59 protein-coding genes and 1 pseudogene (1 of these 60 running past the window's edge) are annotated in these 57290 nt (G+C 47.6%); 39 read left to right on the forward strand and 21 right to left on the reverse strand.

What is annotated here, in order from left to right; genetic code table 11:
• Positions 1-475: pseudogene (locus L3N51_RS06420) on the forward strand (IS6 family transposase); the annotation flags it as partial.
• A 35-nt stretch (positions 476-510) separates the two neighbouring features.
• Here the strand turns inward: L3N51_RS06420 and L3N51_RS06425 are convergent.
• Positions 511-1689 (reverse strand): MFS transporter, encoded by a 1179-nt coding sequence (locus L3N51_RS06425; protein WP_238026188.1) that lies wholly within the window; start codon positions 1687-1689, stop codon positions 511-513.
• A 396-nt stretch (positions 1690-2085) separates the two neighbouring features.
• On the opposite strand from L3N51_RS06425, the gene L3N51_RS06430 reads away from it, so the two are divergent.
• Both L3N51_RS06430 and L3N51_RS06435 read left to right on the forward strand, forming a co-directional pair.
• Positions 2086-3303, forward strand: a complete 1218-nt coding sequence (locus L3N51_RS06430; RefSeq protein ID WP_238026284.1) for an MFS transporter — start codon at positions 2086-2088, stop codon at positions 3301-3303.
• 46 nt (positions 3304-3349) lie between these two features.
• Positions 3350-3826, forward strand: coding sequence for a hypothetical protein (locus L3N51_RS06435; protein ID WP_238026189.1), 477 nt, complete (start codon positions 3350-3352; stop codon positions 3824-3826).
• Between the two features lie 3 nt (positions 3827-3829).
• On the opposite strand, the gene L3N51_RS12750 is transcribed toward L3N51_RS06435, so the two are convergent.
• Complete coding sequence (locus L3N51_RS12750) at positions 3830-4471, reverse strand: sulfurtransferase TusA family protein (RefSeq protein WP_238026190.1); 642 nt, start codon at positions 4469-4471, stop codon at positions 3830-3832.
• Between the two features lie 217 nt (positions 4472-4688).
• The gene (locus L3N51_RS06445) at positions 4689-6470 is read right to left on the reverse strand and encodes a molybdopterin-dependent oxidoreductase (protein WP_238026191.1); all 1782 of its coding nucleotides are present in this window, start codon (positions 6468-6470) and stop codon (positions 4689-4691) included.
• 51 nt (positions 6471-6521) lie between these two features.
• Here L3N51_RS06445 and L3N51_RS06450 point away from each other — a divergent pair, with 51 nt between their 5' ends.
• Positions 6522-7115, forward strand: coding sequence for a 2-keto-4-pentenoate hydratase (locus L3N51_RS06450; RefSeq protein ID WP_238026192.1), 594 nt, complete (start codon positions 6522-6524; stop codon positions 7113-7115).
• A 206-nt stretch (positions 7116-7321) separates the two neighbouring features.
• Here the strand turns inward: L3N51_RS06450 and L3N51_RS06455 are convergent, their stop codons facing one another.
• Positions 7322-7906, reverse strand: a complete 585-nt coding sequence (locus tag L3N51_RS06455) for a hypothetical protein (protein ID WP_238026193.1) — start codon at positions 7904-7906, stop codon at positions 7322-7324.
• Entirely contained in the window at positions 7900-8805 is a 906-nt protein-coding gene (locus L3N51_RS06460) for an AAA family ATPase (RefSeq protein WP_238026194.1), read from the reverse strand. Before L3N51_RS06460 ends, L3N51_RS06455 begins: the two co-directional genes overlap by 7 nt.
• A gap of 95 nt (positions 8806-8900) precedes the next feature.
• Here L3N51_RS06460 and sepP point away from each other — a divergent pair, with 95 nt between their 5' ends.
• The 3 genes from sepP (at position 8901) to L3N51_RS06475 (ending at position 11248) form a co-directional block, all read left to right on the forward strand.
• The gene (gene sepP / locus L3N51_RS06465) at positions 8901-9512 is read left to right on the forward strand and encodes an undecaprenyl-diphosphatase SepP (RefSeq protein ID WP_238026196.1); all 612 of its coding nucleotides are present in this window, start codon (positions 8901-8903) and stop codon (positions 9510-9512) included.
• A 94-nt stretch (positions 9513-9606) separates the two neighbouring features.
• A complete protein-coding gene (locus L3N51_RS06470) occupies positions 9607-10926 on the forward strand; it encodes an MFS transporter (RefSeq protein WP_428846158.1) in 1320 nt (439 codons plus the stop codon).
• Positions 10927-10951: 25 nt separating this feature from the next.
• Entirely contained in the window at positions 10952-11248 is a 297-nt protein-coding gene (locus L3N51_RS06475) for a hypothetical protein (protein ID WP_238026199.1), read from the forward strand.
• On the opposite strand, the gene wrbA is transcribed toward L3N51_RS06475, so the two are convergent.
• Positions 11238-11831 (reverse strand): NAD(P)H:quinone oxidoreductase, encoded by a 594-nt coding sequence (gene wrbA, locus L3N51_RS06480; protein WP_238026200.1) that lies wholly within the window; start codon positions 11829-11831, stop codon positions 11238-11240. The two genes, L3N51_RS06475 and wrbA, sit on opposite strands and share 11 nt — an antisense overlap.
• Positions 11832-12001: 170 nt before the next feature.
• Between wrbA and L3N51_RS06485 the strand changes: the two genes are divergently transcribed.
• From L3N51_RS06485 to L3N51_RS06495, 3 genes are all read left to right on the forward strand, one after another.
• Positions 12002-12646: a DUF3834 domain-containing protein gene (locus tag L3N51_RS06485; protein ID WP_238026201.1), complete on the forward strand. Its 645-nt coding sequence runs from the start codon at positions 12002-12004 to the stop codon at positions 12644-12646.
• A gap of 80 nt (positions 12647-12726) precedes the next feature.
• Positions 12727-13281 (forward strand): cysteine hydrolase family protein, encoded by a 555-nt coding sequence (locus L3N51_RS06490; RefSeq protein WP_238026202.1) that lies wholly within the window; start codon positions 12727-12729, stop codon positions 13279-13281.
• 125 nt (positions 13282-13406) lie between these two features.
• Positions 13407-14339 (forward strand): PEP/pyruvate-binding domain-containing protein, encoded by a 933-nt coding sequence (locus tag L3N51_RS06495; protein WP_238026203.1) that lies wholly within the window; start codon positions 13407-13409, stop codon positions 14337-14339.
• 53 nt (positions 14340-14392) lie between these two features.
• Here the strand turns inward: L3N51_RS06495 and L3N51_RS06500 are convergent, their stop codons facing one another.
• Complete coding sequence (locus tag L3N51_RS06500; protein WP_238026205.1) at positions 14393-16009, reverse strand: thiamine pyrophosphate-requiring protein; 1617 nt, start codon at positions 16007-16009, stop codon at positions 14393-14395.
• A 213-nt stretch (positions 16010-16222) separates the two neighbouring features.
• On the opposite strand from L3N51_RS06500, the gene L3N51_RS06505 reads away from it, so the two are divergent.
• Positions 16223-16903 (forward strand): hypothetical protein, encoded by a 681-nt coding sequence (locus L3N51_RS06505; RefSeq protein ID WP_238026207.1) that lies wholly within the window; start codon positions 16223-16225, stop codon positions 16901-16903.
• 16 nt (positions 16904-16919) lie between these two features.
• Here L3N51_RS06505 and L3N51_RS06510 read toward each other — a convergent pair whose 3' ends face one another.
• Positions 16920-17861, reverse strand: a complete 942-nt coding sequence (locus L3N51_RS06510; protein WP_238026209.1) for an NAD-dependent epimerase/dehydratase family protein — start codon at positions 17859-17861, stop codon at positions 16920-16922.
• Positions 17862-17998: 137 nt separating this feature from the next.
• Here L3N51_RS06510 and L3N51_RS06515 point away from each other — a divergent pair, with 137 nt between their 5' ends.
• From L3N51_RS06515 to L3N51_RS06525, 3 genes are read left to right on the forward strand one after another with little or no spacing between them, the layout of a single operon-like run.
• Positions 17999-18868 carry a zinc ribbon domain-containing protein gene (locus L3N51_RS06515; RefSeq protein WP_238026211.1) on the forward strand — a complete coding sequence of 290 codons (870 nt, stop codon included), beginning with the start codon at positions 17999-18001 and terminating at the stop codon, positions 18866-18868.
• A gap of 41 nt (positions 18869-18909) precedes the next feature.
• Complete coding sequence (locus tag L3N51_RS06520; RefSeq protein ID WP_238026213.1) at positions 18910-20253, forward strand: FAD-binding oxidoreductase; 1344 nt, start codon at positions 18910-18912, stop codon at positions 20251-20253.
• Entirely contained in the window at positions 20246-21385 is a 1140-nt protein-coding gene (locus L3N51_RS06525) for an MFS transporter (RefSeq protein ID WP_238026214.1), read from the forward strand. The genes L3N51_RS06520 and L3N51_RS06525 overlap by 8 nt, the downstream gene beginning before the upstream one ends.
• Here L3N51_RS06525 and L3N51_RS06530 read toward each other — a convergent pair.
• The gene (locus L3N51_RS06530) at positions 21326-21571 is read right to left on the reverse strand and encodes a hypothetical protein (protein ID WP_238026215.1); all 246 of its coding nucleotides are present in this window, start codon (positions 21569-21571) and stop codon (positions 21326-21328) included. The two genes, L3N51_RS06525 and L3N51_RS06530, sit on opposite strands and share 60 nt — an antisense overlap.
• Before the next feature lie 164 nt (positions 21572-21735).
• Complete coding sequence (locus tag L3N51_RS06535) at positions 21736-22122, reverse strand: HEPN domain-containing protein (RefSeq protein ID WP_238026217.1); 387 nt, start codon at positions 22120-22122, stop codon at positions 21736-21738.
• 53 nt (positions 22123-22175) lie between these two features.
• Here L3N51_RS06535 and L3N51_RS06540 point away from each other — a divergent pair, with 53 nt between their 5' ends.
• Together L3N51_RS06540 and L3N51_RS06545 are read left to right on the forward strand one after the other, a co-directional pair.
• Positions 22176-22499, forward strand: a complete 324-nt coding sequence (locus tag L3N51_RS06540) for a nucleotidyltransferase domain-containing protein (protein ID WP_238026219.1) — start codon at positions 22176-22178, stop codon at positions 22497-22499.
• A gap of 29 nt (positions 22500-22528) precedes the next feature.
• Positions 22529-23515, forward strand: coding sequence for an alcohol dehydrogenase catalytic domain-containing protein (locus L3N51_RS06545; protein WP_238026220.1), 987 nt, complete (start codon positions 22529-22531; stop codon positions 23513-23515).
• 150 nt (positions 23516-23665) lie between these two features.
• Here L3N51_RS06545 and L3N51_RS06550 read toward each other — a convergent pair whose 3' ends face one another.
• Positions 23666-24970, reverse strand: a complete 1305-nt coding sequence (locus L3N51_RS06550) for a cryptochrome/photolyase family protein (RefSeq protein ID WP_238026221.1) — start codon at positions 24968-24970, stop codon at positions 23666-23668.
• Between the two features lie 99 nt (positions 24971-25069).
• Here L3N51_RS06550 and L3N51_RS06555 point away from each other — a divergent pair, with 99 nt between their 5' ends.
• The 3 genes from L3N51_RS06555 (at position 25070) to L3N51_RS06565 (ending at position 27587) form a co-directional block, all read left to right on the forward strand.
• Positions 25070-25414, forward strand: coding sequence for a hypothetical protein (locus L3N51_RS06555; RefSeq protein ID WP_238026222.1), 345 nt, complete (start codon positions 25070-25072; stop codon positions 25412-25414).
• Positions 25383-25838, forward strand: a complete 456-nt coding sequence (locus L3N51_RS06560; RefSeq protein WP_238026223.1) for a type II toxin-antitoxin system VapC family toxin — start codon at positions 25383-25385, stop codon at positions 25836-25838. The genes L3N51_RS06555 and L3N51_RS06560 overlap by 32 nt, the downstream gene beginning before the upstream one ends.
• 138 nt (positions 25839-25976) lie before the next feature.
• A complete protein-coding gene (locus tag L3N51_RS06565) occupies positions 25977-27587 on the forward strand; it encodes an alpha/beta hydrolase family protein (RefSeq protein ID WP_238026224.1) in 1611 nt (536 codons plus the stop codon).
• Positions 27588-27632: 45 nt separating this feature from the next.
• Here L3N51_RS06565 and L3N51_RS06570 read toward each other — a convergent pair whose 3' ends face one another.
• Entirely contained in the window at positions 27633-29918 is a 2286-nt protein-coding gene (locus tag L3N51_RS06570; protein WP_238026225.1) for an ABC transporter substrate-binding protein, read from the reverse strand.
• Between the two features lie 251 nt (positions 29919-30169).
• Positions 30170-31330: a hypothetical protein gene (locus L3N51_RS06575; RefSeq protein ID WP_238026226.1), complete on the reverse strand. Its 1161-nt coding sequence runs from the start codon at positions 31328-31330 to the stop codon at positions 30170-30172.
• 321 nt (positions 31331-31651) lie between these two features.
• On the opposite strand from L3N51_RS06575, the gene L3N51_RS06580 reads away from it, so the two are divergent.
• The 7 genes from L3N51_RS06580 (at position 31652) to L3N51_RS06605 (ending at position 37316) form a co-directional block, all read left to right on the forward strand.
• Positions 31652-32656, forward strand: a complete 1005-nt coding sequence (locus L3N51_RS06580; RefSeq protein WP_238026227.1) for an ABC transporter permease — start codon at positions 31652-31654, stop codon at positions 32654-32656.
• Positions 32653-34065: an ABC transporter permease gene (locus L3N51_RS06585; protein WP_238026228.1), complete on the forward strand. Its 1413-nt coding sequence runs from the start codon at positions 32653-32655 to the stop codon at positions 34063-34065. Before L3N51_RS06580 ends, L3N51_RS06585 begins: the two co-directional genes overlap by 4 nt.
• A 1-nt stretch (position 34066) precedes the next feature.
• Positions 34067-35053: an ABC transporter ATP-binding protein gene (locus L3N51_RS06590; protein ID WP_238026229.1), complete on the forward strand. Its 987-nt coding sequence runs from the start codon at positions 34067-34069 to the stop codon at positions 35051-35053.
• Positions 35050-35991, forward strand: a complete 942-nt coding sequence (locus tag L3N51_RS06595) for an ABC transporter ATP-binding protein (RefSeq protein WP_238026230.1) — start codon at positions 35050-35052, stop codon at positions 35989-35991. Before L3N51_RS06590 ends, L3N51_RS06595 begins: the two co-directional genes overlap by 4 nt.
• On the forward strand, positions 35960-36475 hold the full coding sequence (locus L3N51_RS06600) for a hypothetical protein (protein ID WP_238026231.1): 516 nt from the start codon (positions 35960-35962) through the stop codon (positions 36473-36475). Before L3N51_RS06595 ends, L3N51_RS06600 begins: the two co-directional genes overlap by 32 nt.
• 57 nt (positions 36476-36532) lie before the next feature.
• Entirely contained in the window at positions 36533-36661 is a 129-nt protein-coding gene (locus tag L3N51_RS12755) for a zinc-ribbon domain-containing protein (RefSeq protein WP_428846157.1), read from the forward strand.
• A 139-nt stretch (positions 36662-36800) separates the two neighbouring features.
• Positions 36801-37316: a hypothetical protein gene (locus L3N51_RS06605; RefSeq protein WP_238026232.1), complete on the forward strand. Its 516-nt coding sequence runs from the start codon at positions 36801-36803 to the stop codon at positions 37314-37316.
• A gap of 1 nt (position 37317) precedes the next feature.
• On the opposite strand, the gene L3N51_RS06610 is transcribed toward L3N51_RS06605, so the two are convergent.
• Entirely contained in the window at positions 37318-38076 is a 759-nt protein-coding gene (locus L3N51_RS06610; protein WP_238026234.1) for a dioxygenase family protein, read from the reverse strand.
• A 103-nt stretch (positions 38077-38179) separates the two neighbouring features.
• On the opposite strand from L3N51_RS06610, the gene L3N51_RS06615 reads away from it, so the two are divergent.
• Positions 38180-38509, forward strand: coding sequence for a DsrE family protein (locus L3N51_RS06615; protein ID WP_238026235.1), 330 nt, complete (start codon positions 38180-38182; stop codon positions 38507-38509).
• Here L3N51_RS06615 and L3N51_RS06620 read toward each other — a convergent pair.
• From L3N51_RS06620 to L3N51_RS06630, 3 genes are all read right to left on the reverse strand, one after another.
• A complete protein-coding gene (locus L3N51_RS06620) occupies positions 38506-39705 on the reverse strand; it encodes an NRAMP family divalent metal transporter (RefSeq protein ID WP_238026236.1) in 1200 nt (399 codons plus the stop codon). The two genes, L3N51_RS06615 and L3N51_RS06620, sit on opposite strands and share 4 nt — an antisense overlap.
• A 62-nt stretch (positions 39706-39767) precedes the next feature.
• Positions 39768-40562 (reverse strand): aldo/keto reductase, encoded by a 795-nt coding sequence (locus L3N51_RS06625; RefSeq protein ID WP_238026237.1) that lies wholly within the window; start codon positions 40560-40562, stop codon positions 39768-39770.
• A 44-nt stretch (positions 40563-40606) separates the two neighbouring features.
• A complete protein-coding gene (locus tag L3N51_RS06630; RefSeq protein WP_238026238.1) occupies positions 40607-41356 on the reverse strand; it encodes a ParA family protein in 750 nt (249 codons plus the stop codon).
• A 327-nt stretch (positions 41357-41683) separates the two neighbouring features.
• On the opposite strand from L3N51_RS06630, the gene L3N51_RS06635 reads away from it, so the two are divergent.
• The 4 genes from L3N51_RS06635 (at position 41684) to L3N51_RS06650 (ending at position 44145) form a co-directional block, all read left to right on the forward strand.
• Positions 41684-42160, forward strand: a complete 477-nt coding sequence (locus L3N51_RS06635; protein WP_238026239.1) for a DUF4382 domain-containing protein — start codon at positions 41684-41686, stop codon at positions 42158-42160.
• Between the two features lie 207 nt (positions 42161-42367).
• Entirely contained in the window at positions 42368-42583 is a 216-nt protein-coding gene (locus tag L3N51_RS06640) for a hypothetical protein (RefSeq protein ID WP_238026240.1), read from the forward strand.
• Positions 42584-42741: 158 nt separating this feature from the next.
• Entirely contained in the window at positions 42742-43662 is a 921-nt protein-coding gene (locus L3N51_RS06645; RefSeq protein ID WP_238026241.1) for a lactate/malate dehydrogenase family protein, read from the forward strand.
• Positions 43663-43776: 114 nt separating this feature from the next.
• Positions 43777-44145, forward strand: a complete 369-nt coding sequence (locus tag L3N51_RS06650; protein WP_238026243.1) for a single-stranded DNA-binding protein — start codon at positions 43777-43779, stop codon at positions 44143-44145.
• Between the two features lie 27 nt (positions 44146-44172).
• On the opposite strand, the gene L3N51_RS06655 is transcribed toward L3N51_RS06650, so the two are convergent.
• Both L3N51_RS06655 and L3N51_RS06660 read right to left on the reverse strand, forming a co-directional pair.
• Positions 44173-45357: an MFS transporter gene (locus L3N51_RS06655; RefSeq protein ID WP_238026245.1), complete on the reverse strand. Its 1185-nt coding sequence runs from the start codon at positions 45355-45357 to the stop codon at positions 44173-44175.
• Between the two features lie 70 nt (positions 45358-45427).
• Positions 45428-46888 carry a CARDB domain-containing protein gene (locus L3N51_RS06660; RefSeq protein WP_238026246.1) on the reverse strand — a complete coding sequence of 487 codons (1461 nt, stop codon included), beginning with the start codon at positions 46886-46888 and terminating at the stop codon, positions 45428-45430.
• Positions 46889-47401: 513 nt separating this feature from the next.
• Between L3N51_RS06660 and L3N51_RS06665 the strand changes: the two genes are divergently transcribed.
• Complete coding sequence (locus L3N51_RS06665) at positions 47402-47827, forward strand: HEPN domain-containing protein (protein WP_238026247.1); 426 nt, start codon at positions 47402-47404, stop codon at positions 47825-47827.
• The gene (locus L3N51_RS06670; protein ID WP_238026248.1) at positions 47811-48155 is read left to right on the forward strand and encodes a nucleotidyltransferase domain-containing protein; all 345 of its coding nucleotides are present in this window, start codon (positions 47811-47813) and stop codon (positions 48153-48155) included. The genes L3N51_RS06665 and L3N51_RS06670 overlap by 17 nt, the downstream gene beginning before the upstream one ends.
• A 231-nt stretch (positions 48156-48386) precedes the next feature.
• On the opposite strand, the gene L3N51_RS06675 is transcribed toward L3N51_RS06670, so the two are convergent.
• Positions 48387-48653, reverse strand: a complete 267-nt coding sequence (locus L3N51_RS06675; RefSeq protein ID WP_238026249.1) for a sulfocyanin — start codon at positions 48651-48653, stop codon at positions 48387-48389.
• Between the two features lie 130 nt (positions 48654-48783).
• Between L3N51_RS06675 and L3N51_RS06680 the strand changes: the two genes are divergently transcribed.
• The 6 genes from L3N51_RS06680 (at position 48784) to L3N51_RS06705 (ending at position 56717) form a co-directional block, all read left to right on the forward strand.
• Complete coding sequence (locus L3N51_RS06680) at positions 48784-49164, forward strand: hypothetical protein (protein WP_238026250.1); 381 nt, start codon at positions 48784-48786, stop codon at positions 49162-49164.
• 225 nt (positions 49165-49389) lie between these two features.
• Entirely contained in the window at positions 49390-50847 is a 1458-nt protein-coding gene (locus L3N51_RS06685; protein ID WP_238026251.1) for an extracellular solute-binding protein, read from the forward strand.
• Positions 50844-51794, forward strand: a complete 951-nt coding sequence (locus L3N51_RS06690) for an ABC transporter ATP-binding protein (RefSeq protein WP_238026252.1) — start codon at positions 50844-50846, stop codon at positions 51792-51794. The genes L3N51_RS06685 and L3N51_RS06690 overlap by 4 nt, the downstream gene beginning before the upstream one ends.
• Complete coding sequence (locus tag L3N51_RS06695; protein ID WP_238026254.1) at positions 51791-53440, forward strand: ABC transporter permease subunit; 1650 nt, start codon at positions 51791-51793, stop codon at positions 53438-53440. The genes L3N51_RS06690 and L3N51_RS06695 overlap by 4 nt, the downstream gene beginning before the upstream one ends.
• A gap of 192 nt (positions 53441-53632) precedes the next feature.
• A complete protein-coding gene (locus tag L3N51_RS06700; protein WP_238026255.1) occupies positions 53633-55042 on the forward strand; it encodes an MFS transporter in 1410 nt (469 codons plus the stop codon).
• Positions 55043-55178: 136 nt separating this feature from the next.
• Positions 55179-56717 carry an APC family permease gene (locus L3N51_RS06705; RefSeq protein WP_238026256.1) on the forward strand — a complete coding sequence of 513 codons (1539 nt, stop codon included), beginning with the start codon at positions 55179-55181 and terminating at the stop codon, positions 56715-56717.
• 22 nt (positions 56718-56739) lie between these two features.
• Here the strand turns inward: L3N51_RS06705 and L3N51_RS06710 are convergent, their stop codons facing one another.
• Positions 56740-57290 carry the end of an MFS transporter gene (locus tag L3N51_RS06710; protein WP_238026257.1) on the reverse strand. Its footprint extends 787 nt past the window's final position, so only the last 551 of its 1338 coding nucleotides appear in the window; its start codon lies off the right edge, out of view; the stop codon is at positions 56740-56742.

Genomic DNA, 57290 nt, shown 5'->3' on the forward strand with positions numbered 1-57290 from the left:
GGAGGAGATTGTCCAGCGCGAGAGTTGACGTGCCTGTGTCAGGGGAGTACGCCGTGGACGAGACCAAGGTACTCCTGGTTAAGGGCGTGGCGTACTACCTGTGGGTCGTGAGGGACCTCAACACGGGCGTTATACCCTTCTTCATGGTCACTGAGGCCAGGTCAGGTCTGGACGTGCTAATCCTGGCAGGGGAGTGAGGGAGGTTGAGCTGAGGGTGAGGGGCGAGGTGCTCAGGGCCAGGTACGTCCACGACGGCCTACCCGCGTACAACTTCCTCTCCATGGCAGGGGTAGAACACGAGCACATCACCTTCGGGGTGAGGAACAGGGTTGAACAGGTCTTCAGGACTGTGAAGCACAGGTTGTCAGGGATGGACTTCCACTTCCCGTGGAACTCCAGCAAGTGGAGCCTGAGGAAGTGGTTCTCCACCTACTTCACCGTCTACAACCTGTTGCAATTGTGGCAGGTGAGATAAATTGTTGGACACACTGGCGGAGCTTGTCCAAAAACTTATACGCTCTTTGGAATGAGCGGGGTCAGCACAGTGGATACCACGGCTATTCCGAAAAGCACTAGAAACGAGAAGGTTAAATCATAGTTCATACCCAGTAGTGCTGTAACTAACGCAGTTCCTGCCGCTCCGCCAACGGTATTCCCTACACCCCATACATAGGAGTTGGCCACAGTGAAGAAGTTCTTGGGGAAAACCTGCCCAACGTAACCGAGAAGTATGGGAAATGCAGTGAAGGCTGCAAACGTGAATAACGTGTAGGAAAAAAGTGACAGGTACAGATTCCTGGGATACACAAGGAAGATACCGAAGAAAACAAGACTTAACACGCTACTCAGGGCGAAGGTGGCCCTGCCCCCAAGTCTCTCTGTCAGCCATCCGAACACAGGCTGTCCAAACACTGAACCTAAGAAACCCACGGTAAGGAATATCCCGGTGAACTCCTTTGAAAGGTAAACCTGGTACACGAATTCCCCCAGAAAAGTGGTAGTTCCGCTAATGAACATGCTTCTCATGAAAACAAGCGCTCCCAGCACAATGAGGAACTTGTAGAACTTGCGATCCAATTTTTCCGTGGACTTTCTAACTAGGTTCACGCTTCCCCTTCTCACACCCATAAGGCCCACATATATGGCGAGGGTGACTAAAACCATGTAAAACGTGAAAACTCCAAGCCCGAGGACCTCACCCAAACCGAGGATAAGAAACGATATTACAGACGGCATAACAGCCCTGCCAAGGCTACCCATGGCACCGTTTATGCCAAGCGCTCTTCCAGAGCTTTTTCCAAATATCCTAGCGAGTATTGCTCCTCCTAGGGGATGATAGAAGGCCTGTCCTGAGCCAAGAAGGATGGCTCCCAGAGCAATCAGGGGAATGGCCAATCCTTTCTCCAGAAAGGATAGTGCGAACAGACCAGAGGCCAGAGCCTCCAGGAAGATCCCCAACGCTATAAACTCGGCGTCGGAGTCCCTCTTATCAGCTATATCCCCAATCAGCGGAGATAGTAAACCAGAGAGAAGCGTATAGACTATGGCCAATGCGCCAAGAAATACCACGCTCATCTTCTCCTCAGTGGTATAGTACACGATCAGGAGCGGAAATACCAGAAAAACTCCATCGTTTGAGAAGTGTGCCAGTGAAGTAAATACCAGTGCCCTAAAGCTCTTAGATTCCATAATAAGTATCAAAGATACCTAATAGGCTTAAAATCTTTTGTAAGAAAGATTGAATATTTATATTCTAGTATATATTTTCAATCTAAGATTGAGGATAAGGGAGATAACTCTGGAGCGCTCTTCATTGGTAGATGAATGTTACTCTCGAGAACCACAGCTGACCTAAATTCAAAAGCGTTTTGAACCACTTACTGAACGAGCTTACATGGTAGCCATGTAGAGAGGTCGAAACGTTCTACATTTTGAATTAACTTTTTAATCATAATTTAGATCCTCTACGAGTGGAGAACGAGGAGGACCATTCAAGGGTTGAAATGTTTATACTTGCTTTCAATTCTTACACAATGAGTTACGCGGTGAGGTTGTGCGAACTTGATAAATAGATCGCTGAAGTGGATGTGGTCGGCACTGGTTTTTGGGATCTCCAGCGGTCCCCTTTCAACTCTCGTAACCCTGAACATAATTGATATGGGCGGAGGCCCCCTCATGGTGGCCTATGCCATCACCCTGTCAAACGTGGTGCTGATTCCTGCCTCAATGTTCTGGGGATTTCTTGCCGATAGGTTCGATAGAAGGAAGCTGATTCTTGCAGGTTTCGGTTTCTCCACCCTCTTTCTGGTCCTGGCATCCCAGAGCAACAGCATTCCTGAAGTTGACCTGAATTACGCGGGCTTCACCTTCTTTTCCACGGCATACAGCACTCCCATGAACCTGCTCATCATGGAATCTGCAGAGAAGAAGAAGTGGGCGTCCAGCTTCTCCCTGCTCTCCATGTTATCTTCCATTGGAAATTTGGTTGGCCTCCTCCTGTCCACATTCCTAGTGTTAGTAATAAGAATTACGGAAATGTATGCAATTCTAGCGCTCTTCTCGGGCTCTGCCTTTGTGCTGGCTCTACTTTTCACTCCCAAATCCATGATGCTGGAAAGGACGTCCATGTTGCACAGTATTGAGTCTTTTGCGGTGAGGCTCAAGATGTTACCCCTGATTTTCCTGCATAAGCCCAGGTTGAGCCTTTTCAAGATGTTCAGTCTGAGTAGGCTCACAAAGAAGCCCATTAACTACGTACCCCTTCTCTACATCGCAATAACCATTTTCTACGTGTCAAGCGGGCTGTTCAACACCCTGTATCCAGCAAGCCTTTACAATGAGGGTATTGATAAGAGCCTGGTTCTGGGTATAATCACCGTGGGAATGCTCTTCCAGATACTGACCTTTCATTTCGTTGGTCATTACCTTGAGGACAGAGATGAGAGGGAAGCGTCCTTTAGGTCGTTACTGCTGAGGGGGACAGGTTACATAGTGATGGGTATCTCGTTGTTAACTCCCCTCACTGCGATTATTCTAGGGTTCATCTTCTATCCTCTCTCAGCTGGTGTGGCGTTCTCTCTCTTTTACGCTGCCTCTAATACACTCATTTTCAAGGTGGTTGGCGGAAGGAGACAAGGGACCACATTGGGCGTGTACAGTACCATGGTTGGAGTGGCGCTCTTCTCGGGCTCACTCATCTCTGGTTTTCTCTCGAAGGCAGTCGGTTACACGGGAGACTTCATCGTGGCTGGGACTCTACTCTATCTCTCCGGGAGCATCTTCAGGTATCTGGAGGAGGGATGACGAATATGTGGACAAAGAATTTAACTTGCCGGGAGATGGTGGAACGATGCAGATCCTTCTGGTGGTTGGCGTAGTTATACTGGTGCTTGGGGCAGTTCTGGTGTTTGGCCTATATCCCTACCTTGACTCTCAGGCATCGCAGCAGATACTTAACGGGTTAAATTCCAATATGACGTCCAAAACTCTGGCCCCAAACGGGAGCATTTCCTTCCCCTTTAACGCGAATGGAAAGGCCATCTTTATCTTCTACTATAACTCAACGCCTTCTCCGCTTGAGGTGGAAGGTGTTCCGCAGAACGATTCCTCCGTGACGAGCTCAGGGATATACTATGTTATACCCAACGGTAGCGGTAACCTTCTCCTCGTGAATAACTGGAGCCAGCCTGCTTCCTTGAAGTATTCCTCCACATATTACTACGTGAAGGGAGGTGCACTCCTGGGAATATTTATCCTAGCTGGAATTCCAATGTTAATAATAGGTGCATTCATCACTATATTCGGACTGATCAGAAGAAAAAGATGAAAATCACGTGAGAACTCTGGGGAGGGTCTCCTTGGCCTTCTCTAAATGTTTTCTTATGGCCTTCTTGGCCTGACCGCTCAGCGGGCCTTTATACCACTCTGTTATGTCCAGCGTGATCTCGTTCCCAACCCTATTGGAAACAAACCTCCACCCGAAACTTATCCTAGTCATGGGCAGTTTCTGATAGGCGGTATAGTACACTATATCTCCCCTGGGAAGGGGGTTTAAGGTCACGTACAGTGGGGTTTCCCAGCTAATGAACCACTTCATGTGAAGAATATAACTTCCAGGGGCAACGTTATTCACTGCCTTGATTTGGGGAACGAAGGACATCAATATGGTGGGGTCTGAGAGCTTGTCTCTCAAGTTAACGGGTCCCAGGGTCAGACGTTCTGTATCGCTGACTCCCTCTATCTCGTCTATTTTTGCTGATCCTCTCTCCTTGTAAATGATGAACTTTACGTACTCACCCTCCCTCACGGTCTCATACCTCAGACCAAGCGACTTGCAAAGGGATGGTAATGTAACGTCTATGGCTGGCTCATGATCCGTGAGGACCACTAGCTTACCTGAAGGTATCTTCTGAAGTTCCTTTGCAGCTTTCATCTCTGGGATTGGGCACTCCTCTCCCCTTACGTCCAACACGAACTCCTGCGAGTTAGTTGATGATATGGAAATTCACCTCAGAATCTTCTATCATTATAGTAAAAGATCTTCTAGTTATTAAACTTATGTATTCTAAAAAGTCTTATATCGTTAAAAGGTATTACATCAAGATTATTATATTTAGTTTTAAGAAGGAAACATATCCGCTTATCCCGGAGGACTAGGGAGACGGGACAGAGGTAGATCACCAGTTATCCTAGGTAGAAGAATGGGACCTTCCCGTTATATCAGGCTCGAATCGAATAGGGGGATCTAGTATGATCCTGACCTCATCGTTTAGCCTGGGACCTCCGAACCTGTTCCTAGGTGGCTTAAGAACCGAGTTTATTGATTTTCCTTCACTAAGTAATGAGCTCTTATACACAAATAGGACGTTCTCTGGCAGGTCACCCTTCACTAGCTTTACCCTGATCCTTCCTCCTCTGCCCTCCAGGAAACCCTCTCCTTCATATTTCCCCGAGTAAATCACCGCCTCCCTTTTTCCGTAAACCTCAGTGAATTGGGAGTTGGTGTAATTGGGATGGGCCGAGAATACCAAGACCTCGCCCCTGGGTAGATCCAGCTCTTGCGGTGATGGAAAGGGGTCCACGTTCGCTCTCCCGGGGGAAGTCACGGGTTTCATCTTGACCATACCCTTTCTCTTCAACTCCTCAATCGTGATACCGGTTTTTCTGATGGCCACATTCACTGCATCCCATGGATCCTCCTCAAGGAGAGGATGGCTCAACTCCAGCTCTTTCGAAATCATTCTCATCAACTCCACCTCCGTGACACCTCGCTTGGGCCTGATGGGAGTATTGTAGACCAGATAGGGATGCCAATAACTATAGACTACGTCCTCCTTCTCCAAGAACGTGGCTCCTGGAATTACCACGTTAGCAACCTTAGCAGTTTCAGACCAGAAGGGATCGTGTACCACAAGGAAAAGTTTACCGCTCTCCACAGCTTCACGTATCCTGTCCCCTCCAGGGAGAGTGACCACAGGATTGGAGTTCCAGACAAAAAGAATCTTGAACCTGTCTAGATTGTACCCCACTTCTCCCATTCCGATGGTTTTGGGTTGAATGAAGTGGGTTCCCCTGAGGTACTGAAAGTCTATTCCCCACCCTCCGGAGTTAGAGTAATAGAAACCTCTCTTAATGCCGAGGACCGCAGGGAGGAGAGAGATCAATCCCGCTGAGTGGCCACCATTCCACGACCTCCCGATTGCGAAACCTATCACGGTTAGGGGGCGATAGTACGCATAGAGGTCAGCAAGCTCCCTCACCTGATCCTCCTCCAGGTTCACAGCGTTGAGCAGGTAATCCATATCAAAGAGATCAAGTCTCCTCCTGAGTAGTTCCAGATCCACAAGATCAGGTTTAGCGTATCCCTGCTCCAGGAAGATCTTCATTAGGGCAATAGCCAGATGGGCGTCGCTGCCCGGCCTTATCACATAGGCCTTCTCACTCCTTTTCGCAGTTTCACTCATCCTTACGTCGATTGTGATCTTGTACTTATCCTTGAACATCCTCCAGCCATGGATGAAGCTGAACACCGCCTCTGAGCCCCAGAAGGCTACGGAGGAGAATCCCTCCATGTCCTCTGGAAGAGCCCCCATACTTGTGCCGTAATGCGCCTTTATACCCTCATGACCCTCCAAACTGCAAATGGAGTAGTCCGTGCTGAATGCCCCTATCAGGTTCCACAGTCTGGCCGGGTAATACCACGTTAAAAGGCCTTGATTACCATCGTACTCCACGTGAAGTATTTCCTCAGGTTTCACCTCCCTCATCTTCCTGGCGATCAGGGAGATGGCCTGTCTCAAGTCAACCTGTTTGCCTTCAAGGTAGGCTGAGTCCACCCTGTTCATCTCGTTTCTCCTGAGGTCTGTCCTACCCCTGGAGCAGGTAAAACCGAAGGTTGGCTCGTCCTTCAACGGTTGATATTCCTCGTTAAACACGCATGTATCGTAGCAGTCCCTAGTGCACGCTATCATGCTTACCCATCTACAACATAGCTTTTAAACGTCATTTATGATCATTACCCCATGGATAAGGCGGAAATTCTCATGGAAGCCTACCTCTCCCGAAAGGAGATAGAACCCTTTGACCTGACGGAGGATGAGGCCAAGGCCGTGGGAGACAGGTTTGCTCAGATGTTGGTGGAAAAGGAGGGACTTGGAGGTTACAAGATAACCAAGTCAGGTCTGTGGGGAGTCCTGACCAAGAGGATGATCTCCAAGAGCGAGCTAGAGCTCTGGTTCAGGACCCATAAGCTTGAGGTGGAGATAATTGCCTTGGTGGAGAACGGAAGGGTCTTGAAGACCTTTCTGGGACTTGAGGTTCCGGCAACCAGGTTCACCACGTGGGATCTACCTAAGCACTACATGATCGCAGATGACGCATTCGCTGGAAGGCTCTTCGTGGGAAAGGAGATCGAACCTCCATATGGCCATTTCAAGCTCTTCATCAACGGTGAGCTTGTGGGAGAAGGGGCACCGGCTTACAATCCGCACAATGTAGTGAGGCCGGATCAGAGTGGGTATGTATCTTGCGGTGCTTTCATAGGACCAGTGAAGATATCCAAGGGCGATCTGATCAGGGTAGAGGGAAAGAAGACCATCCAGGTTAGGGCAACGTGATCAGTTTACAGGGTTGAGGACACATCAATCCCTCTTTGCTGGTAGATCACGTTTGATTAAACCCTCCATTTTTTACAACGCGATTCGATTCACGATCATCTAGTACAGGGCTGATAGCATTCCTTGATACATTCACCTTAACCATCTCCATAAATATAATTCTTTAATAATCAATGGACTATCTTGCAATTATTTCCGCAAAATAATTATTTAAAAGATGGAAAAACCTGCGGAAACTGTCTAAACAATTCTTCAACAAAGTTGCGATTAAGATAGATGGCCTGAATATCATCGGCCTTCAAAATCACTTTCAGGTATAGTGATAGCTTGCTCTTCCCGCAGAGATCCATTTTGCCTTGTGTAGCCTTGTATTCTACAAACTGAGTCACCAGCACATCTCCATTTTCATCCAATTTCAATTGCTCAAGAAGCATGCTCTCGATGCAACCTTTGTAATCGCTTACCTTATCTCCAACAACTATTAATATTCTACAACTTTTTCCATTAAAACAAAATTTTATGTAGGGTGGCTCCCTGCGTGTGCTGATTCGTAATTTGCTCACCACCTGATCATAGATATTACCGTACCCCTCGTCATCTCCATCCACCAAGTAACAGACGTTGCCTACGTTCAAGGGTCCCCTTTTCATATCATTATTTATGTCATCCAGAAATTTTTTGAGTACATTACCCTTACCGCCTAGGGGTTGTATGGGCATTGCATACCCCAATCTTTTCAAAATCTCTTCGTCAGTTTTTCCCTCAACCAATATTCTATCGCAACTTACCATATATATCCAGCCCAGCTCAAGGGAGAATCAAAGCTTGACAGATCAGTTAACGAGTATTTGGCATACTTCCTTTCTCTGTTGAAGTAATATATTGCTATGTCACTGGAATCAGATGCGAGCCTGGACGCCATCTTTATGACCTCATTGCTATGGGTTACAATGAACGATTGAACCTCTCTCGCGTCCAGAAGACTTTTTAGCACGTCCCTGACATAATCCGGATGAAGAGAATCCTCTATTTCATCCACTAGTAGAATATTGGCGTAAGATAAGCTGGCCCTGATAAGTTCCTTCTTAAGAAACCCCCTCCCCACGGAGTACACTGGTAATGAAGAATAAAATAACTTAAATTGATCATAATCGTCCTTAAGAATTTCGAATTGACTCTTCCCCCCAGCTTTCTTTGAATAACTTATTATCCTTTCAGGATTATCAAAATTATCAAAATAAACAGAGATATATACAGGAAAATAGTCTGAAGTTCCTCGCGTGTCCTTCACACTTAATGTTGGAATGAGAACAGCTCCACTTCCCTCATTATGGCTAAAGGATATTCGCTCAACAGTGATCTTAGCTATTTCCCTGTTGTCGAGCAGCACAGAAAGCTCTAAAGGACTTACTCTCTTAATCTTGATCTCATTGTTATCAATATGGATCAAGGAATCTCCGATTGTAGCAAAGGACGATAGAGCCTCTCCCCTGCTATTAAACATATAGATAAGCTGGGAATTAGCATCTGACATCATTACCCTGTTAGACAGGAGGAGCGTAGAAAAGAAAATAGCCTCGAGAAAGGAGGTCTTCCCGCTACTGTTCTCCCCAATAATCAGATTTACCCTGCTTACTTTATCATTAAACTTCAATCCTCTAAATCCATCGATGCTGATACTCTTTATCATTGTGATAATCACTCTCTCATTTTATTTAAGTACTAATAGGGACCTTCCCATGAATCATGAAAAACTTTATAGATTTCCCACCGTGCTGAGAAGAGATGAAGTACTACTGGGCTCTGTTATTGGCCTTTCTGGTCGTTGGCGTGATAGTCAAGATTGAATCGGAGCCCAACATGCCGTTGAATATTTACCTTTTCAAGTTGATCAACTATAACCAGGTAAGCGCTCTGAACCCAGTAATGGTTTTTCTTTCCAAGTATGGAAGGGAATACGTCTGGATTCCCCTGACTGCAATTCTTCTCGTCTTCAGGAAGACAAGGAGGATAGCCATAACCCTGGCCGCGTCGTTCATACTTGCAATCATTGTGGGAGAAATCAGCAAATATGCCTTCGCCCAGGGAAGGCCCTTCCTCTACATTCATCCCGATTATCTCCTTGTTCCACCGCCCACTGACTACAGTTTTCCCTCAGGACATGCGTTGATCGTGAGCGATGGTGCTTTAGTCCTGGCCAAAATGGCCCCAAGGTGGCTATGGATCATCATGATGATAGAGGCCGTTCTGGTTTCCTACTCGAGGGTTTACGTTGGAGTACACTGGCCGTACGACGTCATAGCTGGCTGGCTCCTGGGAGGCTGGACATCACTGTTTACCGTGGACTTGGAGAGGAGGGGCACCCTTGCCTTTGTCGAGAAATTCCTCAAGGCATGATTGTTTCAGAGAGTAGATACTAAAGTTTTTTTAACTTGAGTATTTACCAACTGTTATGGCATCGCTGACGTGGAGGAACGTTATAGTTTCTGGGATGGGAGTGCTCACCGACGGTTACAATCTCTACTCCATCTCCCTCACCTCCTTCTTTATACCCTCATCCTTCACCTTTTCCAGCGCGGAACTTGGGTTACTGGTTGCAGGATCCTATTACGGCGCCGCAATAGCTGCATTGCTATTCGGACTACTAGCTGACAGGATAGGGAGGAAGAGAATCTACGGCTTCGACGTTCTAATCATGGCCATTGGCGCAGGGTTACAGGCCTTCGCACAGTCATATGTGGAGCTCTTTTTAGCTAGGCTGATCCTGGGTGTGGGGATAGGTGCGGACTACGTTCTATCCCCCGTCATAGTTGCTGAAAACACTGAGGGAAGAAACAGGGGGAAGGCTATGGTTGTGACCTTTGCCGTAATGTGGGGTCTCGGTGCGGTTATTGCAGCGTTCGTGGAACAGATTGGTCTCATGGCTCACCTTCCCTCAGCCTTGCTCTGGAGGGTTGTTCTGGGAGTGGGAGCCATCCCAGCAATCTCAGTGTTCCTCCTTAGAAGGAAGATCTACGAGACCATGATGTTCGTGTCCAGGGTTAACCCTGAACATCAAGACGCTCCAAGGATAGAGCAGGAACTGGGCAAGCCTCTCCCAAAGGCAAGGGACAACACGCCTTTTCTGAGGAGGCTTTCTTCCTCAGCCCTTCTAATCGTGGCTGCCTCTGTTCTCTGGCTCCTCTACGACATGTACTCCTCAACCTTTGCCATTTTCGGACCCATTACCATAGCGTCAAACCTTGGGCTCTCCCCCATAGAGTTCACCTATGTGGCGCAGTTCTTTGCCGGGATACCAGGTCAGCTGGTTTGCATCTATCTAGTTGATAGAATAGGAAGGAAACCCCTAATTGTGGTGGGATACGCTGGTGTGGCGCTGTGGCTGTTTGCCTACTCCCTTCTCCTGTCCGACCCAAGGATCTTTGGACTGCCCGAGACTCAACTTTCCGTGGCAAAACTGGTGGGAGAAGCGGCCCTCTTGGGTTTCTCCTTCTACATGCTCAACTACTTCTTCTCAGCCGTGGGTCCGGCATCCATCATAGGCTCTGCCATGGTTACCCCTGAACTTGTTCCAACCAAGGTTAGAGCCACAAGCCAGGCAATCAGCGTCAGTGTGGACAGGCTCGCCACTGCCCTTAACATCACGGCTTTTCCCTTGCTTCTATCCCATTATGGGTTGGGAGCTATGGTAGGATTTTATGCAGGGATAGCGCTAATTTCCACCCTCATAACCCTCTTCGTTATTCCCGAAACAAAGGGACAGGAATTGGAGAGAGTTGTTAAGGAGCAGAACGCGGGGAAGCGATTATAAGGGATCTGAACACCAACCATTTTTTATGGAACCGTTTTACTTTAAAAGCTACGATAAGGTAGTAGGTGTGGCAAGGGATCTGAACGAATTGGAAAGGGAGCTTGCCAGGTTATCTAGGGAGGACCCCGGGTGCGTGGAATATCACTTGAAGGAGGGACACGTAGTGGCCTGGTTAAACTACATTGGCGAGAGGGGATTAGCGGAGATCTTGAAGGGTGTGTCCAGTCCCAGAGAGGCCTTATCCAGAATCTCTGAGTTCAGGGCAATACCTAGAAGGGAGACCAGAAGCAGGAAACAAAAAACAAGGAGAGCTAACATCTGAGCTTTCTTGCGACCTCAGTTATTCTCTTCCCCATGAACCTGGCGATGACCTTCTCGTTATCGTCCAAGTTCTTCATACTACCGAGGTGACTGGGTCCGTAAGGGGATCCTCCGGTAGTGGTAGTGGATATCTCCTTTATTCCGTAGCCCAGGGGTACTATAACCATCCCCTGATGATATGCATAGGCACTCATGGTCAGGATAGTGCTCTCGTGGCCTCCATGAATTGTAGCGGCCTCGGTGAAGAAGCCCACTGGCTTTCCGTAAAGCGCCCCCTTGAGCCAGAGATCCCTAGTCTGATCCAAGAAGAACTTTAGCTGGCCAGTGATGTTACCGTACCTGGTTGGAGAGCCCATAACTATACCGTCGGCCCACTCTAAGTCCTGCATTGTAGCCTCAGGAATCTTCTCAATCCTGGAAAGATCTACGTTAAACTTGGCAACAACTTCCTTCGGGAAAAGCTCTGGAACCCTTACCACCTTGACCTCAGCTCCTTCCGCCTTGGCTCCTTCAGCTATTTCCATGGCCAGGTCCACTATACTGCCGTAGCCATAGAATAGTACAAGTATTTTGGGACATGTCATAAGCCACCCCTCATATACTAAGTCTTAAAAAATTGACTAAAAGTTAGACTTTAAACTATTAGACAAATAATCATTTCTTGAAACACGCGAAAACTGCACAATATGTAACATAAAGGGAAAAGTTTGGCAAAAATATTTAATCATAGGTAACATAGATACCTAGGATAACCATGTTAAAGGTAATAGCTGCACCAGGACCTGTTTCCTATCCCATGATAGCTTCCACAATGAAGAACAAGGACATCATGATTGATTTTGGGAAAGAAGGCAGTGCCGATGTAATTCTGGACTCCACCGTGTCCCTTGTGAGGAGGGGAATTAGAACGGATTACATCACCATAAAGGGACTGATGGTGGTCTCTCCTGACGTGGGAAGGAAGATCGGTGTGTGGAGAAAGGGAAGTGCTGCCGACGTTCTGACCAGAGCTCTCCTGGAAAAGAAGGGGTTGAAGGGAGAGGTGGTCTACGCAGATGATATGCCCAAGCTCATGGAGATGCTCAACAGGAAAGAGGTGGACTCCATAGTTGTGGCGTCACCCTTCGCCAAGGGAAAGACATTTGAGGAATTGCTGGGAATACCGGGAAGTTGTGGAGCCTCAGTTAACGGAGATCACGAGGCCTTTATCTCTGCCTACTCAGAGGGTATAGAGCTGATGAAGCAGGACCCGCAGGGAGTGGCTGAGTATATAGCCAAAAAGCTACCCATACAGGCAAATCCACAGATGATAATCAATTTGCCCAAGACTACCGTCCTTGGCGTGGAGAGAATAGCTGACAACTCTCACTTCGAGAACCTGATCAGAAAGCATCTCTGAAACCCTGGATTCTTTAAATATATCAAGACAATTTGTACAAAAAGAATTAGTTTTTTAAATGTAAACTAGCTAAGTTATCCATGGACCTAAAACAGATCCTAACTCCAAATAACTCGATTCTAGTGGTATGGGACGTACAGAACGGCCTAGTAAGGGGAACCTTCAACAAAGATCAATTTGTAAGGGCACTGGAGAGAACTATCGGAGCAGCCAGGAGGGCCAAGATACCCGTGGTATACACGAAGATAACGCCGTTCCCGAGCGGTTTTGAACCCTACGCATCTAGGGTTACGTCAAGGCAGTTCAGGTTCACAAGTGAGGACTTAGAACTCTACGAGAAACCCGCCGAGGGAGAGATTATACTTCCCAAGAACACATGGAGTATCTTTGTAGGGACCAACTTTGAACTTCTCTTAAGGAACTCGGGCAGGAACGCCATAATCTTTACTGGAATTGCTACGGAAATAGGGGTGGAAACAAGTGCCAGGCATGCCTTTGCACTGGGATTCATGCCCGTGATAGTGAGTGATGCTGTCTCCTCCTTCAACAAGGAGGGACACGAGAGGTCGCTTGCCAACATGAAGGACTTCTTCCCGGTGATTACCTCCGAGGAACTCGAGAAAATACTTGGGTGAGATTTCCCAGTTCTTAAGTCCCTATGTAGTTTTTATGAAGATTCGGAAAACCTCGCCCTTAAAGCAGAGGTAGCTCACAAAAGCTCTAGAACATGTTTAAAACTTTGTACTGCTTATCGACGTATATGTATGTGTTTACAATAGATCAATCATCATCTAACATGGTTAGATCGGTGGGCAGGAAGGCTGCCTATCTTGGGGAGCTGACCAGAATGGGTATAAGGGTGCCTTGGGGATTTGTGATCACCAGGTCTGCGTTCAGGAGATTCATGGAGATAAACAGGAACAAGATCAGTGACGTGCTCAGGGGAGCAAACCTGGAGGACCCCAGGGACCTAGAGAGAAGATATGAGATGATCAAGGAGATCATTACCCAGACGGAGATACCGCTTGACATTTCACTTGAGATAGAGCACTATTCTAGGGAGATATCCACGGACATGGTGGCCGTGAGGCCCACAATAACCTCCAGTATGTCAGGCCCCAGCTTTGCTGGGGAAACGGAGACGTTCCTTTACGTGAATAAGGTTGACCTTCCCTTTTATGTGAAGCGGGCCTGGGCGAGTTACTTCAATCCCAGGTCTTTAGCATACAGGATAGCACAGGGGATGCCACTGGAGATAGCTGTGCTGGTCCAGGAAATGATTGATCCGGAGTCAGCGGGAACCGCATTCACCATACATCCTGTAACTGGAAATCCCAACTGGGTCATAATAGAGTCCTCTTGGGGACTGGGACAGGCGGTGACTAGGGGACTGGTGACGCCAGATCGTTTCGTGCTACCCAAGAGGGACAGGGTGATTGCGGAGAAAAGCATTGGGCATAAGCACGTGATGCTTAAGTTTGATCCTAGGCTGGGCGGAATACGGGAGATTCCCCTGGGAGGTAAGGCACTGGAGCCCAGCCTGAGTGACGAAAAGGCCATAGAGCTAGCTAATCTATCCCTGAGAATAGAGGAATTCTTTGGCAGACATGTGAACCTGGAGTGGGCCCTTCAGGACAACAGGTTATACATCCTTGAGGTCAGAGGAGTCAAGACAATGTGGGAGGAAATATGATCCTCCAAGATTTGATTAGACCCTACTTTAACCGACCCGTCAACTTCTAGAACCTATCTGGTTCTCTCCACCACTACCTGCACCACGGAAAGTCCTCCCTTCTTCACGTTATTCCATCCCTCGGTGAGGGCGCTCCTTGCTTCCTCAGGGGTCTCAGCCAGCCTGAAGTACCCGCCGAAGGCCTTTACCGTCTCCCCTATGTTGTACCTCTTGAAATCTGCACCTGGGAACATCCTCTTGGCCTTGGCCAAACCCTCAGGGAAGACCTCCTCTACGGCCTCTGCAGAAGCTAACCAGCCTGAATTGTCATAAATGACTACCATTGCTGGTAAACCGTAAGTTGAGGCTACGTAATAGAAGGCCTCGGGCACGCCAAAAATGAAGGATCCGTCACCTGTGGTGATGACCACATCCCTACCAGTCGCCATTCTGATTCCAAGACCTGCCCCCAGGGCCCATCCAAGGTAGCCCTCAGCCAAGTCCGCATAATACTCTCCATATTCAAAGCTACCGTACCTGGGATTGAAGGGATACTCATTGACCACTATCGCCCCTAACTGGGAAACGTAACTGGATAGGAGTCTTGGATGCACCCTTGAGGAGTTTTCCAGGTTCCCTATTTCCTTTCTCTTGTACTCCCTCTGTTTTTCCACCCTCTCCCTTATTTCCTCACTCCACCTGTCCTTTCCCCTTATCTGCATTTCCTTCAATGCCATGGGGGTTGACTGGATACAGACGTCACATGGAAAACCGTAGTAGGGTATATAAGAGTATGATGGCTCAACGTCTATCCTGATCACAGGGGCTTTAACCTTAACTCTCTTGGGTATCCACGGCACTTCAGATTCAATCACTATCACGAGATCGGGTTCTTTCATATCAAGTTTGTCCAGGGCCATGGGTCCTCCAGAGGGATAGTTAACCACCTCCCCCACATAATTGAGAACGGGTGCACCCAGTTTGTTTGCGAACTCGGTTATGGCCTCATACCATTCCCTTCTTCTACCTCCCCTCCACGTTATGATTGCCGGCCTTTCCGACTCCTCCACCAGTTTTTCAGCCTCCCTCAGGGATTCCCTGGAGGGACCGGGCTCATACGGTGACATCTTCACGTTGGAGGGTTTCGCCTCTTTCACGCTAACCTCTCTGGGTATGGTGAGGTAAACAGGGCCTCTGGGTTCACTCCTGGCGATCTGCAGTGCTCTCCTCAACGCCACCGAGGTCTGAGTAGGATCACGTATCTCGAAGTCCCACTTCAGGTACTGTCTTCCAAATTCGCCCTGATCCCTGGCCTCCTGAGTCCAGTGTATCCTCAGGTTCCTGCTTGCAGTGCTCCCCTCCTCTGTATAGGGAGATCTGCCAGCCAGAACGAGTAGGGGAATCCTGCTGGTATACGCGTTACTCACTATTCCCAGGGCATTGAGAGTGCCCGGTACTGTGTGTACGGCCACAACACCCATTTTCCCTCCAAGGGAGTAACCTAGGGCCATGGCTGAGGCTGTGATTTCGTGAGGGACTACCACAAAATCAGGTAAACTGGGATCCCTGACCTTCTCCTCTATGAAGGACGCGTAGTCCGTACCTGATACCATGAATATCTTATCAACTCCCTCCTCCTTCAAAAGAGAGAGAATAAGACCTGCACTTGATCTAGTAGTTGTCTGTTCCATGATGTATTTATAATGATCGAATAGTTAAGTTCTACCATATGCTTACTATCTTTAGTTCTCGAGTATTCAGTAGGCTGATCTCTCCCTTGGTATGGCTTCTTTCCTGTTCATTTCCGTCTAATACCCTGAGCTATCCATCTGGACCAGTATTATTCATTTCCTGAAACAGGGGTTTCTGATCAACTTTATTAAAAAACCACGACATGAATGTATATGGTTAGCTTCCCTAATTACTTGCGTGGATGGTTCATGGGTTACGGGGGATGGCCCACGTATAACTACAGGCCCCTCTACCTTCAGGCCTTTGACTTTTTCGTGAAGAATCTGGGAATGATAATACCTGCAATAATAGCCTTGATAATCTCCTTGATAGTTGGATTCGCCATAGGAGCCATAGGAGGAGCTCTGGCCTTGGCGGGCTTCTCATTTGGCGTTGTGGATGCCATAGGTTTTGTGATAGGCTTCATCTCGGGAATAATCATCTCCTTCCTCATTCTAGTGGAGGCGTATGAGGCAGGTAGCGTCGTCAATGGAAATATTCCCGACCTGGGACTGGCATGGCAAAGCTCCCAATATTCTAGGGAGAAATTCCTACCAACTGCCCTGATCACGGGATTAATTTTCGGAGTTCTCTCAGCGTTGAGGATCCCGGGCTCTTTCCTTATTGAAGGCCTCTTCCTTGTTCTGGTGTACATAGTTGCATCTGGAATTGTTTCTGGCGTCAGGCCTGGACTGGGACAATCCCTCAACTGGTATTCCTCAGCATTTTCTAAGGATGGAATCTCATCCCTTGTTCTGCTGTTGGGAGGTATCCTCTCCCTCGTTCCCCTTCTCAATCTACTGGTTATACCATACACGGAATTACTAGCCACTCTGATGGTGAGAAAATACTAGCTCCACATCACATGACTCACGTTGGGATTAACTTTCCCTTCTTCTCAAGGTAGTTAAGAAACCTAGCGTTAGCCCTAACCTCTTCCTCATCAAATTTTAGCTCTCCCACAACCTCCTTGAAGGCGGAGCAATCATACGTGGTTCCCGAATACCTCAAAAGATTCCTTATATCCTTGGGAAGAACGGACTTGGCCAACCATGTGGGAACAGGTAATTTGATACCCCCTCCGGTCTCTTGGCTCATGAGTTCGAAGAATCTAGAGACAGGAACACTCCCGCACTCACTGGCGTACAGATACAGCCCTTTGGGAGACTTCTTTCCAAGTGTTTGAACCGCCCTTCCCAGAGTCCAGGCGTTTATAGTTGCCATCCTCAGTCCCAGCTCCGGTACGATTCTGGTCTTGACCAGCTTGTACATGGTCACGAACTGTATGTGGGCTGAGTACCTTCCGTAAACCAGTGTTGGCCTCAGTATTGCCAGGTGACCGTCCCTCTCCAGGGCAAGCCTCATAATTTCCCTTTCCCCATCGCACTTAGACTTCTCAAAGGGGGTTGTAGCCCTTGAGTCCTTGCAGTGCTCCTTTTCCTCCTTCACGTTAATACCGGTCTCCCCAGTTGAGGTGGCCCCGCTCAGGTGAATGAATGTTTTTCCCTGATCGAACGCGTCTTTGGCCAATTTCCTGGGAATCTCCACGTTGGCAAACCTGAGCCTATCCTCATCACCTGAAATTTCACCTATGAAATTGGCCACAACGTCGTGCTGGGCGATCAGCTTGGTCATCTCCTCTGAAAGTGGATCCACGTTCACGGCCTTTACCTTTCCCTTGAAGAGGGAAAGATATTCTTCCTTCACAGGGTTCAAACTCTTGTAGGTAATCGTCACCTCTTCTCCAGCTTCTCCAAGGTAAAGAGCTACGTGAGTGGAGATAAAGCCCAGACCCGTTAGCAGATACTTCATGAGAATTTTAGGAACTTCAATTTTAAATGATTTTAGTAAATGAGTATAATTTTCAGACCCTTCATTGCAGTCTCCTCCCAACGGGATTATCCCTTGTAAGGAATGCTTTTATGGTTCTAGCTTCCATTAAAAATGAGATGGGATATCCATACTATGGTCAACCTTCCGGTCCCTATCAGGGTTATCCTGGAGGCCCCTATAGCCCTGGGCCATATGGTCCTAATCAAGGATCCAATTTCGCATCAATTTTGGCATGTGAGCAATCCACCGGTCTAGGAGGAAAACAGCAGATAATTCCCACTCAGTACCCAATCAATCTACAGTATATTGCGCAAGAAGTTGCCACTTTCCTCATGGGACAGGGCTTCCAAACCTTCCCCATGGTAGGTTACAACTTAGCGATTATTCAGGCACAGCATAAGTCACTGCTTGGATACCTAACTGATAGCAATAAGGCGTATACGATTAGATTGTGTCAAGGACAGGGTATGGTAATTGTGGAGACTGGGATGGCGAACCTGATGCAGGACCTTATAACCGCTGGGGCTACAGCGTTCATAGCAGATGACGTGTTACATAGCAGTCTTCTTACGGTAGCTGGAGGAGGTCTTGACGCTTACGAGATGTACAAGCAGTACTCTCAGGAGGAGCAAATACTTAACATGATTACCATGCTGGTGATGCAGGCTCCTCCAGCCTATCCACCTCCAGCTTACCCGCAGGCACCTTACGGACAGGTTCCTGTGAGCAGGCCTCAGGCACCCTTTTCCCAGACTCAGACCACTCCTCCATCTCCCCAGACAGGAAACAACGTAAATCAACTCCAGCCGAGTCAAGGGACGCAGGCCTCACAGAAATGCTGGAGCTGTGGGGAGCCCGTCCCTCCCTCAGCTAGGTTCTGCCCCAGTTGTGGAGCTTCACTGCAACAGGTGAAATGTCCCCAGTGTGGCTCTCCTAACCCACCTTCTGCCAAGTTCTGCTCCTCGTGCGGAACCAAGCTCAAGTGAGACCAGAGAGAAGGTTATTAACATCCCCTGCAATTTCTGTTATGGAAAGCCTGAAGGACTTAGGTCTTGAAACCTCCGTGGAGACCAGGGAAGATTTCGTCAATTTCAGGGTTAATCCCCGGGTTGTGGTGTACCCAAGAAGCGAGGAGGAAGTGGTGAAGGTTGTTCGTTACGCTTACGAGAACGGGTTACCCATAGTCCCCTGGGGTGCTGGGACCAGCCTTACGGGAGCAGTATCATGCGAAGGATGTATACTGCTGGACATGAGACATATGTCCAGCATCCTTGAGATCAACGACGTTGACTGGTTCGTAAGAGTTCAGCCTGGAGTGAACCTGGAGTTCCTCAACAGGAAGTTGATGGAGAGGGGGTTCTTCCTCCCTCCGGACCCTGCCTCGTTCTTCCTCTGTTCTGTGGGAGGCGCGGTGGCCAATTCCTCCGGGGGGATGAGAGGGGTAAAGTATGGAACCTTCAGGGACTGGGTACTCTCCCTGAGGGTGGTCCTTCCAACGGGAGAAGTAGTTCAGGTTGGCGAACCCTTCAGGAAGAATAGGGCTGGCTACGATCTTGTTCACCTCTTCACGGGGAGTGAGGGAACATTGGGAGTAGTGACCGAGATCTGGTTCAGGATTATCCCCCTTCCCAAGGAGAAGATGATCTCCCTGCTCTCATTCATGCCAGATCTGGATTCAACGGCTGGAGTTATTCAGGACATGAGAAGGGCAGGGATCCTACCTGAGATCGCAGAGTACATAGATAATGAGGTTATAGTTGCCCTCAACACACAGCTTAGTGCAGGACTGCGGGAATCCAGGGGCGGCCTCCTCATACTGAGGGTGGAGGAGCACGACCTAGAGAAGATGAGGGAGATCTTGGGGAAATGGCACGGGGAGACCTCGATTCTAAGCGATGAGGAGTGGGAAAGAATTTACTCTCTCAGGGCACAGTCAGCCATTGCGCTCAAGGCCATGGCGAAGGAGATGTATGTGGAAGACATTGTGGTTCCTGTCTCCAAACTGGTTGAGGCAGTCAGGAGACTGAAGGAACTGGAGGAGAAGTATCAGGTGAAGATGCCAGTTATTGCCCATATAGGTGATGGGAACTTGCATCCCAATATACTTCTCAAGGACAGGAGAATGGCAGATGAACTGTTTGAGGAAGTGGGAAAGATAGCCATAGATTTGGGTGGATCAGTCTCGGGGGAGCACGGAATTGGGCTCCAGAAGGCCAGGTTGATGGGTCTTCAGATTCAGAGGCATAGCGGTGTAAAGGTACTGGAGATAATGAAGGGGATAAAGGACCTAGTGGATCCCCGGGGAATAATGAATCCAGGGAAATATGTGGAACTGGCGTACAAACTGATGAAGCAGGGGCAAAATGAATAGGGAAGAGCTATTCCTGATCCTGTCCACCTCGTCTCTAGGCATTCTTTGGGGCGCCAACTCCCTAGCCACCTCATTGTACCTGAGAAGCTTAGGTTATGATCCGCTGTTCATTGGAACCATCTTGGGAGTGGGGATAATCACAGGTTCCGGGATTTCAGTTCTGGTCTCCATACTAGCTGACGCCTATGGAAGGAAAAAGTTCATCATGATCAACAGGGTCCTGTCCATCCTGGGAATTTTCGTTTTCGGGGTACTAAGAGTTCCCTATGGTTACCTGGTAGTGAATCAGTTCGGAGGAAGCCTCACCACCTCCTTTCTCGCGGACAAGAGCAGAAACCTGGAGAAATCCCTCAGTCTTCAAACTTCAATATCACAGCTTTTCGTTGTGGCGGGAAACCTGATGGGAGGATTACTCCAGTTCAGGACCCTGTACGTTCTGGAGATGGCAACACTGATTGTATCCCTGGTCCTTGTGGCAGGTGTCGAGGAAAGATACGAGACAAGGAAGATATCCCTAGGATTGAAATCTGCAGGGGTGGTGGGCAAGTTTGCTGTGGATTCCCTCATTGGTCTTGGCGCAGGAGCCCTTCTCCCCTTAATATCCCTCTGGTTCTCCCTGGCATTTAACGTATCTAGGCTCCTGCTAACTCCCCTGTTCGTGACATCTCAGCTCTCCCTCTCCCTCGGAACTCTGGTCGCCCCTAAGCTAGGGGAAAAGCTAGGAAAGGTGAGGGCAATAGTTTACACACACGTTTTGGCAATAGCTCTCCTCTTCCTCATTCCGTTCTCACCAACGTTTCTCTTGGCCTCCATCCTCTACGTAATGAGAAATGTGTCCATGAACATGACCTCTCCTCTCTTCTCCAGTCTGGTTCTGCAATTGGTTCCGAGAGAAGAGAGGGGAAGAGCCCAGACACTTATCCAGCTCATGGACTCAATACCTCGTTCCGTGGGACCTACCCTAGGTGGATACTTTTTATCACTTGGCGTACTCTGGGTACCCTTTGTTTTCACGGGAACTCTCTACAGCGTATCGACCGGGCTCTTTTACTACATGTTTAAGGAATCTAACCTACCACCTAGAGCCAATCCCTCTAACCCTCCTGATAAGATAAACAATGGCCGAGACTAGAAGCAGAAGGAGGGCTACAGGGATAAGGGCCAAGTTTGTTAACACAAAGGAACCCGACTCTGCCTCAAACAGGAAGGGTATAACCAAGAACATGAGCTGATGAAGCGAGAGTAACCTCATGGAAAGGAGTAGGAGGAAAACAAGGGCCCTGGAGGTGGCCCTGTTCAATTTGAGCAGTAGAGACACGGGGTAAATCTCATGTGGCCATAATTAAACCTTGTCATAATTCTTCGGGAAATACTCGCTCCGTTAATGTGACCTCAGGATAGTTATATGGACGGAAAACCTAGCCCTTCAGGGTATCTCACTAACCGTCTCTATGGGACCTGACGACTTCTGAAAGAAATGCCTCAATCTATCCCAAGAGGTTCCACTTTCTCTTTCAAAAAAGTGATCAAATTTCTTGCAGAGAAGAGGCACTCCTCAGCTTTTCGCCTATCATAGTTAGATATCTGAGAGTACCTTGAGATTGTGTAGTGAGGTGTCAGGAAATCTCCATCCCTAAACACAGGGCCGGGTACGGGAACCATTAACTTCTCCTGAATCTCAGAAAGTAATCTTGAAAGATCATGACTGAAAGGATATTCACCAAAGTTCTTGACAAGGATTCCTTTGAGCCGGAACTCCACCGATTGATGGGAGCTAAAACACACCATCCAGTAATATCCCTCGTTAAAAAGTCTCTCCGCTACCTGTAAAAACTCCTCTGATCTATCGAACCAGAACTTCTCGACCACTTTAGTCAGGTCTGAACAGAATTATTAAAATCCTTCTAGTTTTATTTTTCAGCGTGATAGACGACACAGCCTTTCAGGACCTAATAAAGAAGATCGTTGAACTTTACAGTGGAGAAGTAACTCTGGTACTGTTTGGAAGCAGAGCCAGAGGAGATCATTGGCCCTCCAGTGACTACGATATCATGGTCTTCCTGAGTGAAGTGAATGACCCAGCCAGAGAAGCAACCAGAATACTGTCCCTGAAGAGGGGAACCAAGCTATCACTTGACGTTGTGGTGAAGGAGAAAGGTGAACTAAACGATCCCATTACCAGGAAGATGCTCAAGGACAGAGTGGTTCTATTTGACGGACTGCGTCTCTTTAGCGGTGACGTCTGATTTTTAATACATCTTTCCTCATTGAGATCGTGAAAGCCCTAATCTTTGAGAAGAGAGGAATAGAGAACCTAGAGATAAGGGACATCCCTTCCTCTTCCATGAGGGAGGACGAGGTAAGACTCAAGGTTAAACTTGCGTCAATAAACCCGGTAGACCTTATGGCTGTGGAAACCCTGCCCGTGTCACCCGTGCCTCACGTACCGGGCTCTGAGTTTTACGGTGTGGTTGAAGAGGTGGGCAGTAAGGTAACGCACGTTTCCGTGGGAGACAGGGTTGCAGTTTACACGAGGCTATTTGACGGTACCTGCGCCTCCTGCATGCGGGGAGATCAAACCTACTGTATAAATGGCAAGAGAATAGGGGTCGAGAGCCAAGGAGGTTACGCCGAGGAGGTGGTGATACCGGGAAGGAACGTGTTTAACTCCGATCTTCCTGAGGAAATTCTCTCCAGCCTTCCCATAGCCATTCTCACACCCTTTCACGCGTTGAGGAGTGCCCAGGCGGGAGTGGATGACATCGTGGTGGTACTGGGCGCCTCAGGCAACACAGGAATGTTTGCCGTACAGCTTGCGAAGAGAATGGGGGCAAGGGTCATTGCGGTATCCACGAAACCATGGGTCAAGGAACTGGGAGCAGATGAGATCGTTGATTACTCAAGTGCAGAGGAGGAGGTGAAAAGGCTCACCGACGGGAGGATGGGCTCCATAGTGATAAACTCCCTGGGGGAAAAGTACTGGGAACTGGGCCTGAAGCTAGTGGGAAATCACGGCAAAGTGGTGACCTTTGGCGGATTAACAGGGGGTAAGGTTAGTTTTGACGTTAACAGACTCTACGCCAAACATGTCACAATAATGGGTACAAACAGGGGAACCGTGGGCGAATTCCTGGAGCTGTTGAGACTGGCAAGGAATCTCAAGGTCAAGGTTCACAGGTACTTCAACCTCGACGAGGCTAGGGAGGCATTCCGCGAATTCAAGGAGGGAAGGAGAGATGGTAGGATCTTCATCAGGATTTAAAGGTTAATCGTGAATTTCGCACCTGGGAACTTCGCCTCTCCTTGCGTGAGTGCTGGACCGGAAGAGGTTACTCAAGCTTAGTTCGCATCTCGCATGGGATTTTAGAACGTGAAGCGCAGGAACTACCAACTTCAGGATCAGGCATTAGTTCTAGAAAAGGCCCTTCTTACCGCATATCGCAACCGAGTCCTCATACATCCTTCTAGCTTTCCTCACCTCTTCTGCATAATCCACTATAGGAGAAGGGTAGCCAGAAACCTTAAACCTGTAAATCTCGTGAATGGTCTCGGCTGGAAGATCCCTCAGCTCTGGGACCCACCTCTTTATGTATCTAGCGTCTGGATCGAACTTCCTCTGCTGTAACCACGGATTGAAAACCCTGAACATATAATCTGCCCCAGTGGAGGCCACCCACTGCCAGTTACCGTTATTCACTGCAGGATCATAGTCCACCAGCCTTGTGGCAAAGTACCTCTCCCCTATCCTCCAGTCCACGTGAAGAACCTTCACCAGGAAGGAGGCAGTTATCATCCTTGTCCTGTTATGCATGAACCCGGTCCCGTTAAGCTCCCTCATTCCAGCGTCAACTATGGGATACCCAGTTCTTCCCTGTTTCCACGCCTCGAGATGGGCCTCGTTCCATTTCCACGTAATACAGTCATACTCCCTCCTGTAGGAATGTCCAAATACGTGTGGGTTATAATAGGCCAGAAGGGTGTAGAAGTCCCTCCAGTACAGCTGTCTCCTGATCTCCTCGTTCACGGCCCAGTAGGCCTCCCTGGGCGAGATCACCCCAAACTTGAGGTAGGGTGATAGCCTCGTGGTTCCCTCCACTCCTGGAAAATTTCTGAGGGAGTAGTCCACCTTTCCTGCCCTCTCCAACACCTTAAGTCCCTCAGTCCTTCCTCCTGGGATACTCCTTTCCACCTCCAGGTCCACAACCTCCACGCCTGGAAGATCCACCTCAGCATAGTTTTTCCTATCGTTAGTGACAGGCTTCCTCACCTCCACCTTCTTCGCGTCGTTGTAGAAGTGGGTGAAAACGGAGTAGGGCTTTCCCTTCCTGATGAAGAAATCCTTTGTGGTGAGCAGGAGGTCCTCACAGGATGTAACCCTTCCCTGCATCGCCTCCCTTATAGCGTTATCCCTGGTCAAACTGAACGGCGTGTAATCCTCGTTGAAATACACGGTACCCCCCAGCTCGGGTAAAACCTTCTCAGGGTATCCTCTCAGCACGTGAAGTCTTGACCCTCTCCTCCTCAGCTGTCCGTCAAGGTCCTCGAGCGAGTCCACCATGAACCCAAGAGCAAACTTGGACTTGTAGGGATTGTCCCCTATCTGCCTGGGATCAAGAACGAACACCGGGATAACCTCGTCGCATTCCTGAAGCGCCCTCAAGAGACAGGTGTTATCGTCCAGTCTAAGATCTCTCCTAAAAACGAAGACGCAGGGCATACTTCCAGATCTAGAGTTTAGTTAAAAGTTAGTGTTCATTAATGATTTATGTACTAGGTTAACCGGCTTCACTGGTCCCTCTGACCAGAAGGTCAAGGCTTGACTGGTGTTAGCCTAACGCAGAGTTCCCGGGGAAAGGTATTTTACCTAATTAGGTATAATCTGTATATTGGTAAAATGACCAAGGTCAAGACCAGTATATACGTGGACAGGGAGCTTTGGGACAGGTTCAGGAGATATGCCTTGAAGCGGGGAAAGGAGGTTAGTCAGATTTTGGAGGAGAGCATCAACGAGTCCATAATAGATGAGGACCTCTTCTCAGAAATGGTGGACTACACCGATTACGAGATTGACTTTGAACCTGTGAAGCCCAGGCAGGGAATCGTGAGCGATCTGGTCAGGGTCATGAGGGATGGAAGATCGGGTAACATATCTCGACAGTAGCGCCATCGTCAAGAGATACATCGAGGAGCCTGGAAGCGATAGGGTAAGGGAGGTATTCCTCAGGGCTTATTCAGGCTCTCAAACCCTGGCGTTCAGCCTCTGGAATGTGGGAGAAGTTCTGGGCGTGATGGATAAGGCCAGGAACCTAGGTAGACTGGGAGAGGAGCAGTATCTCACAGCGAGAAGGAGGTTTCTCACTGAGGTAAGGAGACTTGTAAAGCTGAACGTGTTAATAGTCGTGGGGGTTAAACCCGCGGTACTGAGGGAGAGCTGGAAACTGGTGGAGAAATATCACATATACGAGGCAGATGCACTGCAGATCTCCTCCGCAAGGTACTCCGGCTCCTCCCAGTTTCTTACCGGGGACATGAGGCTGAAGGAAGTGGCTTCGAGGGAGGGATTGAAACCTGTTTATCTGGGCTGACCCTATCATAGGAAAGTTGACACTCCCCTGCCTAGATTAACGGTGTCAGGACGACTGGAAATTAAGATCAGCGATTCTGGGTTCGGGTCGAGCCGTTTAAGGAACAGGAAATATTTACCGGGTTACGCATATACAGTCATGAACCTTTCCTACCTTAACTACACCCCAGTTCAGGACTTTGATGTAAAGGATGGGAGAATCGCCTATGTGATCCTGAGGGATTCTCCAAAGGTCGTGATTCACAATGTCGGGGAGGTGCAAATTGAGGAACCGGAAACGGTTCACTGGGTTGGATCTAGGCTGGCGGTGGTTGCGGATCAGGGAGGGGCGGAGGTCAGGTCCATCTACCTTGTTGACGAGGGACCGCATCCCCTGCTTTCCGACGGATTTGACAACATGGAGCCAGTGTTCCTTAAGGAGGACAGATTCTATTTCCTCTCCAACAGGGACAGGGAGACCATACACCTTTACCTATATGACGGGGGACAGATAACTAAGATCAGCAAGGGTAATCTTCCCGTATCTGACGTGTGCGTATCGCCCGGCGGAAGATGGGTGGCCTATTCCTCAGGGATTTACGACAACGACCTGTTCCTGCTGGATACCAGTACAGGTGAGGAGGTGATAATATCCTACCCCAATTCTGAGCAGTATCCAAGTTCCTCTCAATGCTTTACGGGCGATTCCCTCCTTTTCCTGAGCAATCACAACGGTTTCCTGGACGTGGGAAAATTCTCACTGCGAGATCATACGGTCTCCTGGCTGGTCACAGGGAAGGAGGACAAGTATGGGGCCCTCATGTGGAGAGATAAACTGGTGTATTCTGTGGACGTGAAGGGTCATATCCTGCTCATGGTGGACGGGAAACCCCTAACTAGAGAGGGCGTGGTCGCTGAGATCAAGGTGGACAGGGATTTATATTTCCTTCACTCGTCATATGAAAGGTCCTACGACCTTTACAGGCACTCCACAGTGACGGAGAGGTTGACTGACTCTATGAGGGACGTGAAGGGAGAATTCACAAGGCCCACCCTGGTTAAATACAACTCCCTCGGTGAGGAGATAGATGCCCTCCTATATCAGAGGGGTGGAGAGGATAGAGGTGTCGTCTACGTTCATGGGGGTCCCGATTACGAGTGTCTCAGTAATTACTCAGCCGAGATCCAGATGCTGGTGGACCAGGGATTCAAGGTTATTTGTCCAAACTACAGGGGTTCCACGGGTAGGGGCAGGCGGTTCAATCACCTCAATGACAGGGATCTGGGAGGAGGTGATCTAGTGGACGTTGTGGAATCCGCAAATCTCCTGAACGTCCCTCGGGTTGCAGTGACGGGGGCGAGTTATGGAGGTTACCTGACCATGATGGCCGTGACAAAGTACCCTGAGAGATGGTGCGCTGCAGCCGCTGTTGTTCCATTCGTTAACTGGTTCACGGAAAAAAAGATGGAAAGGGAAGTCCTGAGGCAATATGACGAGGTAAAGATAGGTAATGATGAGGAACTGCTCAGGGAGAGATCACCCATATTTTTCGTGGACAGGATAAGGGCACCTCTCCTCCTCCTGGCAGGGGAAAACGACCCCAGATGTCCTGCTGAGGAGACAGTACAGGTAGTTGAGAAGATGAAGGAGCTAGGAAAAAGGGTGGAGTACAAGATTTATGAGAACGAGGGTCACGGCTTCGTGAAAAGGGAGAACCTGGTGGACTCCGTTGTTAGAGTCGTGGAATTTCTAGATAAGAATTGTAAATAGAAAATTACAAATAGAAAAATAAAAACTATATTGTCTTTAAGCAACCTACCTTCTCCTAACTATAGCTACAACGACTGCGATTATTACAATAACCACTACTACTCCTGCTACAACAGCTATAGTGGTTGTGGAGGATGTCGTCGTAGTTGTTGTTGGAGGTGGAGTCGTTGGAGGGGTAACCACATGAGGAGCACTGACGTTCAGTGAGCCGTACTTATATAGCTCCCTCGCCCCATTATCCCAAGTTACCTTGCTTACAATCTCATAAATTCCTGGCTTCAGGCCTGTGGTGTTAATTGTGCCCACGTAATTACCGGGCGAGATCATCTTCATCTGTACAGGAGCAGTTGCATTACCGTAACTCTCACCTGAGACGTTAAGGTACTTCAGCCACACGTACGCTGTTCCGTTAACCGGGTTGGCAACCAGAGAGGAAGTTGAGTTGTCCCACGTGTAGTACTGGAAGTTTGCGGTGAAGTTCACGGGAGTTCCAGCTGTTACATTCTGCAGGAAGATGAGCGGGTTAATCCTGAAGTAGTAGGGGTTATAGGTCACGGTCACTGTCTTGGCCTCGCTATTGAAGGACGAGAACATGTAGGGACCAGATGAGATTTCAGGTGCAAGGGTTGAGTGATACAATGTCACTACGTTCAGGGGAGCCAGTACATGGGCAGGCATTATTGGGTACTCCGTGAGGACTAGGTACTCATTAACGTAGGATGAGGAGTTGAGATAGAACACTATTTGATATGGGCCTGTTACGTTAGTCCACACGAGAGACGGAATGGTACCGAATAGATCAGTATTGATGAAGCCTTCGCTTGATAGGTAGGTGTAATTCAGCGTGACGCCATCGAAGGTATTGGTTCCCATCATTCCCGGAAGGTCATAGTACCAGACCGTGAAGTTAACGTCATAGGCTGTGAGTGGAACTCCATCTATCCAGGTGTCATTGTGGACAAGGTTTACCGTGATCACCTGTCCGTTCACGATCTTATCACCGTTGGGAAGGGTAAGGTTTACAGGTTTCTGTACAGTCCAGGAGGAGGCAACCCAGGGCAGTATCTGCGTGGGATTATTGAGGGGTGAGATACCAAGAGAATCATACATATCATCTAGCGTGTTGAAGGCGTAAAGGGATATGCTGGCGTAAATGTTGATGTGCCTGGGTAGGTCGCTGGAGATGGAGGAGAAGATGAACGTTCCATTCAACGCTTGGTTTGTGGGATGTACATCCATAATATTTATGGCATAGGTTGGAGTTCCGCTGGATAGATAGATGTAGTTAGCCCATCCAGGCAAATACACGGCCTGAATTCCGTTACTCCACGTGTAAATGACATATGGAAGCTGCTGCTGTAGGAGGTATTCCGCCTGCTTAGTGTAGTTAATCTCCTGAGACAGGGTCGGTGCGTTGAGGGCATTCTGTAGCATTTGATCTATTGTGGAATTGGAGAAACCTCCCACGTTACCAGGGGAAGTGTATATCCCGTTCATCCAGGAATTGGGGAACGGTCCCAGACTGATCCATCCAAATGTGGTCAAGTTAAAGTCGTTGAATGGTGGAGTGGTAGCTTGGGTTATTAAGGTGCCAAAGGTTTCTGACACAGGAGTTATTGATAGGTTAATGGCTGCCGCAGAATCGGATAGCAGATATGCAAACCTCTTTAGTATGTTTGGTGGGAAGGTGTAGTAGAAGGTCAGCTTGAGGGGTTGGCCGTTGTAGTACCATTGTCCGTTCTTGTGTGTTATCCCTGGTACCATCTCTAAGTACATCACTGCCCTGGTCAGGTTGTAGGACTCGTATTGCTGATAGTAGGACTCGACCTGCGGATTAAACCACTGCTTGTATACGCTCAGATCTGGGTTAACGAAGTAGGGCTCGTCGACTCCAAACACTCCATTATCCAGCACATAAGATGTTACGTTCTCTGGATTGATCAGGGAGCTGATAGCATATCTAAAATAGATATTTGAGGTGAGGTTGTTTCCGAAGGCGAATACAACCTGTCCAAAGCTTTCCTGTGGCGCTATGGCCAGAAAGGCAGTCTGATTATATGGGGCGGTCTTCAACTCATTGATCTCCGACACGTGCGTAAGCGAGATGAAGTCAACCTTTCCGTCGAGAAGGGCATTGAACTCATCAGTATGGGTTGTGTACGCATATGTATACTCTATTGTTCCCACCCAAGGCTCGTTATAAATCGCCTGAGAAGGCGTAAGAACGGGGGTGTTAAAGTTGGCAATGGCAAAGCTAGAAACCTCAACCGGTACTGCCATGATCATTGAAAATACTAGGATTAGGCTTGCAAGAATAAATAATCTATTCATTACACATCTCTCCCATTTAAAGTGAGAATGGTCATTGGATTTAAACTTTTTCATAGTAGACGAATAGCTTAGTGAAGTTCTTTTAATAGAATTAAAAGATTCTACTTATGTTCTAAGGTTATCTACGTAAATATTACACATAATGAGGTATTTTGGTATGAAGTATATTGGTCTGCTAAAGACTGCCTTTGCTATCAAGATAAGAAAACAACCCATAATATACCTTAATATACATATAAAAATATAAATACTTACGTTTTAATTATTATGATTACTCCCTCTCGGCCCTGAGATGAGGAAATGTAACCCCCGCCCAGTAAGTAGCCTGGGACTCCCAGAACTGAATTAACGCTAGTATTCAACTTGGAGAACACGGGTGATAGCATATGAAGGGATGATCCCCACAATATTACTCCTTCCTCCGATGCGATGCCTGAGAAGTTGTTGACAACTGGAATTCTTAGAGAAACAATGTATTTCCCGTCTCCGTAACCCACCGAATTTACCAGGCCTACCTGGTACTTTAACAGAATAAAATGGATCCCTGTCTGGTTAAGAATTCCTAGCATGGTCAAAGTGATGTGAGTATTGTTAAGGGAGTAGTTAAAGCCTCCAAACAGCCATCCAGCGGGAGTTGGTGCAGATGTAATAACGGCTCCCAAACCCTGAAAATTATCCGTAAAGTTAGTTCCATTGAAAATAGTAATGGTGTAATTAAATAAATGTGATCCGCCTATGAAGGACAGGGACTCATTGGACGAGAGTGTGAAGATCCCACTGCCCACACTGAGAGGTTTGTAAAGAATTGACGGATAATCTCCAGTAAGATCTGTTAAATTATTCGATAGCTTGAGCAGGAAAGGTACCTGAAAGGTACTGCTCCCCTCAATTACCAGGGAAGATCCTCCGATCAGCCAGAAGTTTTTCTGCCAGGTAACGGAGAATATTTGACCTGGGGTATAGAAACTGGGTATTTCACCCGATAGATTGTACACTTTCCCCTCGCTCATTAAAATTAAGGTGGGTTCCAGAACCGAGGTGTTCCCTTGCGGAACGTACCGTGCCCCGCCCAGCAGAAATGCTGATCCATTGTAACTTATAGAGTAAATTGATCCGTTAGCAAAGTATTGGCTGACGTTTAGAAATTCATAAGTATGGTTTTGGACATAGAAGAGACCCGCAACTCCTTGACTATGGTTACCAATTGCTGAAGAGCCCACGAATGCCACGACGCTGGGGGAGACCTCTATCATTTGATTGATCTCACTTACTCCTCCAATTATCACCGTGGAGTAACTGCTGGTTCTCAATTCCAGAAGTGTAATACCAACAGCGATTATTAGTATAGCCATAACAACCAACACAACGTTAGTGGGCCGCTTCTTATCCTTCTTCCTGCTTTCACGTTTCATTTAGCTTGATTCACTAAGCCCACATCGAGTTATTTAGATTTATTCCATACTAGTCCCTCTTTCTATGCATTAACGAGAAAAGTATCATTTAGATTAAATTATAATTTCTTTTTAAAAATGTTGTATTATGCATGTATTTGGAAATGTAAATCCACAGTGTACAAATGTTTGAAATTCCATTTGCAAGAAATAAAGGCTATATCACTAATAACTTGAATTGTTTAAAGTTTAGCATCCTCAGGTATTAACATTTCAGACAGTAATTTGAACGGAATAACATAAAGTTTTTTAACAATGATGGGGATATTTTTCTGATTAGTAATGTCTCTTCTTAGGTACCTAACGAAGAGAATAGCAGAGAGAATAGCCCTATTGTTTGGAATAATTATCTTTAATTTTATAATTTTCCAGGTACTCCCCACAATTTACGGAGTAAATCCTGCTGAACTATACGTTCCTCTGACTTACAAGGGTCTGCCTAGGAGTGAACTAGTGCAGGCATTGGATAATCAGTTCGGATTGAATCTTCCACTTGATGAGAGGTTTTTTGTATATATGAAGTCACTGTTAACCTTCCACCTGGGCATTTCCATGAGCTATCAGCAACCTGTCATATCCCTGATTGAAGCCAGGTTTCCTGTAACGGCACTTCTGGTAATCCCAAGCCTTATTCTAAGCACCATACTCGCCATAGTTCTGGGACTTTACTCCATATCAAGGCAGGGAAAGGTAGGAGATGTTGCAGTGAGTTTTACATCCATAATGACTTACTTCATTCCTGCCTTCTGGCTTGGGGAGATAGTTCTGTACTTCTTCGGATTCTACCTCAGGATATTTCCAACCAACCTAGCTGAGGCAATAACGTCCTCCAATGGTCACACCCTAGTTGGCGTAGCGTACTGGGTGGACCTTCTGAAGTTCCTGACTTTACCCATTCTCTTCATCACTGTCATTAGTTACGGTGTAAGAAATATACTCTTCAGGAATAACGGCGTCGAGTTGATGGGTAGCAACTTTGTGAACTATCTGAGAGCAAGGGGAATAGATGACAGAAAGATTCTTTACAAGCACATCACCAGAAATGCAGTAATACCCGTTGTAACAAGGGTTGGAATAGACATCGCTTTCCTATTTGCGGGAGTGGTTTTCATTGAGGATATCTTCAATATACCAGGCCTAGGAAGACTCCTGGTGAGGGGAGCTGAGAATCTCGACGTGCCATTACTGGGAGGAGACTTTTACATAATTAGTCTGTTTGCCGTGATAATTCTTCTTGCACTTGACCTGATCTATCCACTCATTGACCCCAGGGTGAAGTACGAGTGAACAAGGTAATAAGGGACCTGTTGAGCAGGAAAACGTTCATATTCTCCATTGTTGTGATCCTTTTCTTCGCCGCTATAGCACTTCTCGCTCCGGTGTTAACTTCATATAACAATCCCTACCAGGTCTCTCAACAGTTCGTTGCAGCTCCCTATGCAGTCCCCGCATGGGCCACGATCTTCCCCCAATATCACGATCTTCCCCCTGACGTTAGACTAACCCTAACTCCAGTCAGTGCCTCTGGAGTTACACCAGTGAACTCATCCTTTGTGAAGATCACTGTACCGGCTGGAGGGGAAGTCAACGTGACTTACCCCATTCGCTGGAACTGGAGTTCTCCCTACAACGTAATACTTTCATTTATCTTGCTTCCACCAGCGACAAGCGACTTCAACGTGAATCTATACATGAACAACATCAATATCATGGAGCTGTCACCTGTTCCCATACCACCCGCTGTGAGCGTAACGCCGGGGAAACCTAACTCCATAACGTTCTCATCACAAACAATAAATCCAAGCAATTCTCCGTACGTGAATTCTCTTCCCTTCCAGGACCAGCCCCTAGCGTCACTGGAGTTCCCCAGGGCTGTTTTACCTAGGCCAGGAATGTACTACTTGGTAATATCACTTCAGAACACGGGGAATTCACCTGAAACTTTCCTCCTTTCAAATCCCCACTACACCTCCCTTGGATACGCTTACGGAAGATTAGGAACCGATGATAACGGAGGTAGTGTGTTCTCGGAGTTTGTGTACGGAGCCAGATTTGACCTGTATCTAGCCCTCGTAGCATCTGCCCTGATCATTGGAATAGGTCTCATAATAGGTCTCCTTGCTGGCTACGTGGGAGGTTTCACGGACCTAACCCTGAATGCGCTGACCGACTTCTTCCTCTTGATACCTGGTTTACCTCTCCTGATCGTGCTGATCTCAATTTTTGATCTCACTGGTGTCATAGTTAACGTTAACAAGGCCGTTCTCATTTTACTAATAATCTCGTTCCTGTCATGGCCCGGTACGGCAAAGATAATTAGGGGACAAACTCTCAGCCTGAGGAGTAGAACCTTCGTGGAGGCTTCCAGGGCTCTGGGAGAAGGAAAGCTTAGAATACTGTTCCGACATATAGTTCCTAACTTGATGGGAATTCTATTTGCACAGCTAGCTTATGACGTGCCAGGTGTAATCTTAGCAGAGTCAGGTCTGGACTTCTTGGGTCTGGGAATTATAGGCTTCCCAACCTGGGGTAACATGCTTGGATTTGCGACTAACGACCTGTCCTTTGCAAACGGATTTGCATGGTGGTGGGTCCTTCCACCTGGAATTGGGATAATACTGTTAAGCACTGCCTTCTACTATTTCGGGACAGCCATGCTTGATGTGCTCAGCCCCTACAAGTTGAGAGGTGAGTGAAGTGATCTTTGAGGAATCCACGGACACTCTCCTTGAGGTCAACTCCCTGAAGACCTATTACACCACCAAGACGGGTTACGTTAAGGCCGTGGACGACGTTTCCCTGTTCCTGGATAGGTCCAAGGTACTGGGCGTGGCTGGGGAATCCGGGTGCGGGAAATCAACCCTTGTCACAACCATATTCAGGGTGATGCCAAGGAACGCTAGAGTTATGGGAGGAGAGGTGAAGTTCAAGGGACAGGACTTACTGAAGATGGACCTGAAGACCTTCAGGAAAGAGATAGTCTGGAAGGACATAGCCTATATCCCTCAGGCCTCCATGGATGTACTAGACCCGGTTTACAAGGTAAAGGATCAGATGCTTGAAACCATTCTGGCTCACGAGGATGTGTCCAGGGCTGAGGCCATGGAAAGGATATTCAGGACCCTTGAGAGCGTAGGAGTTCCTCAGGAGAAGGCGGACATGTTCCCCCACGAGCTTTCCGGAGGACAGAGACAGAGGGTAGTCATAGCCATGGCCCTCCTCCTCAATCCCTCCATGATAGTGTCAGACGAAGCGACCACAGCTCTGGACGTGATCACACAGGCCAAGATCCTTGAACTCATGAAGTCCCTTCAGGAGTCAAGAAAGTTCAGCATGATGTTCGTGACGCACGATCTATCCCTCCTTGCCAACGTGAGCGATAGCATTGCCATAATGTACGCCGGAAAGCTGGTGGAGTTTGGGGATGTGGAGAAGGTGTTCAGTAACCCGCTACACCCCTACACGCAACTTCTCATCAAGGCGATCCCGGACCTTAGGGTGAGGAAACAGAAGAAACTTGTGGCCATCCCAGGATTTCCACCTGACCTGGAGAACCCGCCCAAGGGTTGCAGGTTCGCCCCCAGATGTCCCTTAGCCATGCCAGTTTGCAGTGAGAAGGAGCCTGAATTCTCCAAGGTTGAGGGGTTCCATTACGTAGCATGCCACGCGGTGAACAAGAAATGATAGAGGGCAAAGATCTGAGGGTTTACTTCAAGTCCAGGGACATTGTAGTCAAGGCCCTGGATGGGGTTAACGTAAGCGTTAAGGACAGGGAGATCGTGGGAATAGTTGGGGAGTCGGGGAGTGGGAAAACCACGCTTGGTAGAACGATCCTGAACCTTCAGAAGCCTCTCTCAGGAGAGGTGTTGTGGAACGGGAAGAACGTGTTCAAGTTAAAGGGGAAAGAAGAAAAGGAATTCAGGAGGCAGAATCAGATCATCTATCAGAATCCCTATGAGGCTGTGGATATCAGACTCAAGGTATACGATATCGTGGCAGAAGGTCTAAGGGTTCACAATATTCCCAAGGACAAGGAAGAGGAGAGTAAAATAGTCATGGAGACTCTCAGGGATGTGGGGCTCACTCCAGAGGATGAATACGCTAAATCCCTCCCCAATCAACTGTCAGGAGGGCAACTCCAGAGGGTTGCCATAGCTAGGGCCCTTGTTCTGAACCCATCATTCATAGTTGCAGACGAGCCAGTATCAATGCTAGACATGTCCATAAGGGCTGGAGTGCTGGACATTTTCAAACGTCTCAGGGATGAGAGGGGGATCAGCATTATGATGATCACCCACGATATTTCCACCCTGGGATACGTGGCAGACAGGATTTACGTCATGTATCAGGGAAAGGTTATAGAACATGGGTCCACCGACGCTGTTCTCGATAAACCTCTCCATCCCTACACTCAGGCGTTAATCTCAGCAGTCCCGATTCCAGATCCCTCTGGGAGAACGAGCCTATTCTCGATTAAGGTAAAGGAAGAGATGGAACCCTATAACGGGAAAGGGTGCAGGTATTACCCAAGATGTCCATTCGCCATGGCATCTTGCAGGGAGAAGGAACCCAATCTATCGGGTGTTTCCAGTGACCACTACGTCGCATGCTTCCTATACTGAGGAGAGGTCCCTAGTCACGAGAAAGGAGCTAGTATTTTCCTCCATCTTTGTTGCTGTTGGAGGGTTAATTGGATCATTAACCGTCCCCGAACTTTACCTAATGCTGATTCCCCTATCTCTCCTTCTTTTGCTTTTCAGGGAATGGAAGCTTTTCAGGGGGATGAGTGAACTTAGGAGAACTGGGGTGTTAAGATTCGAGCCGAGATTCAGAACAAACAGGAAGGAGGCTAACAGAAGTTTGACCGTGGTTCTCCTTCTAATCGCTACACCCATGGTCCTCTCATTCTTTCTCCCTCCCCTTCCCTGGCTAGCTCTGACCATGGCCATCGTGATGTCGTGGCCGGCCTCCAACCTTCTGGAAGGGCTAACACAACTGGTTATTGAAAAGAGGACTGGTAGAAAGCTGAGGAAATTCTACAACTGGGCATCATTTAGGGATGAAGTGGTCATGAAGGATTACGGCTGGTCATTGAAGTTTGACTGATCCAGCTTGTAACCAGTTCGGGTGAGTGTTTAAAATAAATGCCGAGTAGATTGATCTATGAAAAAGTGTCCCAGATGCGGTTATGAGAACGACGACACGGCCAGCATCTGTGAAAAATGCAGATATCCGCTGACCCTCTCCACTGAGCCAGTTTTTCCCCACCAAGTGTCCCAGATGCGGTTATGAGAATCCTCCATGGACTGCCATATGTCAGAGATGCAGATATCCTCTAAGAATACCTACTCAAGTTCAGGTCGAGGAAACCGGAAGGGACAGATCCAGGGAGGAATCCATATCTAGGCTTAGGGATGGTGCCCTCTACCTCATGATCGGAGTGTTATTCCTACTGCTTACCCTGCCATCCATCAACCCCTTAATCCAGAGCATTTTCGGGTTAATCTCTGTGGTCTTCCTTGGTATGGGGACGGGTAGCTATTCTGTGGCATTAAGGCTCTTCGACGAGAGGCTAAGGAGCTCATCGCTACTCTCCTTCCTTCTCCTTCCTGGTTTCCTTCTCCTTGTGTCAGGAATAGGTATTGTAGAGCTAAACGTGACAAAACTTAATCTTACAGCTTTGGGAAAAAACCCCCTTGCGGTGGTTCTAATTGACCTAGGATTTGTCCTTTTCCTAGTGGGAGGACTGGGAATAACAGTGGGGGTTTACAGGATAGCTAACGCCTTAACTCGTCCAGCGCTCAAGGTAGGAGCCATACTAACCATGGTGGGACTGATCTCTTTCCTTCTCCTACCTGAGCTGGGATTTCTCCTCATGGGAGGCCAGTTCCTGATCTATCTGGAGTCCAGAACATTATTTCAAAAGGAAAAGGAGAACGCTCACTAACTCACTCAAACCTCGTCGCGAGCATGCTTACTCCTCCCCAGGGCACGTCATATCCCAGAATTTCTGCCCTCCTGGGCTTTACGAAACCAAGCACGGTATACAGGGGGTTAAGCAATCCCTCAGGTTGTGCCTCCACCCATATCCTGGACTTGGGCAATTCCATGATCTCGTCAAACTTCCCCTGCTTCAACAGTTCCATCAAGACTTGATCAAACTTGGATGGTCTTGGTTTAACCCCAAGATATAACCCGTCCAGTCTGTGGGTAGGTGATCCAGTCCCCAGGATCAGGACTCTCTTCCCAGCGGACGCTTTAGCTATAACTTCCCCCAGCTTGTAGTGCTCCTCGGGCGTTCCATCAGTGATGGAGATGGTCACAACTCTAAGCCCAGGGAACATGTAACTCAGGGGTATCCAGGCTCCGTGATCCAGTCCCCAGGACTGGTCTTCCTCCAGTTCCATCCCCTCCTCCCTTCCCACGCTGGCTATACGCTTGGCCAATTCCACATCGTTCTCAGCAGAGTAGCAGAACTTGTAGAGCTCGTCCGGGAATCCATAATAGTCCTGTATGCATTCCAGCCTCTCCTGAACCTCCACGAGATGTTTCCCGTTCCAGGATATGAAGTGTGGGCTGAGCACCACCACGGTTTCAGGGTTAACTTCCCTTCTGACTCTTTCCCCTATCTCCTTCATCAATTTCTTCCAGGGTATATCCTCAACTAGGATTGTTGGAGATCCATGTGATACGAAAAGGCCTATCATGGAAAACACTTTATTAGATAAACTAACTTTACAACCTAATAATTCTTTCTCCTTTCCTTCCCTGGGAAGATGTTAAATAGTGTTAAAACTAATTAATTTTGCCATGAAAGTAGTTTTCCTTGTAATGTCAGGAGATGAGAAACTGGGATTAGCTCTGAGAATGGCATATAACTCCATCAAGAACAAGAGATATGATGATCTGAAGTTGCTTTTCTTCGGACCAAGCCAGAAGGCATTAACCACCCTGCAGGGTGACCTTAAGAACATGTTTGAGGAAATGCTAAAGAACGGAAGTGTTGACTCAGCGTGTGTGGGCGTTGCGGAGAACATGGGAATAAAGGATACGCTACTGCAGATGGGGCTAAGACTAACCCCCATGGGTGAGACCCTATCCAAGTACGTGAACCAGGGCTATGAAGTAATCACGTTCTAAAGTATTGCGAGGAACCCGAACACGAGAACAAAGGCGAGGCTAGCCCAGTAAAGAAGGGATTGCATCCTTGTGTTTTTTAGATTTCCCATTACCTTCTCGTCTGATGAAATTATACCTTGAATAATCCCGGGACCAACCAGGGCCAGTACAAGAAAAACGAGGAGATTTAGCACCGTGCTGGCCAGTTCCTGTGTGGGCACAAGGGATATGGCCAACGCCGCTGGAACACTCTCTAGGAGGTAAACAATAAACGTCTTCTCCCTTCTAACCCCCAGCGCCTCCACTACTCCCCACGCACTACCAAGAGAGATCACTACAAGGGCTAGGAATGCTGCAGCCACCAGTCCAACCCCGAAAAAGATGGGAGATAGAGGACCCGCAAAGGAATCCAGCGTTCTAGAAATGGACTGAGGGGAGAGAAAGTTAGTGCTTGGATCTGCCCCGGCCATACTCATTTCCACTAGAACCATGAGAAGTTCAGTTGCGATCGCACCCACAGCAGTTTCAATTCTGATCCTGTTAACTGCAACGTTCTTGGGCACAAACTTCCTTGCTGAATACTTTATTGCCGTGGCCGATGCCTGAAAGAAAAGCATGAAAGGCATCACTACTGCCCCCACATTAGCTGCTAGCAGGAAAATGAAGCCGGGTGAAAGGGAAAACTGAAACAGGGGGTATGGTTTTATTCCGCTCTCCACGAGGACCAGGGCAAATCCCACGAAAAGAAGAGGGGAAATGAAAAGGAGAACCCTCTCCGCCTGCTCATATTTCCTTCCCAGAACCAAGAGCAGGTGTGCAGTGAAGATCAGGGGAACCGACACGATCACGGGCATCCCGAACACAGCTAGCCCAACTGCAGCCCCGGCGTATTCCACGGCGTACGTGAGAACGTCGGTTAACGCCATGGGTAAAGCCATCAGAAGGGACACCCTCCTTGAGTATCTCTCCCTGATTATCTCCCCCAATCCCTTCTCCGTGGCTATCCCAATCCTTCCTGACACCTCCTGGATGAAATAGAGCGGGATGGTCAGCAGTAACAGGAACCATACCAGCGAATACTTGAGCACGGCCCCCGTTTCAGCCGCCCCTATGGTACTGGAGGCGTCCATATCTGCCATCATGACCAGCCACGCGGGTCCGAACAGCACCAGCATATTTGTCCATTTACGATTCATCGTATTCCATTTACGATTCATCGTAAAGAATAGTTACTTTGTTAAATAAAAACTTTCGCCCTGAGGATTTAGGTGCTCATGAGCTACTTGGAGAGATAGAGATAGTCCTCCTCTTTCAGGTCCCATTCCAAGACCTTGGCTAGCTCATCCACATGTGCCTTTGTGGAAGCCTTGGGGATGGGTATGGCCCTTCTGGCAACGTAGTTCAAACCCACCTGAATTGGGGTTACCCCATACCTTTTTGCCACCTCTGCCAGCCTGGCATCCCTTGAAACTTCACCCCTACCCAGAGGGGAGTAGGCTATGACCTTGATGTTATTCCTCTCAAGGAAGGGAATGAGCTGAGCCTCTGGTTCCCTGTGAACGTAACTGTACTCTATTTCGTTGGCCTCAATCTGGTATCTGGAGGAAACCTCCATTGCCTCTTGCACTAGGGTAACGTCAAAGTTGCTCACTCCAATACACCTCACCACCCCGTCATCCACCAGCTTTTCCATGGCCCTTATGGTTTCCCTAAGGGGTACGCTGGGAGAAGGCCAGTGAATCAGGTAGAGGTCAATTGACTTAACGTTAAGCCTCCTCAAACTAGCCTTGGCGGACTTAATCACGTCATCGTAGGATAGGTGATTGTTCCATACCTTTGTGATGATGGTGAACTCCTCCTCATCGTAATCCTTCAGTGCCTGCCCCACCAGTTCCTCAGTGTGTCCTCCCCCATACATTTCTGCGGTATCAAACAGATTGATTCCTCTATCGTAGACGTAACGAAGCAACTCTATCCACTGAGGGTCCCTCGTTCTGTCAGCTGACCAGTAACCCCCTCCGATCTTCCATGTTCCAAATCCTATCTTGGATACCTTCTTATCACAGAGGTTCATAACCCGACTCTGCCAGTGCAAGTAAATAAGCATGAGGTTACTCATCACATTATTAACATGAAATCTGGAACTGGTTTAAACACATTACTTGCCAGCTCCTGAATTTGGGGAGGGATGAGAGAGACCGTAATACTTGAGGCGTTAAAAAGGGCCTCAATAAATGGCACTACAGCAACTATTCCCTTAAAGAGGTAAGCATAGGTCTCTGCTACCTCAAAGAAAGAGGGAATGGGCGGGACCATATTGATAACTGTTCCTAGAATCTCATCCTTATCATCCTTTATGGCGTTTAGGGTACTATCAACATCAAGCCTGTTCATGTCAGTTACGTAGATCTTTCTAATGTGAGTAGGTACCTTGATGCTCTCCGCTATGGTGTTTTGGAGAATTTTACTTCCCTCTCTGATATGAATTGATGAATCAATAACTATAACCCCAAATCTCTCCTGTATTGCGGAGGACATTATTCCTTCGAATTCCCCTCTTAACCTAGCATCGCTAAGAATCATGGACAGGGCATCATCTAGCTTACTACCATTCCCCAACATTTTAATTACCCTAATTGTCTGGTTCTCCACCTTTATGTCAGTCCAAAGATCTCCCTCGTGGCCCGATTGAATCGATGGAATCAATCCCTCCCCTCTTACCTCCATAAGGTAGGAGCTCCATCCTAGAGGATCCAAGTCGAGAAGGACAACGTTCTCTCCCCTCTTTGCCAGTGATAAGGCGAGAAGTGCAGAAATAGTGGATCTGCCAGCGCCTCCCTTCACACCCGTGGCTTCGATGATCAGCATTATTATCTCTTGGGAGGAACCTAATTTAAATGTTTGTAAGAAAATTTCACATGGATCTTCTATGAGGATTATGATAGATTAGATACAAAACTAACTGTAAGGACAAAGTTAAGTTATAACTTTCCTAGAGTTTAGTGCACTGTTGATCTAATGTAATTTACAAGTCTAGTGGCTTATCAAGGTTATCAGACCATAGATCGAGAATCATCAGTCTTGGAGCAAGTTTCACATGACATAGCGTATCACGATGAGTCAGAAGTGTGTAAAAGCCCCAATTTACCCCATGTACTGACAAACTTTTTTAATCATGGGTTTCAAACATTTTCTATGAAGGCGTGGTTAGTAGGAGTTGCGGTAGTGATACTCATAGTGGTGGGCTATTTTGGATATCAATTTTTGACCACAGGTCCCGTAACCATATATGCAGAGGACGCTCCAGGCGTGTCCGTCACCTTAACAATTACCTCCATAATGCTACATGAGGTGAATGGATCGTGGATTACGGTATCCAACAAAACCATTGTTTACACCTTAGGATCCAACCTAACACAACTTGTATCGGGAAGAATACCAGCAGGGAAATACAATGAGATATTTCTCTACATCAAGAATGCATCCACAACCGTCCTAGGAGTTAGAGTTACCATACCCAGTAACGTTCTGAAGATTCACTTCATTGCCGACAAGGACTTGATAGTATCTCCTACCCAGAGCGCTGAGGTCATAATTAGTTTCCCCCATGCTTCCATATCCAGCGGATCATTAATTATCTCACCGTCTATTACGGCGGAGGCAATAAACTAATTTCTCCAGTGGTTCTGTGAGGGTTAAAGATACCTCGTTTATTTCTTTGGGGGTTAAGAGGGTGGGAGACCCCAGTCTTGAGGGATGAATGGGCCCTGGTCTGGTTTGTTGTGTATTTCACGTTAAAGGCTTCTTAAACATGCAACAATATGAGGTGGCTCCGTAAATAGCCTAAAGAGAGGTTTTAAATGATAATGCGTAAATCGATTGTGGCCTGCCAAACTCCATTGTGCGGTGATGGCCGTAGGATGGCCACCTGGGGATGGAACCGAAGTCAAGCTTGCAGAGATCTATGCCATCTTGACCCTCCCACACAGGACATCAGGGATGGGTTACATTCGACACTATGGGTGGAGGGGATATATCATGGTCAATGAGCCAAGAAGCCCTATCCGTGAGGGTGGGGTAGTTTACTTCATTTAGCATCCAGACTTAACACAATGTAATTGGGATATCGTCTTGTGAACGTTATCTGGCAGGTTAACATGCTTAGTTTTCTCTTCATTACGAAATGCACAATTTCAACGTAGAGGACTCTCCTAAGCTTTAATAAAACCGTTTCAAATCTATAATGAGCAAAAATGGCCAAGGTAGGTTTCATAGGAGCGGGAAAAATTGGGCAAACCATAGCTTACTCGGCCTTAGTGAGCGGAGCTGTGGATGAGGCCATCATTTATGATATAATACCTGAACTTCCCGACAAGTTTGAACATGAACTCAGACACGCCTTTGCGACCAAGGGAATAAAGGCCGAAGTTCTGGGAACCAACTCCCTTGACGATGTGTCAGGAATGGATATCGTTGTCATATCTGCAGGCAAACCCAGGAAGCCTGGAATGAGCAGAAGGGATCTATTCGTGGACAATGCCAAGATCATGATAGACCTAGCTCAGAAACTTCCTCCCAAGAATCCGGGAGCCATCTACTTGATGGTGGCGAACCCTGTGGATATGATGGCTTCGGTGTTCATGAAGTACTCCAAGCAGTTCACCATTAGCGCAGGAGACCAAGTGGAAACCATGAGAATGAGGTCGTTTATAGCGAAGAAGCTCAAGATACCAGTGACCGCCGTGGATGGGTTTGTGGGAGGCGAGCACGGTGAAGACGCCGTAGTTCTCTGGAGTACCGTGAAGATCAAGGGAAAGCCTGCGGACGAGTTCAGTATCAATAAGGATGAGGTGAGTGACTACGTTAAGAAGATACCGGGAGAAATCATCAGGGTAATAGGTGGGACCACCTGGGGTCCGGGTACCATCATAGCTGACATCATAAAGTCCATAGCGTTCAGCGAAAACAGAGTAATGAGCATCGCGACTCCCAAGGAGTATGAGAAGGAGATAATACACGTTAGTGCACCTACAGTGGTGGGATCCAGCATAGGACCTTCACTGGAGCCACTTCTTGACGAGAAGGATAGGTGGCATCTAAACTCCGCTATGAAGGACTTCTATGAGGTGTATAAGGAAAATCTTAAGCAACTTGAGCAGGCCACAAAAGCCTAGTCAGTTTTTTCCTACTAGACCACGCCCTTTTAGTGGATCTGTCCAGGTGATCTAGAAGGAACTTTTACACTACTTTAATATCCACGACGTCCAATAAAGATTAGGTACAAAAAATTGAAAGTAAAAGACCTAGAGCCCAGAAGAAGGGCAGACGTGACTGTAAAGGTAGTTAGCCTCGGAGAGAAGAGGAACGTAATAGGAAAGGACGGTTCTTCCCATCAGGTGATGGACGTCCTAGTTGGGGATGAGACAGGTTCCATCCTCATGAGTGTGTGGGATTCCAACATTCAAAAGGTTTCCCAGGGAAAGGTGTTCGCCATAGAGGACGGCTTCGTTTCGGTGCACAGGGGATCCATGAGGTTATCCCTTGGGAGAACCGGGAAGATGGTGGAGACTCAGGGAACCTTTGAGGTAAACACTCAAAACAACGTGTCTAACAAGGTTATTGAGGACGAACCTAGGAGAAGGTATGGAAGGTATTAAAAGATTCCCTTTTTTGTTTTTATTTTCTTAGTTTAAAGTTGAGACCTTTAGGGTTTCTGGTCCAACTCCCAAACCTATCCCTGCGATCAGCGCTCCCAGTCCTAGAATAATGACTGCCGAATGTGATACTGAAGTTACCGTGGAAAGTTGAGAAATGAACAGCTGAGTGAAACCCGCAATTATGAAAGCGCCATTATACGAGAAACCCACACCCGTTGCCCTGCTGAAGGTCTTGAATCTTTCAGCTAGGTAGCTGGGCGAGATTGCTGAGGCCAAGTTCATTCCAAATCCGAACAGCATCATGGATGAAAGTGTTGGGGAGCCAGCTAGATAGAACCAGGAGGCAGTGATCAATCCAATCACCACTCCCGCAATACCCATGACCTTTCTTCCCAGGAAGTCTGAAAGCAGTCCCGACAGAACCATTGCGGGTATGCCGACCACGTTCATGATCAGTGCCAGAAACCCGTATTCCTGGGGAGGTAGATGAAGGACCTGACCAAGGTAAACCGGTATAAATTGTGGACCGGCATATATCATTACCCAGAAACCTATCATGACCAAGATGGTTTGCCATAGCGGGGATAAACCCTTGATGGGGTAGTCCTTCTGGGCCTCGACGTATATCCTGGGTTCGCTCACCTTTACCCGGATCAAAAGGGCCAGTGCGGCCGGGATCACTCCTATGAAGAATATGTACCTCCAACCAGTGACGAAGAAGCTCGGGGTTCTGGCCAGTGTGGTGAATAGGAGATCCACAATCACGAACCCCAGCAGAGTGCCCGACTGCATGACCCCTGAGAGTAGACCTCTCCATCTAGAGACGCTTTCCATGGCTAGTGTGAACGAGCTGGACACATCTCCACCTATGAAGATACCCTGAACTATCCTCAGCAGTGACACCGTAACAGGTGCCAGTATGCCTATCTGGGCATAAGGCGGGATCAGTCCTGTGAGACCAATGGACAGGGAGTAACCCAGGACTGTAATGATGAGCGCCTTCTTCCTCCCCTGAAGGTCAGCAAAAAACCCGAAAAGGAAACCACCCAGAGGTCTGGTGACCACGGTGAAAATGATGGGCAAAACTGCACCCAGCAGACCCAGGGTAGGATAGAACACCTTCTCCAGAACAGTAGCCGTTATTACCACAGCTCCAAGGTCATAAGAGTCCATTACCCACGACAGATATGCGCCTATGAAATTGGACTTCATGAGGCGTGGAATAGAAATTATAATTTAAAAACTTGATTGCGAAAAAGCTGGATAAAAAGGAAAATAAAAATTATTTCCTTCTTAGGAAGATCACTGCTATCGCAATAATCACGATAACAATGACAGCTATTCCAATTATAAGGGTAGTGTTGGACGAGCTTGAGCTGGGCTTTGGTGTTGGAGGTGACGTGGTGTTAGTCGTGGTGGGAGTTGTGGTGTTGGTCTTGGTGGGAGTTGTGGTATTAGTCGTGGTGTTAGTGCTAGTGGTTGTCTTCGTGGTCGTGGGTTGCTGTATTACAGTGAACTGTGAGGAGGAGTTATAGACAGGAACCTCTCCCTTGGGAGTTGAGGAGTACGTTGTTAATGAGACGGAAAGTGGGCTTGTGGAGTTGAGGTTAATGAGAAGAGTGAAGTTTTCGGCTTGACCGGGCTTCAGTGTGTAGTTGAGGGCCTTGTTTAGAACTGTTATTGAGCCCTGAGAAGCCACAACTAGAACGTAGCCTTGACCCGTAGCGTTACCTTCGTTCTTAACTCCGACAATCAGATCGTAGGTGGTGTTGGTCTTCAATTGAGTGACCTGCTGGCCGTTATACGAAATATAAAGCGTTGCAACAGGCCTGAACACCAGGGGTAGGAATGTCACCTGCACCGTGATTGAGCCATTTACCACCGTGAGCTTACCCGTGACTGTCTTGGCCAAGTATCCGGTTACGTTTCCAATTGTGTAGGTGTAAGTTCCTGACGGTACCTGGAAAGTGATCGTGTTAGAGGTGGAGGACTTAACAGTTCCGTTAAGAGTTACAGACCATTCAGTGCCCTGCGCAAGACCCGTCTCAACAAAACTTACATTGTATGTCTTTTGAGGGGATACACCCACGTATAGGGGGTAAGAGGCTGATATCGAGATATTTGGACTAGCCTTAACGTTCACCAGGAATGTATAGATGCCTGACGTGCTTGGGGTCCAGACAAAGGAGAGGGTATCCGTAGCTCCAGGAGATATACTTGCTATGGGAACATCAGAGGTAACTAACTTTCCATTGAGAAGAATAGTCTCGTTGGCCTCAGCCAGCGCGTTAACGTTTCCCTGGTTCTGTACATCAACTCCCACCACGTATGAAGTGCCTGGTTGTAACTCTGTCACGGTAGTCCCTGTACTCTGTTGCACAACCTCCAGTTTCGTTATCACCAGCTTCACAAAGGGTAACGCGAAGGTGACGTTTATTGTGAGCGACGAGTTAACCAGTATCTGGCCCTGGGATGGAGTGGGGATGTATCTGCCCACATCAGGGATTGAGAAGGATGGATAGGCCTCTCCCTGAACCTGAAATGTTATCTCATTGGTCGTGGAGTTCTTAGTTTGCCCGTTAAAAGTGACGGACCACATAGTTCCAGCAGGTAACCCGCTCTCCACAAAGGTAACGTTGTATGTAGGGGTAGTAGAGGCTTCTACGCTAAAGGTTCCAGCAATTAGGCCAATGAAGGACCACATGAGTAGGAACAGTAGTGAGAATCCTAAGATTTGTCTCATGATCTCAACCTTTTTTTGAGCACCTGTATTAAAACTTTATCAGAACTATTAGTTCCCACAGTTCCCTTCATGTTGGCATATTTTAGGTTTCAAGGAATTCATGCTAAGTCACGACGCCATAAATAGCACTTTCCTGAAAATCCCTTCAAGCTTATTTTATCTAAAAGTCTTTCAGTTCTGTCCCAATTAGTATTTCAGGGATTTTAACGCAGTGAGATACTCTTCAAGGAAGTTTGTGTTGAAATGAAAATCGTTCATAGATGAGAAATGCCACAGACCTTAAAAGTGAAATATAATTGAGAGACTAATGAATTTATGCAAGTTTGACGACACTATGAAATGATAGATCCATTTTGATCATCTCACATAGATTAACTAATTACAATTCGCAACGGAAACCTAGCTCGCCCAATACACAACCTGTAAAGAGTAAATTCAGACGATATACACTGCATTGTAACACATGCTACTTCGAAACGAATTAGCTTTTAATTATTTATCAAAAGATAAAGTGTGAGTGGATTAAGGGTTCAACGACTTAAAAGAAGAGCATCACAGTTCTTAGATGACGCGAGAAAGGACTTAAATGATGGCTTTTATGATCTGGCGATGTTTCACGCAGAGGAGGCAATTCAACTTTTCCTAAAGGCCATACTCCTTGAATTATTTGCGTCTGAGTTTAGGTCTCATCAAGTTAGAACTCTATTTTCCTACCTGGTGAAATTATTGATAGAGAATAATTATACGGATCTAGCTAATGAGGTGCAGGAGTTAGCCACCGAGCACAAAGAAACTCTTTCGGAGCTAGAGGATGCCTATATCGAGAGTAGATATGGAGAGATAGAATATGAGAAAGTTCAGGCCGAGAATTCCATTTCCGTCTCCGAAAAAATCATAAATAAACTTGAGGAGATTAGTAAACGTGTCAAGCTGGGTTAGATTTAAGTTTGAACATTTGAGGCGATGGAGGGAATATGCCGAGAGGGTTAACAAGGCGGTTAAAGAGGTTAACAAGAATGCGAAAGTTTACGTTTTTGGTGGCGTCGCTGAAGATAGAATAACGGTGTCGAGTGACATCGACATCTTAATAATCTTCCCTTATCCATTAACCGACAAAGATAGAATTGAATTGAAAAAGAGGATATTTAACACTGCAGTGGAAAAATACAATTTACCCTTTGGGGCACCAGTGGAGTTACACGTTGTAGATGAGGAGAGGGCAAGAGAGTATCTCAGGTTTGCTAAAAAAGTAATACAAATAGAGTAGTTTTCATGGACCAATGGAGCCACAAAATGGTGCTCCTTATCTTAATGTGAATTGCTAACCCCTACTTAATTGATCCTGCATCGAATAATGAGAAATGAAGGAACTGGAATACAATTCGCAATGGAGACGTGAAGGACCCTAGCGTGAGGATCACCAATATTCTTCGCTTTACGCGTAGTAAAATACAACTTCAGGTTAAAAAGGGAAAAATCCATTACTTTAACAGTAACCCTAACCCCAGCTATATCCTCCCGAGGATCCTGAGGAACTTGAGCCTGAGGAACTGCCTGAGGAACCGCTGGAGGAAGAGCTACTGGATCCGCTGGAGGAAGTACTAGATGATCCACTTGAAGAAGAGGTCATGGTTGTACTGGAGGTTTGTGTCTTGGCATGAGAAGGCGCATGGGTTAGGGCCATTCCCATGAATGCGCCCCCTATTACGAGAATTACTACTGTTATTGCTACCACAGCTATTTGAGAGACTCCTAGAGCCTTCATCACTTTAACAGGGTTATTCAGCATTATAATACTTTTACCCAAATCCTGTTAACTGCGTTTCACTGAAAACTCATTAAGTTTATAGAATTTGGGAAAAAGCATATTTATACTCTACGTCAAGCTCCGTTTAATGAGCAACATATCATCAATAAACGGTCCATTAAGGTATCTGGGAGGAGCCCTTATGGTAATATGGGCAATAATTCACTTTTTCCTATCGACGGAACTCCTGAAAAGGTTACCGTTGGTGGGAGAATTCTTCATCGTAGATTCAGTATTAATGATAATAGGTGCCGTTGTGCTATTCGTTGGATTTAGATTGCTTTACCTTCCAGTGCTTGTCCTAGACTGGGCTAATTATCTTCTCCTTACCGAATCTAGAATATATCCGGCTCCGGTCCTTGGCTTCCCATTACCAGCAATAAACAGTTACGTTATAGGCACCTTTGTGCTGGACATAGTGACCGTAATTGTGGTTACCTTAGTGTACATAACGGTAAAGAAAAAGTAAAAGTCGATGGAATCTTTCAATCAAACTCTTTTTTCCGGTTTACAAAATTTTTATATGAACTGTTCCAGACACTAATTGGAAACTATGCCTGAGAGCTCAAGTACTAAGAAAATCAAGTTCCTAGAAGAGAACCTAGGCGCTATACACGTTTGAGATTAAAACTTACTGTCCTTAGGATAGTACGTAAAATACTAAGTTTATATTCCTGGATCATTATAAGAACTTATGAAGGGTCTTTCAGGTAAAATTGTAGCTGCTGTAATTGTTGTAGTGGTCATAGTGGCAGCTGTGGCCATAATAGAACTTACCTCTAAACCCAGTCCGACTCATGTCACTACACCTCCGACAAATACGTCCACAACCAGCACGACAACCACAACTACCTCCAATGTCACATTGACCGTGGTAACTTTTTCAGGAGAATCGGCGCAATTTATCCAGTATGCAGGGGAACTTTTCCATCAACAACATCCCAATGTACAGGTACAGGTGATTACGTATCCATTTAGTGATTATATCGACAAGGAACTCACGGTGTTAACTGGACACTCCTCCCAATATGATATAATAGGATTTACATCCACGTCGGCCCAGAGGGTGTCTCCATACTTACTCAACCTGACCAACTTCAACCTTTCTCAGGTAATAGCCCAACAGGAGGACTTCGGTGGAGTAATTTACAACGTTACTACGGGTCAGAAAGAGGTTATAGGAGTCTCGTATGAAACAGCCGTTTACCTGATGGCGTACAGGGCATCAATATTCAATAATCAAACCCTCGCCAACGAGTTTACCAGTGAATATCACGTACCATTTAACCCCAACGACTGGACCAACTGGACGGAAGTGCTTTGGGCTGACCAGTTTGTGACATCCCATAACCTGACTCAGTACGGATTCCTGATTGATGATCACGTATCACATGGAATAATAGATGCCTTCCCCGCAGTTTTCGGTTGGTATTACATTAAGGACACCGCGATATCAAACGGTACCACAGGTGTTCCAGGATTCAACATCATGTTCACGGGTTACATCCCCGCAGGAATGAAGTTTCCCGTTCCTTCCTTCAATTCAAGTGCAGGTGTCTCAGCTCTGGAGACCTACGCACAACTGGTTAAGTACGATCCCAATCCATCCCAACTCCAGGTTAGCTACGATAACCTACCCGAGTTATTCCCGCAGGCAGCCGGAGGCTTCCTGTTCACCAGCCAGCTATCATACCTAAACTCAAGCGTGGCCCAGGATACCTATTTAGCCCCTCTACCAGGAGGATACGCTGAGACAGGGACGGACCTGCTGGGGATAAGTAAGTACTCCACCCATCCTCAACTAGCCGAGGAGTTCCTTCAGTTCTTGGTTTCACCTCAGGTCCAGGAGATAGCCTTCCTTAAATTCGGTAAGTTCCCGGTGAATCAGCAGGCTTTCCAGGACCTCATAGCCAACAACTCCATTCCCAGTTATCAGAGGGAGTGGCTCAACGCCACTTACCACGCGGCCCTTAACGCATGGGCAAATCCGCCAAATGTTCCGCCAACCTATATCTCACTGATTACCGACTTCAACAATCAGGTGTTTTCATACCTGACTGGACAGATAAGTAACCCGGAGCAGGCCCTACAGACCGCAGCCCAGCAGTGGTCAGCGACCGTGCAGTCCTACTATAGCGGTGGACAAGCTTGAGCGTAGAGCTCAAGTCGGTTAGCAAGATCTATAGGAACGTAAGGGCTCTAGATGACGTGAACATAACCATAAACAAGGGAGAATTTTTTGTTATTCTTGGTCCTTCCGGTTCAGGCAAGACTACCCTTCTCAGGGCAATTGCCGGGCTGGAGAAGGTTGACTCAGGAACAATCCTTCTAGACGGGAAGGATATTACCCGGTTACCTCCCCACAGGAGAGAAGTGGCCATGGTTTTTCAGAACTATGCTCTCTATCCCCATAAGACTGTCCTTGAGAACCTCCTGATGCCCGTGGAGGGAGAAATGAGGCGAGAGGAGGCCACAAAACTGGCCAAGGAAATGGCGTCAATGCTGGGGATAGGTGATCTCATGTCCCGTTACCCCTCGGAGTTGTCCGGGGGACAACAGCAGAGGGTTGCCCTGGCGAGGGCCCTGGTTAAGAGACCTAAGGTTTTCCTTATGGATGAACCTCTCTCCAATCTAGATGCAATTCAGAGGGTGTCCGCAAGAAAGCTGATAAGGGACGTGCAAAGGGAGAACCAGATCACCACGCTTTACGTTACTCACGATCAGGTAGAGGCCATGGCCTTAGCTGATAGGGTGGCAATAATGAATCACGGAAAGGTTATACAGATGGGAACTCCGGAGGAAATCTACTCCCATGTTGATAATGAGTTTGTGGCAACGTTCTTTGGTAATCCCCCAATGTCGCTCATTGACGGGAAGCTTCTAGATCTGAAGGGTAAGATAGGGGTTAGACCTGAAGACGTGGAGCTGGGGGAGGGTGACATGAAGGGGAAAGTAAGTGACGTGGAGTTCTGGGGGGACAGATATCTCGTGTACATCTCCATAGATGGGGATGAGTTGCGGGCCTTCTATCCCTACAGGTTAAGAATAGGGGAGGAGGTAAAGTTCAAGTTCAAAAAATATGCGGGTCCCTGGTCATGAAGTACGTATATCCTTATCTGGTGTACATCACTGCCTTTGGAATAGTCCCTTTTTTGGGCGCGTTTGCCCTTCTGGGCGTGAACTTCAAGTCAGCGTTCTCGATATTTGAGCTTGTTCCCCTGGGTCAGATCGTGGTGAATACCCTGATTTTCGCCTTCTTCACAGCTTTACTCTCTGCAGTTGTTGGCACCATACTCGCAATCCTGGTGGACATGACGAGCAGAGGATCCAGGATGATTTCACTTCTTACCATGTTACCCTACACGATACCCTTCACTTCCTCAGCCCTCATCTGGACCATCAGCCTTTACGGTAAATTCGGATGGTTCTCCTACATCTTTCACGTTCCCTTTGATCCCCTCTATCTGAGCTCAACTGCGATATGGGCAGTGACTGGGGTGAGCATATGGTCCTCCATCCCCGTATCCTTTCTGGTAATTGTTTCCTCACTGAGGTCCATACCCAGGGAGGTGAGGGAGGCCTCCGTGATGGATGGTCTCTCCCTGTCACAGTTTTACGGCAAGGTTGCTGTTCCCATGATAGGAAAGGCGTTCTGGATATCCTTCCTCCTCCAGTTCGTCCTAGCCATGGGTAACTTCGACCTTCCCTACGTTCTCACCCAGGGAGGACCAGGTTACGCCTCAACTACCCTTCCCCTTTTGGTGTTTGACGAGATTTTCCTTTCGGGAAACTTTTCCGGAGGAGAGGTGGTTGCGGCCATCCTGGGTTTGATGGCCACTCTCCCCTCCATAGCACTCATATTCCTTTTCAGGTCCAAGAGAAGGAAGTTTCTACCCTCAGTGAACATAAGGATTCCGGACTCAATGTTCAGGTCAGTAATTTACGTGATAAGTGCAGTGATACTGTTCCTGCTAGACTTTCCGGTTTACTGGATGATCCTGGTGGCATTTAGGAACGCGTCCCTGGATTTCAGGGCCCCACCTGTCCTCTTACCTGTTAAGCTCACTCCTTCTTACTTTATTTCCTCTCTTGAGGGAGCGGTTCCATACCTCATAACCAGCGCCGTTGTTGGTATCCTGGCCTCGGTCTTCACCGTTCTCATATCTCTTCCGGCCTCATATGAGGCCAGTAGAAGAGGCCTGAGCTGGATGCTGTTTCTCTCAATTTACCTCTATTCTCTTCCAGCGGCATCCTTCATTATTCCCTTGTATCTCCTGTTCACGGCGACCAGACTGCTCAATACTTGGTGGGCCCTGATACTCTCCACGCCAATTTTCACAGCCACCTTTGCCACGTGGATATTCTACAACTTTTATCTGGACTTTCCAAAGGCATACGACGATGCGGCCTCGGTCTTTGGGATAAAGAGGAAGTTGACCAGGATTGTGTTTCCCCTTTCCCGGGGAACTCTTTTCACCGTGTTTCTCCTATCCTTTGTGTTCAACTGGCACCTCCTCTTCTACCCGCTCATATTTGCCAGCACGCCCTATAACATGAAATTCCCTCCAGAGGGCGCACTCACCATTACGGTTTACGCTCTTGACGCCATAGGCGATCAATCACTGAACTGGGGACTTCTGGCCTCCTCCGCGCTGGTGGCGGCCCTACCGGTCATGATTGTCACGCTCTTCGCCATAGACAGAGTTTTGAGGGGAGATCAGAGAAGTGGAGTAAAGTTTATATAGCAAAGCCAGTTAACGTTGTTATTAAGTTAGTTTTTGCGATTAAAATGTCTGATGTAGAGAATTAAAATCTTACAAAGGGTTTTAAAACATTTATCCCGATGCTTATAAATAATACCAGTAATTTGAAAGTGATATCATACTTATCATAAAAGTGACTTTTATTGACGTTATACTTCACAAACAGGATGAAACATGTCTGAAGAGGCAAACAGGAAAATAGCCGAGCTTACAGCCAGGATGGACAGGCTTCCCACCATCGTTTTACCTGTGTCTGTAATACTATCCTTAGCTTTCGGCTACTTTATAGCCCTTTATGACGTGATAGATATTGGTCTGGCCTTCTCCCCCACCTCTTTACCCTACACTGGACTGACCTCAGCTCAGGCTCCCACTGTGGTTTCCATGGGTCTTTTCGGATATATCCCAGGTGCGATTCTGCTGGGTTATCTGGCTGACAAAATAGGGCGCAAGCCCACACTTATCCTCACGGCACTCTTGACGGGGGTGGGCAGTCTAGGAAATGCGCTATCCTTTAATTTCGCCTCTTTCATCATTTTCAGGTTTATCACTGGAATGGGAATTGGTGGTGACCTCATTCTTGTCCCGGTTTACCTGGTGGAGATGGTACCCGCAGTGAAGAGAGCCTCCTACTTTAATCTGGTATATATAGCGGGATGGGCAGGACTGGGCCTAGGTCCCTTTTTGGCCTCTGAGATAGTCCTTGCCAATCCAGTCATTGGATGGAGAGTAGTCTTCGCGGTGGGCGCGACCCTGGCGTTCATAGTTCTGGTTATCAGGTCTCACGCCTCAGAAACAGTGAGGATGCTTGCAGTGAAGGGGAAGGTGAATGAGGCCGAGAATCTGGTAAAGGAGATGGAGGAGAAGGCCAAGCAGAAGACGGGAATGAAGGAGTTACCTCAACCGGTGGTATTCAACTATAAGGTTGCTAAAAACGATCCCTTTGCAGTGTTCAAGAACCCTATTTACAGGGTGAGGGTTATAGCTGTGATGCTATCCATATTCTTCTTCTACTTTGGAGAGTATCCATATCTCACAGAGTATCCCCTGTGGACCTCTAGCTTCCTTCACTACTCAGGAGCCCTGGGCAATGAGATAACTTTCCTGTTTGGGCTGGCGGGAATTGCCACATTCTTGGGGGCAATTGGACTGAGGTTCGTGGTGGAGAGGGTGAGGAGAGCGGTGCTTGTGACCTTCTCTTACTTTGTGGGAATGCTTCTTGGAGTTCTTATAGCTGTGGCAGGAGCAATAGGCAGGGACATACCTCTAACTTTCCTTGGTTTACTCCTGAGCAACTTCATAGGAGTGGGCTGGTCCAATCAGCTTAACTACCTTAATGGGACTGAGAACGTACCGACCTACGCCAGGGCCACCTCATTCGCCTTCTCTGACGGATTCGCTCACCTAGGTGCTGCCATTTCCACTGCCATAATCTTTGACTTCATACCTGTACTGGGAAACCTACCCACATGGGTCCTGTTTCAAGTACCGATGGTTATCATGGGACTGATACTGATAAAAGTGCTTCCCAACACCATAGGAAAAAGCCTGGAGAGCATTAATGAGGCAGAAGCAGGAACTTGACTGTTTAAGTGTTTAAAGTAGACGGCGATGTTTTGATCTAATTTTATTTTTACTCTTTCCATTTAGGTCTTATAATTAGATTTTCTCCCATTCAACGAAAAAAGCTTATATTGTGATTTTATTAGCAGGGTAATGTATGCCTCTGAAAAAAGAACTGAGTTATCTGGATCTCCTGATACTGGGAATAGCCGGGGCGGTGGGAACGGGCGCCCTTTTTAGCACTGCCGGCATGACCGCAGAAGCGGGCCCCTCTGCCGTCCTGTCGTGGATACTGGGGGGTATTTTCTACCTCTTCGTTGGCCTCACGTACAGCGAGATTTCCATGAACTTACCCGAGGCGGGTGGACCCTCCAGGTACAGTCTATACTCTCACGGAAAATTAACAAACCTGATAAATGCGATGGCAGACCTTGTCTGGTACCTTTTCATTCCACCTATCGAGGCTCTGGCCGTGGTGGAGGGATTAACATTCTTCTACCCATCACTGCTCACACCCTCAGGAACTCCCACCCTGCTGGGAGGACTTCTGGGGGTTGTTTTGCTGGTCCTCTTCATTCCCTTCAACTACTTCGGCGTCAGGGCCTTCGGCAGGTCCACCACAACATTTGGTGGTGTTAAGCTGGTGTTATACGTGGCGCTCGCCCTTGGGGTGATGGGGGTATTCTTTTCCGCGAGGAACTTCGTCAGCTATGGCGGGATAGCTCCCTTCGGGTTGGCGGGTATGTTCTCCGCAATTCCGCTAGCCATGTTCGCCTTCGGTGGGATAAGGGTGATACCAGATTACGCTGAAGAAACCAAGGTGAGGAAGAAACTCTCCTCTGCCATAATCCTCACGGTGATTGGACAGACCCTCATCTATGTGCTCTTTGCAGTGGCGTTCGTTGGAGGGATTAACTGGAACGCGCAACACCTCATCCCCGGAAACTGGACCGGAGTAACCTCTGCCTTGCCGGGAAATCCATTCGTGGACCTATCTCAGAGTAGTTCAGCCCTACTAGTGTTAGCGTTGATTGTGGCGATAATTGGGCCCTTCGTCACTGGGTATATCTATCTCGGTGCAGGAACTAGAGTGCTGTTCGCCATGGGTAGGAGCGGGATAGTCACGAAGTTAATGAAACAGCTACATTCCACGTACTCAATTCCGGTTTGGGCCCTCCTGGTATTTGGGATCGTTGGTGCCGTGATAACCTTTCTCACCTCACCCATACCCACAATTTACAGCCTTATCAGCGACGCTGTGGTTGCCGGTTACCTTGGCTTCGCGGTGAATCCAGTGGCTATGATGAGCCTGAGGAAGAAATTTGAGTACAAGCTTAAGGGAGGTCCCGTAATAGCTGCTTTGGCCTTTGTCTTCTCCTCCCTGATTGCCTTCTGGAGCGGATGGCCTTCCGTACCTTACTCTGTGATAATAATTGCAATAGCGGTAGCCCTGTTCGGTGCGGTGTATAAGGGCTTCCAGAACGTGTATAACTCCCTGTGGTACATCGCATACATTGCCTTCATAACTCTCATGACCTATATAGGGAGCGATGGCGCCCTTTCCCTCATAAACTTCTACCTTTCCTCAGCGCTGGTGGCAGTAATCTCAGTTGCCGTTTTCTTCCCCTGGGGAATCCTGTCAGCGAAGAGGGACATAAGGATACCAACGGAGCAGGAAATGGAAAGTCAATCCTAACTGGTTTTTGCCACAAGAAAAATTATACCTTTTGCGGTTCCTCGGTAAGTCTTGTACCTAGGGTTTCAGGACCCAGATACTGACCTCCTCCCACGAGTATTGCCCCCAGAATTAGAAGAACAGCAGTGGAGAACCAGACGTTCTCCGGGGTGTCGATACCCTTGAATAGATACTGATGCATTAGCTCCACGTATATGCTGAACCAACCTCCCACAAATATCCCTGAGGAGTACCCGAAACCCACTCCTGATGCCCTCATGGATGCCTTAAACCTCTCGGAGAGATAGATGGGTATTATTCCCCAAGGAGCCTGAGTTATTATGCCTATCATTATTGAGGCCAGGGACGCGCCAACCACATTACCTGCCCTGGCTGAGGTGAATAGGAGATAGTAGACGGGAACCGAGAGGACCAAGGTGAGGAAGATCCAGATCAGGGTCAACCTCCTTCTACCAAGGTACTGTGAGAGGGCACCAAAGGTTAGAGCTCCGGCAAATGCAGCGTATGTCCCGTAGGAGTAGATGCTCTCGGCAGTTTGCAGGGGAAACACGGAGGGAGCATGCTCCAGTATTG

This window comes from Metallosphaera javensis (ex Hofmann et al. 2022), assembly GCF_022064045.1.
Taxonomy (GTDB): domain Archaea; phylum Thermoproteota; class Thermoprotei_A; order Sulfolobales; family Sulfolobaceae; genus Metallosphaera; species Metallosphaera javensis.

Bases quoted from the DNA above. Each gene is read 5' to 3' on its own strand.
- L3N51_RS06550 (WP_238026221.1), bottom strand. From the start codon at position 24,970: ATGCCCTGCGTCTTCGTTTTTAGGAGAGATCTTAGACTGGACGATAAC.
- L3N51_RS06435 (WP_238026189.1), top strand. From the start codon at position 3,350: ATGCAGATCCTTCTGGTGGTTGGCGTAGTTATACTGGTGCTTGGGGCA.
- L3N51_RS06625 (WP_238026237.1), bottom strand. From the start codon at position 40,562: ATGAACCTCTGTGATAAGAAGGTATCCAAGATAGGATTTGGAACATGG.
- L3N51_RS06445 (WP_238026191.1), bottom strand. From the start codon at position 6,470: ATGATAGCGTGCACTAGGGACTGCTACGATACATGCGTGTTTAACGAG.
- L3N51_RS06595 (WP_238026230.1), top strand. From the start codon at position 35,050: ATGATAGAGGGCAAAGATCTGAGGGTTTACTTCAAGTCCAGGGACATT.
- L3N51_RS06685 (WP_238026251.1), top strand. From the start codon at position 49,390: ATGAAGGGTCTTTCAGGTAAAATTGTAGCTGCTGTAATTGTTGTAGTG.
- L3N51_RS12755 (WP_428846157.1), top strand. From the start codon at position 36,533: ATGAAAAAGTGTCCCAGATGCGGTTATGAGAACGACGACACGGCCAGC.
- L3N51_RS06680 (WP_238026250.1), top strand. From the start codon at position 48,784: ATGAGCAACATATCATCAATAAACGGTCCATTAAGGTATCTGGGAGGA.
- L3N51_RS06570 (WP_238026225.1), bottom strand. From the start codon at position 29,918: ATGAATAGATTATTTATTCTTGCAAGCCTAATCCTAGTATTTTCAATG.
- L3N51_RS06470 (WP_428846158.1), top strand. From the start codon at position 9,607: ATGGGAGTGCTCACCGACGGTTACAATCTCTACTCCATCTCCCTCACC.
- L3N51_RS06450 (WP_238026192.1), top strand. From the start codon at position 6,522: ATGGATAAGGCGGAAATTCTCATGGAAGCCTACCTCTCCCGAAAGGAG.
- L3N51_RS06705 (WP_238026256.1), top strand. From the start codon at position 55,179: ATGCCTCTGAAAAAAGAACTGAGTTATCTGGATCTCCTGATACTGGGA.
- L3N51_RS06565 (WP_238026224.1), top strand. From the start codon at position 25,977: ATGAACCTTTCCTACCTTAACTACACCCCAGTTCAGGACTTTGATGTA.
- L3N51_RS06460 (WP_238026194.1), bottom strand. From the start codon at position 8,805: ATGATAAAGAGTATCAGCATCGATGGATTTAGAGGATTGAAGTTTAAT.
- L3N51_RS06575 (WP_238026226.1), bottom strand. From the start codon at position 31,330: ATGAAACGTGAAAGCAGGAAGAAGGATAAGAAGCGGCCCACTAACGTT.
- L3N51_RS06505 (WP_238026207.1), top strand. From the start codon at position 16,223: ATGGTTAGCTTCCCTAATTACTTGCGTGGATGGTTCATGGGTTACGGG.
- L3N51_RS06635 (WP_238026239.1), top strand. From the start codon at position 41,684: ATGAAGGCGTGGTTAGTAGGAGTTGCGGTAGTGATACTCATAGTGGTG.
- L3N51_RS06510 (WP_238026209.1), bottom strand. From the start codon at position 17,861: ATGAAGTATCTGCTAACGGGTCTGGGCTTTATCTCCACTCACGTAGCT.
- L3N51_RS06645 (WP_238026241.1), top strand. From the start codon at position 42,742: ATGGCCAAGGTAGGTTTCATAGGAGCGGGAAAAATTGGGCAAACCATA.
- L3N51_RS06655 (WP_238026245.1), bottom strand. From the start codon at position 45,357: ATGAAGTCCAATTTCATAGGCGCATATCTGTCGTGGGTAATGGACTCT.
- L3N51_RS06520 (WP_238026213.1), top strand. From the start codon at position 18,910: ATGGAAAGCCTGAAGGACTTAGGTCTTGAAACCTCCGTGGAGACCAGG.
- L3N51_RS06525 (WP_238026214.1), top strand. From the start codon at position 20,246: ATGAATAGGGAAGAGCTATTCCTGATCCTGTCCACCTCGTCTCTAGGC.
- L3N51_RS06425 (WP_238026188.1), bottom strand. From the start codon at position 1,689: ATGGAATCTAAGAGCTTTAGGGCACTGGTATTTACTTCACTGGCACAC.
- L3N51_RS06580 (WP_238026227.1), top strand. From the start codon at position 31,652: ATGTCTCTTCTTAGGTACCTAACGAAGAGAATAGCAGAGAGAATAGCC.
- L3N51_RS06430 (WP_238026284.1), top strand. From the start codon at position 2,086: ATGTGGTCGGCACTGGTTTTTGGGATCTCCAGCGGTCCCCTTTCAACT.
- L3N51_RS06615 (WP_238026235.1), top strand. From the start codon at position 38,180: ATGAAAGTAGTTTTCCTTGTAATGTCAGGAGATGAGAAACTGGGATTA.
- L3N51_RS06630 (WP_238026238.1), bottom strand. From the start codon at position 41,356: ATGCTGATCATCGAAGCCACGGGTGTGAAGGGAGGCGCTGGCAGATCC.
- L3N51_RS06490 (WP_238026202.1), top strand. From the start codon at position 12,727: ATGGACCTAAAACAGATCCTAACTCCAAATAACTCGATTCTAGTGGTA.
- L3N51_RS06455 (WP_238026193.1), bottom strand. From the start codon at position 7,906: ATGGTAAGTTGCGATAGAATATTGGTTGAGGGAAAAACTGACGAAGAG.
- L3N51_RS06675 (WP_238026249.1), bottom strand. From the start codon at position 48,653: ATGAAGGCTCTAGGAGTCTCTCAAATAGCTGTGGTAGCAATAACAGTA.
- L3N51_RS06485 (WP_238026201.1), top strand. From the start codon at position 12,002: ATGTTAAAGGTAATAGCTGCACCAGGACCTGTTTCCTATCCCATGATA.
- L3N51_RS06500 (WP_238026205.1), bottom strand. From the start codon at position 16,009: ATGGAACAGACAACTACTAGATCAAGTGCAGGTCTTATTCTCTCTCTT.
- L3N51_RS06515 (WP_238026211.1), top strand. From the start codon at position 17,999: ATGGGATATCCATACTATGGTCAACCTTCCGGTCCCTATCAGGGTTAT.
- wrbA (WP_238026200.1), bottom strand. From the start codon at position 11,831: ATGACATGTCCCAAAATACTTGTACTATTCTATGGCTACGGCAGTATA.
- L3N51_RS06695 (WP_238026254.1), top strand. From the start codon at position 51,791: ATGAAGTACGTATATCCTTATCTGGTGTACATCACTGCCTTTGGAATA.
- L3N51_RS06605 (WP_238026232.1), top strand. From the start codon at position 36,801: ATGATCGGAGTGTTATTCCTACTGCTTACCCTGCCATCCATCAACCCC.
- sepP (WP_238026196.1), top strand. From the start codon at position 8,901: ATGAAGTACTACTGGGCTCTGTTATTGGCCTTTCTGGTCGTTGGCGTG.
- L3N51_RS06560 (WP_238026223.1), top strand. From the start codon at position 25,383: ATGGAAGATCGGGTAACATATCTCGACAGTAGCGCCATCGTCAAGAGA.
- L3N51_RS06495 (WP_238026203.1), top strand. From the start codon at position 13,407: ATGTATGTGTTTACAATAGATCAATCATCATCTAACATGGTTAGATCG.
- L3N51_RS06700 (WP_238026255.1), top strand. From the start codon at position 53,633: ATGTCTGAAGAGGCAAACAGGAAAATAGCCGAGCTTACAGCCAGGATG.
- L3N51_RS06660 (WP_238026246.1), bottom strand. From the start codon at position 46,888: ATGAGACAAATCTTAGGATTCTCACTACTGTTCCTACTCATGTGGTCC.
- L3N51_RS06610 (WP_238026234.1), bottom strand. From the start codon at position 38,076: ATGATAGGCCTTTTCGTATCACATGGATCTCCAACAATCCTAGTTGAG.
- L3N51_RS06475 (WP_238026199.1), top strand. From the start codon at position 10,952: ATGGAACCGTTTTACTTTAAAAGCTACGATAAGGTAGTAGGTGTGGCA.
- L3N51_RS06620 (WP_238026236.1), bottom strand. From the start codon at position 39,705: ATGAATCGTAAATGGAATACGATGAATCGTAAATGGACAAATATGCTG.